The sequence below is a fragment of the Sporomusa intestinalis genome, from assembly GCF_055383785.1.
Window position 1 is genome coordinate 573,165 of the sequence record NZ_AP042390.1, and the last position, 57,671, is coordinate 630,835.

A 57,671-nucleotide genomic window follows, 5' to 3' on the forward strand; every position below is an offset into this window, starting at 1 on the left:
CCTTTCCCATCGACAGGCAGCTGGTAGCCAGGGAGCTGGGCTTTGGCCGCGTGTACGAAAATAGCATTGACGCCGTCAGTGACCGGGACTATATCCTGGAATTTTTGTCGTTTGCCTCTATCCTGATGATGCATCTGAGCCGGTTAAGCGAAGAAATCATTTTGTGGTCGTCAACCGAGTTTTCCTTTATTGAGCTGGATGACGCCCACTGTACCGGTTCGAGCATTATGCCGCAAAAGAAGAATCCCGATGTCGCCGAATTGGTGCGCGGGAAAACCGGCCGGGTTTTTGGCCATCTGATGGCCATGCTGACTGTGGCAAAAGGTCTCCCCCTCGCATACAACAAAGATTTGCAGGAGGATAAAGAGGGGCTGTTTGATACCATCGATACGGTAAAATTCAGCCTGACCGTATACGCGGCGATGCTGCGCGGCCTGAAGGTCAACTCCGGCACCATGCGGCAGGCGCTGAAAACCGACTTTTCCAATGCCACCGATATGGCCGATTATCTTGTTAAAAAAGGACTGCCGTTCCGGCAGGCCCATGAAGTTGTCGGCAAATGCGTAGCCTATTGCTTAAGCGAGCACAAAACGCTGGCTGATTTAAGCCTGGCTGAGTTTAAACAGTTTTCGCCCCTGTTTGACATGGATATTTTAGAGGCAATTACCATGGAAACCTGTGTCGCCGCCCGTAATTCTTTTGGTGGAACATCGCCCGCCCAGGTTGGACAGGCTGTGACTGTTGCCAAGTCCATTATGGAGAAACAGCAAAAACACCTTGACATGTATACAAAAATCAAACTATAATATCCATAAATATACAACCCAAGGAGGCCTGTTAACATGGCTGATATCGCTGTTACACTGGCTGATAAACGTGGCACACTCCCTGCAGATGACAAACTGGGTTTTGGCAAAATTTTTACCGATCACATGTTTGTCATGGATTATGAATCAGGCAAAGGCTGGTTTAATGCCCGCATTGTTCCGTATGGTGATTTTGACATTTCGCCGGCAGCTATGGTGCTGCATTACGGGCAAGCCATTTTTGAGGGCATGAAAGCCTTCCGTACGGAAGACAACCGCGTCGTCGTGTACCGCCCTGTTGATCATCTCAAACGTTTCAACAATTCAGCTGACATTTTAAGCATCCCCCCGATGGATGTTGATTTATTACATGCCGGTTTGAACAAACTGATTGAAATTGACAAGGACTGGGTGCCGCAATCGCTGGGAACCTCGCTGTACATTCGCCCCTTCGTTATCTCGGTCGACCCCTTTGTTGGCGTGAAAGTGGCCGACGAATACAAGCTTCTGATCATTCTCTCGCCTGTCGGCGCCTATTACGCATCCGGTTTTAAGCCTGTCAAAATCAAAGTGGAGGAGCATTTTGTGCGGGCCGTCAAGGGTGGCCTGGGCGAAGCCAAGACCCCGGCTAATTATGCTGCCAGTCTTAAGGCTTCGGAAGAAGCCAAAAAAGAGGGGTATACCCAGGTTTTATGGCTTGATGCCCTGGAACAGAAATATATTGAAGAAGTCGGTACCATGAATATCTTCTTCAAGATCGACAACGAGATTATTACCCCCGAACTAAACGGCAGTATCCTCAATGGTATTACCCGCCGTTCCGTCATTCAGGTAGCTCAGGACTGGGGGCTGAAAGTGACTGAACGCCGGATTTCGATTGACGAGGTATATGCCGCCCATGCTGCGGGCCGGCTGCAGGAGGTATTCGGCTCAGGCACGGCGGCAGTCATTTCCCCGGTGGGCGAGCTGTCCTGGAAAGGCAAGAATATTGTTATTAATAATAACCAGACCGGGGAAACGTCCCAAAAACTGTTTGATTATATCACCAGCATCCAGCAGGGACGGGTAGCCGACAAATTTGGCTGGATTGGCGAAGTAACCAAATTATAATGTATAGCCCTAATATAGTATATTAGCGGGAAGATTAGGCTTGTGCTGTGGGCACAAGCCTAATTTAGTCATAGGACTACTAGGACTTTTACTTTATTTTTTTATAATGGACAATTATCTAAAAGGTTTTCCTGATATTGGGTAGAATAGAATTATAGTTATATTGGAATTTTAACTCCTGTTTGAGGTGTTCAGAATGTTATTGCAAATACGGGGAATAATCTCTACAATTAGTTTCCTGGATATTATCGACATCGCCATTGTTGCCTACTTTTTATATAAACTCTATATTATGATCAGTGGGACCAGAGCGGTGGCCTTATTGAAAGGCCTTGTTGTCCTGCTGGTGGCTACGCTGATCAGCAAATGGCTGGAACTCAATGTGATCAACTGGCTGCTGCAGAAGACCATGACGGTTGTGCTTGTCGCCCTGCCGGTTGTATTCCAGCCGGAGCTCAGGCGCGCCCTTGAGCATCTGGGGCGGGGCCGCTTTTTCCATAACAGCGCTCAGCTGAATGCGGAAGAGAAAGCCAGCCTGTTTGATGAACTGGGCAGGACGGTCACCGACCTGTCTAAAAACAAGATCGGGGCCCTGATGGTCCTGGAGCGGGAAACAGGGCTTAATGACTATATTGAGACAGGCATAAAAGTGGATGGGTTGGTCTCAAGCGAATTTCTTATTAATATTTTTATTCCCAATACCCCCCTGCATGATGGTGCCGTCATTATCCGCGGCAACCGGGTACAGGCGGCCGGCTGCTTATTGCCGCTGTCTGATGACCGCAGCCTTAACAAGGAGCTGGGCACAAGACACCGGGCGGCCATTGGCATCAGCGAACAAACCGATGCGGTTGTTATTGTTGTCAGCGAAGAGACCGGCATCATTTCGCTGGCCCGGGGCGGCCGGCTGCACCGGTATATGGATGCCGAAAAGCTTAAGGAACAGCTTGCGCCGCTATTTATAGCGAAAAGCACTTCCCTTAGTGATCTATTCAGCTGGAGGCCGTCATAATGTTTGATAAGTTTTTTAAAAAACCGGGAGAAACAAAAAATATTACCCCCAAAATTCTGGCCGTTATCCTGGCGATTGTATTATGGCTGTATGTTATCAACGAGCAGAATCCGCCGATTGAATCCTCGTTCACCATTCCGCTGGAAGTCCGCAATGCCGCCACTTCCTACGTTGTCGTCGATGCGCCTGATTCCGTCCGGGTAAAGATACGCGGTCCCCGCAGCATTGTTGCCGGCGTGCTCAATAAGGACCTTAAGGCCTTTATTGATATCAAAGGCCTGACAGAAGGCCGCCACAATGTTAAAGTCAGCGCCGCCATCCCCTCCAGCCTGGAATTAGTCGAGATTAATCCGGACAGAGTCCAGTTCCGCCTTGACACCACCGTGAGCCGCCAGGTACCGGTTGAGGTCAGGCTGACCGGTGCCGCCGCCAGAGGGGCGGTGGTGGGCAATCCGGTGTCAGCCTATGCGCAGGTGACGATTGAAGGACCCAAAAATGCCGTGGCCATGGTGGAAAAGGTAATTGCCTCGGTTGATCTGGCCGGAAAAAATGCCGAGTTTACGGTCGGGGCGCCGCTGGTGCCGGTTACCCAGGCCGGCAAGGAAGTGGAAGGCTTAACCATTTATCCGGAAAAAACCGGGGTTACGGTGAATATAGTCGCCGGCCTTACCAAGAAAGTAATTGATGTAAAACCCGTGACTGAGGGCGAATTGCCTAAAGGTTTTGTTATAAAGGGCATAAGCACGAAACCGGACAAACTGGAATTGCGTGAGCTTACCCCCGGCAAGGGACTTGACAAGCTTGAGGCTGTATACACCGAACCGATCAGCCTTGCCGATATCGACAAAGATACCACCAGGGATGTGAAACTGATAGTGCCGGAAGGGTTGGCCGCTGCCCAGGCAACTGTCAGCGTTACCATCCAAGTCGGCCCCAGTTAAAGGAGACAGCAGCGATTGCTTAAAATCAGTAATTTTCGTATCCCCTTAACGGAAGAAAGCCCCCTTGGCCAGCTTGCGGCCAGGCGCTTGCGGCTGGCACCGGAGCAGGTGGGACAAGTGCACATTATCCGCCGGGCGATTGATGCCCGCCGGAAACATAATATTACCTTTGTCTATACCCTGGCAGTCGAGCTCCTCATTCCGCCAGGGCAGGCCTTGTCCCGGCTGGCCGGTGACAGGGATGTCGTGCTGATAACGCCGGCGGCGGCCGAGGAGATTGTGCCTGGTGTGGTACCGCTGAATAACCGGCCGGTAGTGGTGGGGGCAGGACCGGCCGGTTTGTTTGCTGCCCTGATGCTGGCCAGGCATGGCTATCGGCCGCTGCTGCTTGAGCGGGGCCGGGAGGTTGAGCGCCGGGTCCGGGATATTGCCGATTTCTGGCAGACCGGCCGGCTTGATGCCAATAGTAATGTCCAGTTTGGCGAAGGCGGGGCCGGCACATTTTCCGACGGCAAGCTGACCACCCGGGTTACTGATCCGCGGATGGCGGCCGTGCTGGATATATTGATAACAGCCGGTGCGCCGGCGGAGATAAAGTATCTTCATAAACCCCACATCGGCACGGACAAACTGCGCCAGGTTGTCAGGAATATCAGAACAGAACTGATTAAACTGGGCGGCGAGGTGGAATTTGAAGCCTGCCTTACAGATATCACCGTTACGGCCGGACAGCTCACCGGCATTACCGTAAATAACAGCCGCCATATACCTTGTGAGAACTTGTTCCTGGCTATTGGCCACAGTGCCCGGGACACCTATCAGCTGTTGCATGGGCGCCAGGTGGCCATGGAAGCCAAACCCTTTGCGATCGGTGTCCGGATCGAACATCCCCAGGAACTCATTGATACGGCCCAGTACGGGGCCGCAGCCGGCCATCCCCGGCTGGGACCGGCTGATTATGCGCTGGTGTACCAGGATAAGGCGGCAGCCCGGGCGGCTTATTCCTTTTGCATGTGCCCGGGCGGGCTGGTGGTGGCCGCCGCCTCGGAAGCCGGGGGGGTTGTGACCAACGGTATGAGCCTGTACCAACGGGACTCGGGCCTTGCCAACAGTGCCGTGGCTGTAACCGTGACCCCGGCTGATTATGGTTCCCATGTCCTCGACGGGATCGAGTTCCAGCGCCGCTATGAACGGCTGGCCTTTGCCCTGGGCGGACATAATTACCATGCACCTGTGCAAACGGTAGGCGATTTCCTGGCCGGCAGAAGCGGCAGCGCCGGCTATCTGGCCGCTCCCAGTTATCGTCCCGGCACGACGCCGGCCGATCTCAGGCAATGCCTGCCGGCGTTTGTGGCCGCTACCCTGGCTAAGGCTTTGCCTGATTTTGGCCGTAAGCTGAAAGGGTTTGATCATAAGCAGGCCGTTCTAACCGGGGTTGAAACCAGGACCTCGGCGCCTGTCCGGCTTGTACGGGGACCGGATTTTGTATCAATCAACACCGCCGGCGTATATCCTATTGGTGAAGGTGCCGGTTATGCCGGCGGCATTATGAGCGCAGCGCTGGACGGGGTAAATGCCGCTATTCGTTTTATGCAGGTCTATAAGGCCTAACCAGCGCATTCGTATTAAAGTAAACTCACAATTCGGAAGGAGCATCTTCATATATGGCAAGACTGTTTGGAACCGACGGCGTGCGGGGGTTAGCCAACGTCGAACTTACACCTGAGCTGGCTTTTAAAATGGGGCGGGCCGCCACCTATTATTTTGGTAAAGAATACAAACGGCCAATATTTTACATTGGCCGCGATACGCGGGTTTCCGGGCAAATGCTGGAAGCGGCCTTAGCGGCAGGAATCTGTTCGGCCGGCGGTGAGGCCGTACTGCTGGGGGTTGTTCCTACCCCGGCAGTGGCTTACCTGACCAGGCGGCACGGTGCGCAGGCCGGTGTCGTTATTTCCGCATCCCATAACCCCTACCCTGATAACGGGATCAAATTTTTTGCCGGTACCGGCTACAAACTGCCTGATGCTGTAGAAAACGAGCTGGAAAAACTGATCGATTCCGAGGCGGACGGGATGCCCCGGCCTACAGCCGACAGCATTGGTTTTATAACCACCAAACATGATCTGCTGACAGAATATGTGGAGTATGCTGTTAATACTGTCGACCAGTCTCTGCAGGGACTGAAGCTCGTTTTAGACTGTGCCAATGGTGCTGCCTATGAGGCGGCTCCCGCCGCTTTCCGGCAGCTGGGGGCCGACGTGATTGTCATCAATGACCGCCCTGACGGCATTAATATTAATGCCGGCTGCGGCTCAACCCACCTGGAGCAGCTGCAGGCGGCTGTAGCTCAGCATAAGGCCGATCTGGGACTGGCCCATGACGGCGATGCCGACCGTTGTCTGGCTGTTGCCGAAACCGGTGAGACGATTGACGGCGATCAGATCATGCTGATCTGTGCCCTGGATATGCTTAAGCACAATACACTAACAGACAAGACGCTGGTCGCCACAGTGATGAGCAATATCGGCTTGCATCAGGCCATAAAAAATGCCGGTGCCAAAGTTTTGGTGACGCCGGTGGGTGACCGCTATGTACTGGAAGCCATGCTGAAGCATAACCTGGTTCTGGGCGGTGAACAGTCGGGCCATATTATTTTCAGCCAATACAGCACAACCGGCGACGGGCTGATCACGGCGCTGAAGCTGGCGGCCGCGCTAAAACAAAGCGGTAAGAAAATGTCGGCTCTGGCTAAAGTAATGACAAGATTTCCCCAACTGCTGGAGAATATCCGGGTTAAGAGTAAAGACGGCTGGGAAAACAATGCGAATATCGCTGCCGCCATTCAGGCCGGTGAAGCCGAACTGGGCGATAATGGCCGGATACTTGTCCGCCCTTCCGGCACCGAGCCGCTTATCCGGATTATGGCCGAAGGCCCGTCCCTGCCCGACCTTGAGCGTATCGTCGGCAATATTGCCCGCGTTGTCAGACAGGAACAGGCTTAAACAGGAGTTATTGACCAAAACGATAAACTGTATTAAAATAAGATAGATATGGCAGGAGCACTATATAGTGCTCCTTTGCATATCTATGATTAGTAAGGAGGTGGGAATATGGCCGATACAGGATAATAACAACTATTGCCGCAGAAACTAATCAACAAAGCGCTGGTGCTTGACGTAAGTCAAGCAGACGAGGCAGAGGTTTATCGAGCAGTCAGCGGATACCTCTCGGCATCTGCAGCCGTAAGCTGGCCGACAAAGCTCCAGGGTGACCTGGGGGACAAAACGGCAGCGGCAGAAAAGCACAATGGCAAGTTGCTGACAACGTGATCAAGGGTTAAATGCTTGGCAATGCTCAGCGCGGCCGCGGCCGTAATGCAGACGAGCGTTTATTAGTAGTGTAATTTAGGAGGTTTATATATATGTGTGGTATTGTTGGCTATATAGGTCCTGATCAGGCTGCACCATTTTTGCTGGAAGGCCTGAGCAAACTGGAATACCGTGGCTACGATTCGGCAGGTGTTGCCGTGTTTGACGGCAATAAAATTCATGTGACTAAAAGCGTCGGCCGGCTGAATGTGCTGGCAAAACAGGTGGAAATCAGCCCGCTCCAGGGTAGTCTCGGCATCGGCCATACCCGGTGGGCGACCCACGGCCGTCCATCTGACGCCAATTCCCACCCCCATACCGATTGTACCGGTAAATTTGTTGTCGTCCATAACGGCATCATCGAGAACTATATGCACCTCAAGGAACAGCTGATTGCCAAAGGCCATCAGTTTACCTCGGAAACAGACACCGAGGTTGTGGCCCATCTGATTGAGGAGTGTTACGCCGGGGATTTTGAAGCGGCAGTCAAGCAGGTACTGGAACAGATTGAGGGTTCTTACGCCCTGGTGTTTATGTGCCAGGATGAGCCGGGGAAACTGATCTGCACCAAGCAGGACAACCCGCTGGTCATCGGCCTGGGCGACGGGGAAAACTTCATTGCCTCCGACATCCCGGCGATTATCAGCCGCACCCGGAAAACCTATATCTTAAGCGACGGCGAAATGGCCATTGTAACGGCTGATTCGGTATGGGTCATGAACCGGCAGGGGATCCCGGTCACGAAAAAAGTCTTTGAGGTTAACTGGGATGCGGAAGCGGCGGAAAAAGGCGGCTATGAGCATTTCATGATTAAAGAAATCTATGAACAGCCCAAAGCCGTGCGGGAAACCATGAGCAGCCGTGTGACCAAAGACAACAGCGGCATAGCCTTTGAAGAACTCAACTGGACCAGGGACGATGTGCTCCCCATTAAAAAGATCGCCATTATTGCCTGCGGCACGGCCTATCATGCCGGCATTGTCGGCAAGTACCTGATCGAGAACCTGGCCCGGATTCCGGTGGAAGTCGACGTAGCCTCAGAATTCCGTTACCGGACCCCTTTGATTGATGAGCAGACGCTGGCGATTGTCATCAGCCAGTCGGGAGAAACCCTGGATACCCTGGCGGCGCTGAAAGAAGCCAAAAATCTGGGCGCCCGCACCCTGGCAATTACCAATGTTGTCGGCTCCTCCATCGCCCGCGAATCCGATCAGGTTATCTATACCTGGGCCGGCCCGGAAATTGCCGTAGCCTCCACCAAAGCCTATACTACCCAGCTTGTTGTTATGGCGATGCTGGCCATTTATATGGGAGCAATCAAAGGCAGCCTGGCCGCGGCTAAAGTGCGGGAACTGTGCCACGGCCTGCGGGAACTGCCGGCTCAGGCTTATGAGCTGTTAGAGGATGTTGAGCCCATTAAAACCTTCGCCCAGCAATACGGCTTCAATGAGGATGTGTTTTTCATCGGCCGCTCCTTAGATTATGCCGTGGCCCTGGAGGGCTCTTTAAAACTCAAAGAAATATCCTATATTCACGCCGAGGCTTATGCGGCCGGAGAGCTTAAACACGGCACCCTGGCCCTGATCATTGAAGGCGTGCCGGTCATTGCCCTGGCTACCCAGCAGGACGTGTACGAGAAAACGCTCAGCAACATCAAGGAAGTCAAAGCCCGTGATGCTGTTGTAATTGGCATCGGGCTCAAAGGGGATCAGCAGCTGGCAAAATATGTTGATCATACGATCTTTATTCCGGCCACCAATAAATTCCTCACCCCCATTTTGTCAGTCATTCCGTTGCAGCTGCTGGCTTACTATGCGGCCGTCACCCGTGGCTGCGATGTTGATAAGCCAAGGAATCTGGCCAAGAGTGTGACCGTAGAGTAGCATCAAATAAATAAAAAATTTACAGGATGATAGAAGCGTAGCAGCAGGAAACCCCTATAACACGCTGTGGTTATAGGGGTTTCCCTACTGTGCTGTTAATTTTAGGAGAGAATGAACAATGACAGCCTGGAGTGTATTTGAAATTACAGGAATTATCGCTTTCGCCATTTCCGGCGCCCTGACCGGGATACGAAAGAAGCTTGATGTTTTTGGTGTTCTGGTACTGGCGATTACGACCGCCATTGGCGGCGGTATTCTGCGGGATGTGATCATCGGCAACACCCCGCCGCTTACCTTTCGCGACCCCACTTTTTTTATTATCAGCGCTATGGCTACAGTGGGCGTTTGTTTTACCTATCGCTGGCTGGATAAATTCAAACATACCATTCAGGTCTTTGACGCGATCGGCCTGGGGGCCTTCACGGCGACCAGCGCCAAGCTGGCGTTGCACCAAAATCTGGACTCGGTGGTTATCGTAACGACAGTGGCCGTCATCACCGGTATCGGCGGCAGCATCATGCGCGATGTATTTGTCCAAGAGATCCCCTATGTTTTCCGCCAGGAAGTATACGCCATCACGACCATTGCCGGGGCGATCAGTTTTTATTACTCGCAATTTTATTTTACCGGCAACCTTCCCCTGTATCTCTGCTTTGCCATTACCACCGGCCTGCGCCTCTGCTGCATTAAATACGGCTGGAACTTCCCGGTGATTGGCATCAGAGCGGGGAAGCAGGCCGCACCGGACAATCAGCAGCCAGGCACATAGACAACGGGTATTGCAATAGGAACCTGTGGGGGTTATTTGGTGAATCTCCCGTCATCCCTGACCGTTGCCAGCTTATGAACATTGTTCTCAAACCAGCCGTTTTTAGCGGTTGGGCGGCAATCAAACTCCGGCACATAGGGCTTAATATCCAACAGCGGCGTTCCGTCCACAATATCCACGTCCAGGACATGGAGCCTGTTGCCGTCAATTGTGACCAGGCGTACTACCGAACAGCCGATCGGATTCGGCCGGCCCGGTGCGCGGGTGGCAAAGATTCCGTGCAATGCATTGTCCAGAAACGGTTTTACCAGCAGCGAACAATCTTTTGCCAAATGAAAGTGGTAAAGCAGAATCAAATGGGAAAAACCTTCTAGATCCTGCAGGCCGGCAGCATAGGCGGGGTCCATCTCAATGACGCCGGCAACATCCAGGGCGGCTGGCGGCTGAATGGGTGTGCCTTTAGGTTCTTTAAAGGGCGAGTGAATCCTGCCAACGGGTGTGTATCTGATCATAAATGCACCTCTTTTACACTATTGTGAAGGCTATAGGTAGCATTCGCTTTCGGGCCCGTAAATTCCTGTGGTACCGGCGCTATTGCCTGCGGTGTAACTGGTGCCGTCTCGGGGGCGGTTAAAAAATCTGCATATTTGCTGCTGCCTGGCCGTACATTTATACCGGAGCAGTTTTTCCTTATGCCTGCCGCCCGCACGCGGCAAGGGAAAAAATGGCGATAAGCAAAGTTTGCATAATAAGTGACAGTAGGCTTTATATACAGTAAAATAGGGATAGATCAGGAGTAATTGGACTTTCAGCAGTTGAGGAGATGGATGTTAAATGATTACCAGACGTCGGTTTATAACAGGGGGCATAGGCGCGCTCGCTGCTCTGTTTGGCCTGTCTTTGGTTCCGGAATATAAGGTCATTGATCAGCTCGTTAACAGTATCCCGGTCCTGCTTTATCATCGCGTCGGCCCGGAGACGGACGATCTCACAATCAGCACCGCCCGGTTTGAGCAGGATATGGCAAGCCTGGCTGAAGATGGCTATCATACCCTGTCCCTTGCCCAGGTTGCCCGGCGGCTGCAGGGGCACAAGCCCCAACTGCCGGATAAACCGCTGCTGATTACCTTCGACGACGGGTATCTGGACAACTATGCCAATGCCCTGCCGATTCTGCAAAAATACTCGATGAAAGCCAGTTTCTATATCATCACCGGGATGGTGGGCAACCAGGACCGCCTGACAGGGGCCCAGATCCGGGAGATGGCCGCTGCCGGCATGGACTTTGGCTCCCATACCGTTACCCACCGGCGATTGGCCGAGCTATCGCCGCAGGAGGTTGCCGATGAACTGGAGCAGTCTAAATTTGCTTTAGAACAAACGCTGGGCAAGGCGGTGAATTTTATCGCTTATCCCTGTGGCAGCTACCGGCCCGATACGCTCCAGGCCGCCGGCCAGGCCGGCTATATCGGCGGCTTTTCCACGCAATACGGTTTTGCCATGTTTAATAATCATTTCACCATAAAAAGAATCCCCGTATTCCATTTTGACCGTTCGATTGCCTATGTTTTATTAAGAAAAGGGTTAATTCCCAGTATGCTGGGCTAAGCCGCCGGCACCAAACACAACCCCGATAACCTGCGGAACGTGGTTATCTGGGGTTCTTTGCATTTTCCGGGTGGAATAAAATTGCTGTTTTTACCGATACTACCAATATTAAAAAATGAGGTATACTCATGGTAAAAAACAAGTTTGCGCAACTATGGGAGCAGGCTAAGCAGCTAATCGATTATTCACCGCCGGCAACCCCGGACTATTTCATTTTAGATGAGGCCAGGCCCTATGATACCGCTGAGGCCCACAAGCAGCCGGAGAACCAGGCGGAGGCCGGGCTTGACCGGCTGACGGCGCTGCTGGCCTTCAGCCGGCGGCTTACCTTATATATGGACAAGGTAGCGCAGGCTGTCAGGCAAAATTCCCTGGTCAACAGGCTGGAGCTGGTAAAAGCCGAACTGGCGGCCCTGGAAGCCCAGTGGAGCAAATTGGCGCCGGCCGTCTATACCTATGAGCAGCAACAGGGGCCTGACGGCGCCAGAATCAGCACAAGCCTGGAAGAAAACCGGCAGGCCCTTGCCCGTATTTACCGTCTTCCTCTCAACCGGGACGTAGTCATCCGGGAGATTGAGGCAGGCGACCAGCCTGCGGTCTCCGGTCTGATTGTTTATATGGATGGCCTTGTTGACAGCCAAAAACTGAACCGGTTTGTGCTGGAACCGCTTATGGACAGTCACAGCCGGTTATACAGCGGGGATACTATGGGCTGGCTGATTAAACAGGTGATCCCCAATGGTCAGGTAGTACGCATAGACACCTTGGCAAGCCTGCAGGCAAGCATTAATACCGGTGATACAGTCCTTATTCTGGACGGGATTGCTGAGGCCCTTGTCATTGAAACCAAAGGCTGGGAACACCGCGGTGTGGGTTCGCCCAAGACTGAGCAGACAGTCCGTGGCTCCCTGGTGGCGTTTAGTGAAAATCTGCGCATAAATACCGGGCTGGTGCGGTCCATGCTGAGAAGCAGTGATCTTGTTACCGAGATGGTTACAGTGGGGACAAGGGGGCAGGTTAACTGTGCCGTCATGTATATCGACTCCATTGCCAACACGTCGCTGGTGAATGAGGTCCGGCGGCGGCTGAGCGGGATCGAAACCGACTATATCAGTGATTCGGCCCAACTGGTCCAGTTTATCGAGGATTCGCCGACCCTTATTTTTCCTCAGACCATGTCCACCGAGCGCCCTGACCGGGCCGCCAGCCATCTAACCGAAGGGCGGGTTGTCCTCATTCTGGAGGGCAACCCCTTTGCCCAGATTTTACCGGTGTCCTTTCTGAGCTTCTTCCATTCCGGGGAAGATTTCAGCTTAAAATCCGGTATCACCAATCTTATGCGGGTATTGCGGCTGTTCGGGGCGCTGATCGCCACTGTCCTGCCTTCACTCTATCTCGCTATAAGCTACTTTCACCCGGAAGCAATGCCAACCGAACTGCTGCTGGCGGTCGCCGGCGCCAGGGAAAACGTGCCCTTTCCGGCCTGGTTTGAGATTTTGATTATGGATATTTCGTTTGAGCTGATCCGCGAGGCGGGGATCAGGATTCCCGGCCTGCTGGGGCCCACAATCGGGATTGTCGGGGCCATCATCCTCGGTCAGGCCGCAGTCACCGCCCGGATCGTCAGCCCGATCGTCGTCGTTATCGTCGCCATCACCGGCCTGGCCTCTTTTGCCATCCCGGAATACCGCATGGCGTCGGCTGTCCGGATTGTCCGCTTCATCTTTTATATGTTTACCATCGCCATCGGCCTGGTCGGGCTGGCTATGGCCTGGATCGGCCTGGTGGTCCTGCTGTGCCGGATGAAATCTTTTGGCATGCCCTACCTGGCGCCGCTGGGACCGAAGACAATTGCCGGCTATGATGTGGTTATCAGGGGCCAGGTGTATAATCAGGAAACCAGACCGGATGAGTTGAATACCAAGGACCGCCGGCGCCAGCCGGCCGTCAGCCGGAAATGGGTCAACCAATCCCCGGATACGGGAGGCGATGAAATCAGATGAATTACCCAAACCGACGCATGGGAGTGGCGGAAGGACTAGGCTTAGTCTACGCGATCAGCTTTCCACTGCTGTTTTTATCGACTCCGGCCATTGTAGCCGAAGCTGCCGGACCTGTAAGCTGGGTAATACCCCTTAGCGGCGGCCTGGGAACCGCTATCCTGCTCTGGCTGCAGCACTATCTCCTGCAGCGCTATGGCGGCGATCTCCTGTCACTGACTGAGAGACTGCTGGGGAAAATCGGTCTGTACGGAGTCAGCTTTTTCTACCTGTTTTCCCTGTATGCCACTGCCTGCCTGTGGACGCGGCAGTTTGCCGAAAATACCCTGCTTACCGCCCTGCCTGATATTGAATTTACTAATATTGTAATTGCTTATGGTCTGATCGTTATACTGCTGGTCTATATGGGGCTTGAACCCCTGGCCCGTGCCAGCTACCTGACTCTCCCTTTTACCATCGGCGGGGTGCTGGTAGTCTTCGCCGGTCTGGGGTCGATGCTAAAGCCACTCTACCTTTTCCCTTTGCTGGGGAACGGCCTGCCTTCACTTTTCGAACCTACCCTCCACCTCATCGGGGCCGGCACCCCCCTTGTCCTGCTGCTGATCCTGACCCCGGCCTTTCAGAACCGGCAGACACTGCAGACGACTATTCTTTTCGGCATCGGCGGCAGCAGCATCATCCGGTCCCTGGCCAATGTTGTTTATATAAGCGGGCTTAGCGCGGCCATCGGCCTTGAGAAAACCCTGCCGTTTTATGAGATGGCCCGGCTGATGTATATCAACAGATATGTGCAGCGCCTGGAAGCCTTGTTCATTATCCTCTGGGTAATCATCGGCATCCTGGGGATTGCCATTTTACTATATGGAACACTGTACATTATTACCCGGCTGTTCAGGCTGCCCACGCCCAAACCCATCCTGCTGCCGGCCGGCCTGATTATGATTAATATTGCCGCCCTGCCGCCTGACGCGGGCGTAGTTGCCAGCCTGGAATTCCTGCTTTTTTCCGACATCCTGGCGCCGGGCTTTATCTTCACAACCCTGGCTTTGCTTATTGCCGCACTGCTAAGGGGCGGGAGGAAAAAATGCGATTTGTCATAATGCTTGTCCTGCTTGTGTGTGCTGTCACCGCCGGCTGCAGCAATAACGGGGCACGGGAGACAGATGAAGTCGCCTGGGCAATCTCTATCGGGATCGACAGGGCCGATGACGGAGACCTGCTGGTTACCTACCGGATCGCCGTTCCCACTGCTCAGGCCGGTGCCGAAAGCGGGGGCGCCGGCAGCAAGGAATCCTCAACCCTGGTTACGATTAAAGCCCCAACGCTGGCGGAAGCCCGGAACCTGTTAAATGCCACCATGTCCCGCGGCGTCAATTTGTCCCAGGTGACGGCTATCATAATAAGCGAAGACCTGGCCCGCCACGGGGTCGAGGAGTTAATCGGGCCGCTGTTGCGGTTTCGCGAATTCCGGGGGACAATCTTTATGATGGTCTGCTCCGGCAAGGCCATTGATATCTTCGCGGCGAATAAACCGCCGCTCGAGTCGCTGGTTTCCCGCTGGATCAATAACTCAATGCGCAACTATGATGAAACCTCCTATTTCCTGTCGCTTACCCTGCAGGAGTTTTATACCCGGCTGAAGGCCGACAGTGGCGCGCCGCTGGCTGTGGGCTACGGCCTAAACCCTTTGTCCGGTGAAGGCCAGGCTCACGGCACGCAAGCCGGTGGCAAGACCAAGACCTATCTGCCAGGGAATTTGCCGAGACAGGGCGGCAATGCCACTGAGTTTATGGGGACGGCCGTATTTAAGGCCGATAAGATGGTTGGGTTTCTGGATACCGGCGAAACCAGAGCGCTCAGTATTTTATTGAACCGGTTTTCCTTTGGCTTTTTGTCCGTTCCCGATCCCCTGGCTCCCGGCCATCAGGTAACGATGAGTATCCGCAACGGCCGCCGGCCCGAATTTACAATTGATATCAGCGGTGAAAACCCTGTTATTCATGTTGATGTCCTGATCGAGGGGGAAATCACCGGGCTTCCCAGCGGCATTGAATATGAAGCCCGGGAATATATACCCCTGCTGGAAGCGCAAATCTCCGACACGCTGCACCGCCAAATTGTTGATATGCTTATCCGTACCCAGGCCTGGGGCACCGATGTCGTCGATTTCGGTTATTACATCAGACCCAAGTTCATGACTATGGAGGAATTAAGAAGGTATAACTGGGACAGCCGGTTTGGCGGGGCTGAATTTACCGTTAAAGTGCGCACCGAACTCCGGCGTACCGGTCTGATGCGCAAGACGCAGCCCATACGAAGGGAGAATGAACCTTGACTTTTCTGATTATCCTGGCTGTGCCGGCGTCAGCCCATGCCTACAGGTTCGGCCGCTGGCTGATGCTTAATGGGAACAGGCGGGGCGGCCTGGTTGTATATTTAATAGCGCTACTATGCCTGGCCCTGCCGCTTTACCGGTATGTATCGGCCGTGTAGACGCAGACCCTGTATGCCCTGCTGTGCCGGACATATTTGGGGGTAGTGGCCAGCAATGGCGGCAACAGATCAGGAAAAAAACTGATCTGTTTTTTTTTGTAAAAAAACACTGGAAAATTTAATAAATATACAAAAGCGGTGAAGGAATTTAGCCCCCTGCTGCCGAATGGAAATCTCTTACTGTTCCGGAAAGGAGGAGAGCAAGCTTATTGGCAATTGCATAGCTGGAAGTTGTGACGGTAACATCGCGAAGACGCGGCAACATAGCACATGAAGACCCTGTGTTGCCCGCTGAAGCGCATCGATGGCGTTATGACAGGCGGTGCAAGTGGTTTAAGGGTCGGCCATTTACTTTCACTAGGAATGAATGGTTGGTTCCCCTGCGACCGTTATTGTTTAGACAACATTAACAAAAGGGAGGACGACTATGAAAAAACCATTTTACAAAATCCTGTATGTGCAGGTACTGATGGCGATTACGGCCGGGGTGCTGCTGGGGCATTTCTATCCTGCCGCCGGTGCCAGCATGAAGCCGCTGGGGGACGGGTTTATTAAACTCATTAAGATGATTATTGCCCCCATTATCTTCTGCACCGTGGTGCTGGGGATCGCCGGCATGGGCGATATGAAAAAAGTAGGCCGCGTCGGCGGCAAAGCCTTGCTCTATTTTGAGGCTGTATCCACCCTGGCGCTCATCATCGGCCTGGCGGTTGTCAATCTGGTGAAGCCCGGGGCGGGGATGAATGCCGATATCAGCACTTTGGATACCAACGCAATCGCCACTTACGCCTCTAAGGCTCAGTCCCAAAGCACCACTGATTTTCTCCTGAACATTATCCCCAACAGTGTGGTCGATGCCTTTGCCAAAGGTGACATTCTGCAGGTACTGTTGTTTTCCATCCTGTTCGGTCTTGGCCTCTCCCTTATGGGCCAGCGGGCCGGCAACATCATTAAACTGATTGATGAAGTGTCCCACGGCCTGTTCCAGGTTGTCGGGATTATCATGCGAGCTGCGCCGATCGGCGCTTTTGGGGCCATTGCCTTTACTATCGGCCAGTACGGGCTGGCCTCCCTGATCCCGCTGGCGAAACTGATGGGCAGTTTCTATCTGACCTGCCTGTTGTTTATCTTTGCCGTGCTGGGCCTGATTACCCGGATCGCCGGCTTCAGCATTTTTAAATTCATCGCTTATATTAAAGAAGAACTGCTTATTGTCCTGGGGACCTCTTCCTCTGAAAGCGTGCTGCCGCGCATGATGGATAAGATGGAAAAACTGGGGTGCTCCAAGTCGGTGGTGGGGCTGGTTATCCCCACCGGTTACTCCTTTAACCTGGACGGAACTTCTATATATCTGACAATGGCCGCGGTATTCGTGGCGCAGGCGACCAACACAGACCTGACTATGGTGCAGCAGCTGACAATGCTGGCCGTGCTGCTCATCACCTCCAAAGGGGCGGCAGGCGTTACCGGCAGCGGGTTTATTACCCTGGCTGCCACCCTGTCGGTGATCCCGACCGTGCCGGTAGCCGGTCTGGCTTTGATTTTGGGTATCGACCGGTTTATGTCCGAGGCCCGGGCGCTGACGAACCTGATTGGCAACGGGGTGGCAACAGTGGTCGTTTCACGCTGGGAAAACGAGCTGGATGCGCGGCAGCTCGCCCTCGGCCTAAATAAAGGCGATCTTGAAACCACGGGACAGATGGAAGAACAAATCGGCGGCTAGCCGCAGGCCGGAGACGCAAGCGTGTCTCCGGCCTGTTTTTTCTATTTTTCTGTAAACTGTACTTGACAGAACCATTAGATATTATTAAAATGATATTAACATTTAGATAATATTAACAGGCAAAGGGGAAGGGGCGATGAGTGAGATCAATAGGCAGGGCCTTACGGAGGAAGAATTCCTGGCAAGCTATGACGCCAGCCAGTATGACCGCCTGTCAGTTACGGTGGATATGCTGATTTTTACCGTAACCGAAAAGGAGGAAAAGAATTACCGGCGGCTGCCGGAAAAATCCTTGCGGCTGCTGCTGATCCGGCGGGGCAATCATCCCTATAAGCACCAGTGGGCGCTGCCCGGCGGTTTTGTGCAGCTGGGGGAAAGCCTGGATGAGGCGGCAAGGCGAAAGCTGAAAGAGGAAACCAATATCAGCGACATCTACATGGAGCAGCTCTATACCTGGGGCGAGGTGGACAGAGATCCCCGTACCAGGGTTATCTGCGCTTCCTATATGGCGCTTGTCGATCATGGCAGCCTGCAGATTGAAGCCAGCGGGCAGGTGGCCGGTGCAGCCTGGTTTACGGTTGACTGCAAACTGTACCAGGAACAGAAAACAGTTACAGCCACAGGCTATATCTTACAGCAGTTATTTCATCTGACGCTGTCTCATGCCGATCAGCAGCTTACCGCTACAATAAAAACAGTAAAAAAAGTAGAAACTAAAGTAACGACGGTGACAAGAGAGATTGTCGAATGCAGCGGCATTGCTTTTGACCATGCGAAAATTATTGAGTACGGCATCCAAAGACTGCGCAACAAGATTGAATATACCGATATCGCCTTTAATCTGATGCCGGAACGGTTTACGCTGACAAAACTGCAGCAGGTTTATGAAGTCATTCTGGATACGGAACTGCTGAAGGCAAATTTTAGAAGAAAAATCGCCGACATGGTGGTTGAAACAGACGAATATACCAGGGATGCCGGGCACCGGCCTTCTAAGTTATTTAAGTTTAACCCCAAATGGATGAAGATTATCGAATGAGAGGGGAAGAGGGCATGGGGGAAGCAGACGGGAAAAGAATGAACCTGACAATGCTGACTGATTTTTATGAGATTACGATGGGCAACGGGTATTTTCAAAACCGGTTGCAGGACAAAATTGCCTATTTTGATATGTTTTTCCGCCGGGTTCCCGATGGCGGCGGCTTTGCCATTATGGCCGGAGTCGAACAATTGATCCGTTATCTGCAGGAGCTGAGCTTTACTGATGCCGATATCGAGTTTCTGCGCAAGAAGAAGCTGTTCGGCGAGGAATTTCTGAACTATCTCCGCCATTTCCGGTTTAGCTGCGATGTCTGGGCCGTGCCGGAGGGCACGCCGATTTTCCCCAATGAGCCGATCGTTACGGTCCGGGGGCCGATCATTGAAGCCCAATTGGTGGAAACCATGATTTTGCTGACAATCAATCACCAGAGCCTGATAGCGACCAAGGCCAACCGGATTGTGCGCGCTGCCCAGGGCCGGGCGGTTGTGGAGTTTGGCTCACGGCGGGCCCAGGGGTATGACGGGGCCATGTTCGGGGCGCGGGCAGCCTTTATTGGCGGCTGCGCCGGCTCCGCCTGCACAATTGCCGAACGCGATTTTGCCATACCGGCGGTGGGGACTATGGCTCACAGCTGGGTGCAGACCTTTGCCAACGAAATCGACGCCTTCCGGGCTTATGCCCGGACCTATCCCGAGAACTGCCTGCTGCTGGTCGATACCTATAATGTGCTGAAGTCCGGCATCCCTAACGCCATTAAGGTATTTAACGAGGAGGTACTGCCCCGGGGCTTCCGCCCCACAGGCGTCCGGATTGACAGCGGCGATATCGCCTATCTGTCCAAGAAAACCCGGACAATGCTCGATGACGCCGGTTTTCCCGATTGTAAAATTTTGGTATCAAATTCGCTGGATGAGTATATTATCCGCGATATTCTCGTGCAGGGGGCCGAAGTGGATTCCTTCGGTGTTGGCGAACGCCTGATTACCTCTAAATCCGAGCCTGTTTTCGGCGGCGTGTACAAGCTTGTGGCGCTGGAGGAAAACGGACAGGTTATTCCGAAAATAAAACTCAGTGAGAATGTGGAGAAAATAACCCTGCCCGGCCATAAGCAATTATGGCGGCTGTTTGAACAGCGCAGCGGCAAAGCCATTGCCGATGTCATCACCCTCGCGGACGAGAGTATTGACGAGACGTATGTAATATTTGATCCCGTCCATACCTGGAAGCGCAAGACAGTCACCGATTTCTATGCGAAAAAACTGTTGGTTCAGATCTTTGATAAAGGGACCTGCGTCTATAAAAATCCTGATTTAATAACAATTCAGAAGTATTGCCGGCAGCAGATCGAGACCCTGTGGGACGAGGTGCTGCGCTTTGAGAACCCCCATAATTATTACGTCGACTTATCCCAGGCCCTATGGGATGTCCGGGAAAAGCTGCTTGTCGATTGTTCGGTCAAGTAGCAGAACCTTTCTTGCCGCAGCTACAGGCACCGGGGCAATCACAAATGAGGCCGGGAGCAAACCTCCCGGCCTCATTTATTTATTCAGCTGCTTACCATTCCGTCCGGATACTCAGATCGGCTTTTTGCTGGGCTTCCCCTATTTTGAATAACCGGTAAAAAATATACAGGGAAGCATACCAGGCCGGGGCGACATACAGGGCTACCAGATTATCATGGTCATAACCCATGCCCAGGGTTACCGCCAGCATAAACGCGCCCACCACATAATTGGCATATGGATAACAGGGCATCGGATATTTCAGCCCGGCTATCTGCTCGCTTGTCAGGTTTTTCCGCCATTTATACTGAATATACATAATCAGCGACCAGGTCCACATGCAGCCTGTTGTTGTAATCGCCGACATGTAATAAAATACATTGTCAGGCGAAACGTAGTTTAAATAAACGCCGATCAGGCAAACCGCACCGGAAAACAGAATCCCATTGGCCGGCACCTGGCTGGCTGACAGTTTTCCCAGAAAGGCCGGGGCCTCATGGCGGAGCGCCAGGCCATACAGCATCCGGCCGCAGACATAGATGCAGCTGTTAAGACAGGAGGCGGCCGAAGACAGAATAACCAGATTGATGATAGAGGCCGCATAAGGAATACCTGCTTTCTCGAAAATCATGACAAACGGGCTGACCCCCGGGGGCAGGGTGTCATAGGGGAAGATGGCTAAGATCGCCACCATCGAGCCGACATAGAAAATCAGGACCCGCCAGAACACCTTGTCAATCGCCGATTTGAGAGAGCGTTCGGGCTCTGCGGCCTCACCGGCGGTAATGCCGATTAGCTCGACCCCGGAATAGGCAAACACGACCATGACCAGGGCCATGGCCACCCCGGTCCAGCCAAAAGGCATAAACCCGCCATGGACCCACAGATTGGAGAACCCGATCGCCACGCCGCCGTTGCCAAACCCGAACAGTACCATGGCAAACCCGACTGCCAGCATAGCCAGGATCGTAACAACCTTAATCAAGGCAAACCAAAACTCAAACTCACCGTAGTATTTAACGGCAATCAGATTCACGGCCATGATCACCCCCAGGCAGACAAGGGCCGGAATCCATTGGGCCAGGTCGGGCGCCCAGTATTTCATATACATGCTGACAGCCGAGATCTCGCACATAGCCAGGACAACCCATTGGTACCAGTAATTCCAGCCGGTAATGAAAGAAACCAGGGGGCCGCAGAAAACGCGGGCGTAGCCGGCAAAGGATGAGGCTACCGGATTTTCCACCGCCACCTCGCCCAGGGCCCGCAGCACAAAGTACATGACAACCCCGCCGATCGCGTACGCCAGCGTGAGCGCCGGGCCTGCCAGCCTGCTGGCCTGGGCCGAACCCATAAACAGGGCGACACCGATTACGCCGCCGATGGCGATCAACTGGATATGCCGGTCCTTTAGCTCCTTTTTGAGATTTTCTTTTTCCAGGTGGAGCGTGTTTGCTTTCATTTGCTTTGCCTCCTTTTGTCTACGGAAAACCGGGCTAGGCCAGGTTTGGCCGGCCTGGCTAAGAAAAGACGCGGCTTGTGCCAGGCCTCTCAGGGACGCCGGCAGCAACCGCTATACGGTCCGGTCATGTAAAAAAGCGCCTGCCGGCAACCTTCTGGTTGCCGGCAAGCGCCTTTGCTTGCCCCATCAAATTTATAAAATTTCAAGACCCTAATCTAAGGGATAAGAAAAATCTTTGGCTTCTGCCGGCGTCCTGGAGGACTTGGCACAAGCCAAGTTTTTCTAACAAATTGTTGTTTAACAGGCTTCGGCTGCTGCCCGCAGGATACTTTGCTCCAGCACTGTCAGCCCCTGGTCCAGCTGTTCATCCGTCACCACCAGCGGTATCAGCAGGCGGATTACATTGCTGAAAATACCGGCGCTGATCAATATGACCCCCTGGTCTAAACAGTATTTTACCACCTTTGCCGTCAGCTCTTTGGCCGGTTCTTTGGTGCTCCTGTCCGTAACCAGCTCAATACCGATCATGGCGCCAAGGCCTCTGATGTCGCCGACGGCCGGACACCGCTCCTGCAGGCTTTTCAGCCTGGTCATTGTAATGCGCCCAATGTCCCCGGCCCGGCTGCACAACTGCCGGTCTTCAATATACCTGATTGTCTCCAGGCCGGCTACACAGGCCAGCGGGCTGCCGCCATAGGTGCCGCCAATATTGCCGGCCTCGGGGGCATCCATATACCCGGCCTTGCCGGTGACCGCACTTAAGGGAACGCCGGCGGCAATTGATTTGGCCGTAGTCATGATGTCCGGCTCGACCCCCCAGTTTTCCACCGCAAACATTTTGCCTGTCCGGCCAAAACCGGTTTGCACCTCGTCGGCCACAAACAGGATCCCCTTTTGCTCGCAAATGGCCTGCAGCCCTGGCAAAAATTCCGGCGGCGGCACGATAAAGCCGCCTTCTCCCTGGACAGGCTCGATAATCATGGCGGCAATATGCTCGGCGTCAATTTCCGCGGTGAAAAACCGTTCGAAGTTTTCCAGGCAGTGCAGGCCGCAGGCCGGGTAGGTGGAACAGTAATGACAGCGGTAGCAGTAGGCGGAGGGGACCTTGTAAATCTCCGGCGCCAAGGGACCGAAGCCGTATTTATAAGGCTTTACCTTGCTGGTAAGGCTCATGGTCATAAAGGTCCGCCCGTGAAAGGCCGCCTCAAAAGCGATAATGCCTGTTCGCCTGGTGGCGTGGCGGGCAATCTTTACCGCATTCTCAACCGCCTCCGCGCCGCTGTTGGCGAACATCGTTTTTTTGGGAGCGGCACCAGGCATCAGGCTGTTTAGTTTTTCCGCCAGGGCCACATACGGTTCATACATGGCAATGGCAAAAAAGGAATGGAGCAGCTTGTCGGCCTGCTGCTTAATGGCCCTGACCACCGGCTCGGGACAGTGGCCCACATTAAGAACCCCCACCCCGGCATAGAAATCGAGATACTCCCGGCCTTCCACGTCAGTGAGGACCACACCGCCGGCTTTTTCCACAAATACACCGGTGGAATTGGCAATACCCCGGGGCACAGCCTTGTTTTTTCTTTGTAGCAGTGCTGCTGATTTACCTTGCGTCTTACTCATCGTCATATGCCTCCCTGGCTGAATCATAAGAAAAGACTTGGCCTGTGCCAAGCCCTTCAGGCCGCCGGCAGAAGCCGCCTGCGCCCTTTAGGGAATAGGCGTTCTTTAGGTCTGCAGAATTATTTATAAATTCCGGTAGACTTAAAAACGCTGAGTATATATATCTGTGATATATACATTCAGCGCCTTTGCCAAATGAAATAATTCAGCGTTTGTTATACTCACATAGTAACAGACCGGGGAAAGGGCGTCTATGTGAGACTGTCACAAACTATTCCGGCCGGCATTGTGAGAACCTTACAGCCCGGTGGCCAGCTGCCTGCCGACAATAACGCCCAGCTGCAAGGTCAGACGGTCATAGGGATCAGACAAATTTCGTTCTGAGATTTCCTCAATTTTTTTTAGCCTGTAATCCAGGGTATTGCGGTGAATAAACAGGCGCTTCGCCGTCTTTACCGCGTTGCCGTTCTCCTCAAAATACACAAACAAAGTAGCCACCAGCTCCATCTGATGTTTGGCATCATAGGCCAGCAGCGGTTCAATGACCTCCTGGTGAAAGGCAGCCAGTTTGCCGGGTTCCATTTCAAACAGCAATTTATAGATGCCCAGCTGCTCATAGACGTGGATCTGCCTGGCGGCCGGCTGCTGGGCGGCAAAAAAACGCAGGACCTTGGCCGCCTGCAGATAGCTGCGTCTGGCAGCAGACAATTGCTCAAACCGGCCGCCGACACCGGCAATAACGGTTAATCCCGGTATTTTAGCTGCCAGCTGTGCCAGGATTGCCGACAGCAGCTCCGTATTCTGGCAGGACCCGCCGGCTTTGTCCTCACAGGGCAGCAGCAGGATAATATCATCCACCCGCAGCATGGACAGAATCTTCTGCCGGCGTATTGCCGGCATATCACGGACAATCTGCTCAAACCGGAGTTTAAGGGCCACCAGGTCCTTGTCGGCTTTGGTTTTCTGATTTTGCACAAACTCCAGCAGGCGGACAGGGCTGACAATGGCGACCTGATGGGGCTGGGTTAAATCATAGCCATAATAAGCCGCCCGCTGGGCGACAACGTCCTGGTCGGTTGCGGGCTGAAACAACAACTGCTCCAGAAAATCGCTGCTGGACCGTTCCTCGGTTTGTCTTTTGATAATATGCCGGCAGATATCGCCTGTTACCTCGACCAGCTTTACCTCCCAGGGCAGCTCAAACACCGGGAATCTGGCCTGTTCGGCCAGACTGATAACCTCGGGCGGCACCTCCTGGATATAAGGCCCGACATTGACAATCAGCCCGGCCAGCTTTTTTTTAATAATGCCCCGTACGATCACCGGCAGCTGCCGGTGATCCCCGTTGAGACCGATACCGGTGATGATCAGCAGCTCGCCTCCCTGCACCCAGGGGAGGACATCTGGCAAATCGATAAAATGCACCCACCGCAGCCGGCGGTCCAAGCCTGCTTTGCCAGCCACAAGGGTTAGTTTTTGTAGGGAAGGCAATGCAAACAGTTCCTGACAGCTGATCATAGCTGGCAGCCTCCTCCCGGTTTGACATGAGTTTAGCGGCTAAAATGTAAAGACAACCAGTTTTTCCTCGGTCATTTCTTTTACCGCATACTGGGGACCCTCCCGGCCGATACCGCTTTCCTTGATGCCGCCGTAAGGCATATTATCCGTGCGGAAGGTGGCGCCGTCATTCACGATAACCCCGCCTGTCTCCAGCTGCAGGGCACATAAACGGGCAATCTCCAGAGAACCGGTAAACACTCCGGCCTGCAAGCCGTAGACAGAAGCATTGACCATGGCAATCGCCTCTTCAATAGTATCATAAGGGATGATGGAGAACACAGGGGCAAAGGCTTCCTGACAGACAATGCTCATCGTGGCCGCCACATCAGTCAGGATCGTTGGCTCAAACCACGCCCCGCGCCGCTTGCCGCCTGTCAGCACCCGGGCTCCCCCGGCTAAGGCCGCCTGCACCCAGGCTTCCGCCCGGGCCGCCGCCTGCTCGCTGATCATGGGGCCGATGTCAGTGGCGGGAGCAAGCGGATCACCCATAACCAGCTTCCGGGTATAGGCCACCGCCTGGTCGCAGAATTCCCTGTATACACTGCGCTGCACATAGACCCGCTGGCAGGATATGCATACCTGGCCGGCATTGGCAAAGGCATATTTGGCACACAGCCCGGCCGTGGCCGCAATATCGGCATCGTTGTGCACAATATTGGCCGAATTGGAGCCTAATTCCAGGGCTACCCGCCGGAAACCGGCCTTTCTGAGCAATTCTTTGCCGACCGCCGGGCTGCCTGTAAAGCTGTAAAAGCTGATCCGTTCCTCTGCTGTCAATAGTGCTCCCAGCCTGCCGCCTGCGCCTGTCAGCAGATTCAGGTGGCCCGCCGGCAAGCCGGCCTCGGCCAGGATTTCGCACAGCAATATTGCCGATAAAGGGGTTGCCGTCGCCGGTTTGTACACGACCGTATTGCCTGCCGCTATGGCCGGGCCGAGCTTGTGGCAGGCCAGATTGAGCGGGAAATTGAAAGGCGTAATGGCGCAAACAATGCCCACCGGCTGCCGCAGGGTAAAAGCCCAGCGGTTTCCGCAGCCCGGGGCTCCGGCCAGCGGCACCATCTCGCCGGTCAGGCGTTTGGCCTCTTCCGCCGACAGAATTAGCGTCTGTTCGGCCCGGGCCACCTCGGCCAGGGCTTCCTTGATCGGCTTGCCGACCTCCTGTGTCAGCAATTCAGCCATTTCCGCCTGCTTTTGCCTGAGCAGCCGGCTGGCCTGCAGCAGTATCTCATAGCGCCGGTACGGTTCCAGCTTACCGGTTGTAAAAGCCTGTTCCGCCGCATCCACCGCCTGGGTTACCTCGGCCGCGCCGGCCGCCGCAATCCGGGCAATTTCCTCGCCTGTGGCTTTGTTGAGGACACTGATTTTATCTGCCGTTGTGCGCCAGCTGCCATTGATAAATAAACCATATTCCTGCATGGCTATGCCTCCTTCGTGATTGACTGTTATAGCAATGAAGACTGGAATGTAATGCCCGGCGGCGCATTACATTCCAGTCTTCATTGACTAAGCATTCCTAACCGGAATGGGATGACTAATTTCAGGATAACAAACTTTCTATAGTCAGTCAATACACGGGCATTGTGAGATAGTCACAATAGATTTTGGTGAAATTGTGCATTGCTTACAATCCATTTGCAATAAAAGCACTGTTGCCGTTTGACCGGCAGCGGTGCTTTTATTGCGTAAGCGAATACCATCGGACAATTGATCGTACACGGACAGCCTCTTCTAGCGCAGCCTATCCGGCAGCCAAAACCGAAAATTTCTTTTTTGCCTCTGGAAAAATTATGCTATACTATTCATACAGGATGCCTAGGAGCGGTTAGCCATTCCCTTTATAGAAAGGGGGTGGTATGATGATCACAATGTTTGAGGCAGTGTATCTGATGATTGCATTTGCAACACTCGTTGTTTTGATCATAAACAGGAAATAACCGCCCCTAGCTAAGGATGGCGGTTATTTCTTAATAACTCCTGCTTAGGCTAACCGTTCGGTTAGGCAGCCTGTAGGGGGCTGGCGTGCTACCAACACGTCAGTCCTTTGCTTATAGTATACCTATAGAATGAAGAATATGCAAGCGCTCAGAAAAAACTTGGGCCCCGGCCCAGAGCTTTTTTTTATCCCTGCCCCCGTGGTTTAGCTTGTGTTTAATTTTAAAATTGGGAGGGCTTTACAGTCGGGATGGAGAATTATGCTTAATACCAATTGGCGTTATCCCCGTTATCCGTCCGGGTATGGAAGACGGCGGTAACGGTGATATTATTGGCAGGAGAGGGTGGTAGCGAAGTTTATGTACAATCATTATCGTAATGTTACCTTAACAGACAGGTCGGACCGGTACTGGCAGTTAGGCTATGCTGGGCTATTGCTCGCAGGGCTTTTATTTTTCGTCTCCTGTGCCTTTTATAAGGAAATGTGGTTTGATGAGGCGTATACAGTGGCCATGGTCAGGCATGACTTTTTTAGAATTTGCGAAATCACAGCCCGCGATGTCCATCCGCCTTTGTATTATATGCTGGCCAAGCTGGCTTCTCTGGTCTGGGGGCAGGATATTGTGGTTTACCGGCTGGTGTCGGTAACGGGGATGCTGCTGTTCGTGCTGCTGGGTATTCATATCCGCCGGCTCTGCGGCACCCGGGCGGGCCTCTATTATACCTTTTTCGCAGTATTTTTGCCGGTAATGCTGGAGTATTCCGGCGAAGCCAGAATGTATTCGTGGGCCATGTTTTTTACGACCAGTGCCGGGATCTACGCTTATCTGGCCTACTGGCAAAATCAACGGCACCAGTGGGTATTGTTTGCGCTCTGTTCGCTGGCCGGCGCTTATACCCACAACTATGCCCTGCTTGGCGCTTTTTTTGTTAATCTTAGCCTGCTGGCGGCTGTTTTTGCCAGGAAAAGATATTTACTGAAACCCTGTCTGCTGGCAATTTTGGCCCAGGTACTGCTTTACCTTCCCTGGCTGTTTGTATTAATCAGCCAGGTAGTTGCGGTGACCAAGGAATACTGGATTGTCATCAATTATCAGCACCTGCTGCGGGATTTGCTGGTGTTTTATTTCGGCGAAAACCTGCCGGCCCCTGCCGTCAAGCTGCTGAGCTTTGGCTGGCTGGCGGTCTGCGGCTTCGGGCTGTTCACGGCCCTTACCCGGAACCGGCCCTATGCGGGCCTGGCGCTTACCAGCCTGGCCATTTATCTGGCCGTGATCGGCCTGGCCCTGTTGTTATCCCAGGTAAAGCCAATTTTTATAACCCGGTATTTGATGCCGAATTCGGGCTTTTTATTCATTGCCCTGGCCTGCGGGCTGGCGTCCGTCAGGCGCCAGGGAGCGGCTGTGGCCTTATGTGCGGCGATTTTTATTGCCTCCTCTGTTAACTTTTATTTTCATTATGATAAAATTTACAGCCCCCGGAACAATGCCTTGCGGGCTGATATTACTTACAGCCTCAACCCTGACGATATCTTTTTGTACACCGACATTCACCCGGCAGGGATCTATATGGTTGCCTTTCCCGGCCATCAGCACTATGTGTTTTTGCCAGGCGGGCAGGAAGAGTCCAAACCCAACCCCTTTCAGCCGGAGCTTAAACTGATCTATGATTTGAATGTCCTGGCCGACTACAAAGGCCGGATTTGGCTGATCGAAAGCGCCAATTCGCAGCTTTTGTACGGCCATTTGGGCAAAAGCGAACCCCTGTTTACGGTTATTGATTTTGCCCGTGTTTACGACATGCCTTATTTAAGCCACAAAGGCTTTGTGTTTGTCTCGTCGCTGCTGCAAAAAGAACCGGGGCCGGTGCCGCCATTGCCGGCGCCGGAGTAATAAGAGGCCAAGGAGGCTGACGAATGAAACCCTTAATCTCCATTGTTGCGCCTATGTACAATGAAAGCCAGAACATAGACTGTTTTTATCAAAAAATTTCTGAGGTCATGGGCGCCTTAACGGCGTATGACTATGAGATTATCTGTGTCAATGACGGCAGCACAGATAATACACTGGAAAAAATTGAACTGCTGGCAGCGCGGGACAAGCGACTTAAAGTAATTGAGCTGTCCCGCAATTTCGGCAAGGAAATCGCCCTGACCGCCGGCATCTTTGAAGCAAAGGGCGACGCCGTCATCCCCATCGATGCGGATCTGCAGGACCCGCCGGAACTCATTCCGCAGTTAATCGAAAAATGGCAGGAAGGCTATGATGTTGTCTACGCTACCAGAATGGTCCGGGAAGGGGAAAGCAGTTTGCGGAAATTGACCGCCTTCCTGTTTTACCGGGTCATGCACCGCCTGGCCAAAGTGGACATCCCGCCCGATACCGGCGATTTCCGGCTCATGACCAGGCAGGTGGTAGAGGCGGTCAACCAGTTGAGCGAATACCACCGCTTTATGAAAGGGCTGTTTAGCTGGGTCGGCTTCAGGCAGACAAGCATTCCCTACCTCCGGCACCGCCGCCACAAGGGCATAACCAGCTTCAACTACTGGAAGCTCTGGAATTTTGCATTGGAGGGGATCACCTCCTTCTCCTTTGTCCCCCTGCAGCTGGCAACCTATGTGGGGTTTCTGACCGCTTTATTTTCCGGTGTGTATATCGCCTATATTGTTGTGAAAACCTGGCTGTATGGCGATCCGGTGCCAGGGTATCCCTCCATGATGGTGGCCATCTTCTTCTTTGGCGGCACTCAGTTGATGACCCTGGGAATTATCGGCGAGTATATCGGCCGGATATATAATGAGTCCAAACGCCGGCCGCTGTATTTTATCAGAAAGAAGACCAATTTTTAGCCCGCGCTGTCCGGGCCGGCGACCTGCCGCAGGCCGGGACAAATAGCCGCCTGCCGGCAACAAAAGCAAGCAGCCTAACCGGCCGGTTAGGCTGCCTGCTTTTGTTAGTGGCTGGTCTCAGGGCAGGCGGTGGGTAATCAGCTCGTCGATCACAGCCGGCTCCGCCAGCGCCGTGATATCGCCGAGCTGCTCAAAAGTGCCGGCGGCAATTTTCCGTAAAAGCCGGCGCATGATTTTGCCGCTCCGGGTCTTGGGCAACCGGCCGGTAAACTGAATTTTGTCAGGCAGGGCAATGGCACCGATTCTAGCCCGCACATATTCTTTGATGGCCGCTTTCAGTTCCTGCGTTTCAGGGATGCCCGGCTGGAGCACAACAAAGGCATAGATGGCCTCGCCTTTTATCGCGTGCGGATAACCGACGACAGCCGTTTCGGCAATACTGTTGTGGCCGGCGATCACGCTTTCGATCTCGGCTATGCCCAGGCGGTGGCCGGAGGCATTAATCACATCATCCATTCTGCCCCGCAGCCAGTAGTAGCCGTCTTCATCCCGGCATGCCCCGTCGCCGGTAAAATAATAGTCGGCAAAGATCGACAAATAGGTGTCGAAAAAGCGATTCGGCGCCCCATGAACCCCCCGCATCAGGCCAGGCCAGGGCCGCTTTATGACCAGGCAGCCTTCCTGACCGGCGGCTGCCGGATTTCCCTGCAAATCCACAATATCAGGCTCTATCCCGAAAAACGGCAGGGCGGCGCAGCCCGGTTTGGCGGGCATAGCCCCTGGCAGAGTCGAAATCATGATGCCGCCGGTCTCGGTCTGCCAGTAGGTGTCAATCACCGGGCATTTTTCTTTGCCAATTTGCTGATAATACCAGCGCCAGGCCTCAGGGTTGATGGTTTCACCCACCGTACCCAGCAGCCGCAGGCTTGATAAATCATGCTTATTGACCCAGTCCGCGCTTTCCCGCATGAGCGACCGGAGAATGGTTGGGGCGGTATATAAGATGTTGACCTTAAACCGCTCAATAATCTGCCAGTACCGGTCCGGGGTAGGGTAGTTGTGCAAGCCCTCATAGAGTACGACTGTGGCGCCTAGCGCCAGCGGGGCATAGGTTATATACGAATGACCGGTAATCCAGCCGCTGTCGGCAGTGCACCAGAAGGTGTCGGTCTCCTTTAAATCAAAAATATATTTCATCGTGGTTGCGGCATAGACCATGTAGCCGCCGGTTGTATGCAGGACGCCTTTGGGCTTGCCGGTGCTGCCGGAGGTGTACAGGATAAATAAGGGGTCATCGGCGTCCATCAGCTCCCGCGGACAATCATTCCGGATATCAGAGGCCCTGCTCTCAATATGCCACCATTTATCACGGGGGGTTCCAAAGTCAATATCGGCGTCGGCGTGGCGCACGACGATGCAGGTGTGCACGCTCGGGCAGGAGGCCAGAGCCTGATCGACAATGGCCTTAAGCGGCACAACAGCCCCCTGCCGCCGGCCGCCGTCAGCGGTAATGACCAGGCGGGCGCCGGAATCCAGGATGCGCTCCCGCACGCTGTCGGCACCGAAGCCGGTGAAGATCACATTGTGAATCGCCCCGATTCTGGCACAGGCCAGCATGGCAATAATCAGCTCCGGGATCATGGGCAGATAGATGGCAACGCGGTCGCCTTTGCCGATCCCCCACTTTTTGAGAACATTGGCAAACCGTGAGACCTCGTGCCACAGGTCATTGTAGGTCAATACCCGGTAGTCGTCGCGCCTTTCGCCCTGCCAGATAATGGCGGCCTTGTTTTTGCGCCACGTATCGAGGTGCCGGTCAAGACAGTTGTGGGAAATATTCAGTTTGCCGCCCACAAACCACTTATGCTCGCCTGCGGCAAAATTCCCTGCATATACTTTCTTCCATCTTCTATGCCAGTCGATCAGCTCGGCCTGTTCAGCCCAAAAGCCTTCGGGATCGGTAATTGAATATTGATAAAGCTGCTGATACTCTGCAAAGCTGTTCACTGCAGCTTCCTTTTGAAAAGCTGCCGGCGGGTCATACTGCTCGGGTTCCAGACACAGGTTAATGGTTCCGGTTATACCATTACGCACAGACTTTCCTCCTTACTTCTAAACCTATGGCAGTTGCGCCAAATACATAGACTTTGGCAGTTTCAGAATACCATGCGATCCGTTGCAGCGGCATAAAAATAAAGGTTGTCCCATTAAAAAAACATAACATACTGTCGAAAAAATGGTCCTGCCGGTCTCCTGGCCATCACCAGGCCGGCAAGAGGCGGAAACAACCCCCTGTCCCCCTGTTTATTTGGCTTTGGCTCACTGGGCCTATATTTTATTGGCAGCAGGATCACTTTTTAGGATATAATAGTAATGCGATGGCCTTTGCTTTTAGCAGAAACCAATGAGCTACTGAATGCAAAAATTTTGGCAGTAATCAAGAAGGAGCGTAGGGAATATGAAAAAATCATCGTCCGAATCACGGCTGGTTATCAGTGAGGTTATGATGCCCAGCCAGGCCAATGTTGCCGGCAATATCCATGGCGGAGAGATTATGAAGCTGATGGACTCCACCGCCTACGCCGCTGCCAGACGGTTTGCCCGTTCCAATGTCGTTACCGCCCGGGTGGACGAACTGGAATTCCATCTGCCGATTTTTATCGGCGATCTGGTGATCTGCACCGGGCAGGTGGTATTTGCCGGTAAATCCTCAATGGAGGTGGCAGTCACGGTTGAGGTTGAGGATTTGGAGTGCGAAGGCCGGAAAAAGGCGCTGTCGGCATTTTTTACAATGGTATCGCTTGATAAAAAGGGAAGACCCAATATTGTCCCGGAGCTGATACTGGACACGGCGGAAGAAAAAGCCGCTTTTGAAGAGGGGAAACGCAGATATGAGGCCGGTAAAGCCAAAAAACAGGCGCCCAACGGCTAGCCTGGCCGGGTCATATCAGGCACAAACAAGCGGCGGCCTAAGCAGGCCGCCTTTATTCTATATTACCCTGTAAACCGGAACCCTCTTTTTCGCTGGCCGACTGCCGGCAGTTAAAGAGGAGCCCTCCGGCGAGCCATTTACAGAATCACCCGCTGGGGCCATTTATAATCAGGGGCCAGCGGCTGATCATATTTTCCACCCTAACATTGCAGCTGTTGTAGCCGCTATGGCCCTGGCCAGTGGGAATGGGCCCGTTTAATACATTGGTTGTTCCGGCTTTGTCAAGGCCGGTTTTTTCATCCAGTTCCAGCCAGGCACCCTGACCGAGGGCCACAACGCCCGGCATAATCCGCTCGGTAACATAAGCCGGGCGGATTACGGCGCCATGGCGGCTAGTGATTTTTACAATATGGCCTGTGGCTATGCCCAGTTTGCGGGCATCAGCCGCATTGAGCCAAAACTCCTGCGGGAAAGCCTCGCGGGGCCAGGGAACATTATCAAACGGGGAATGAGCCCGACGCTGCCGTTTTGTCTGTTTTCCGCCGTATTGCCGGTCTGAGCCCTGGAAAAGTTGATATTCAACAGGCAATTTTGCTATAATGAGTACAAATGCAAAAGACAGAATAGTTAGGCACGTTTCTCAGCTGATACTGCCGGATACATTCGTCAGGATATTTTTGCTTGAAGAAAGAGATATTTTTAGGGGGGGATTTATATGACCAAGAAGATCGCTGTAGCCGGCAAGGGCGGGGTTGGCAAAACAACATTCACTGCTTTGCTCATTAAAGAATTGATCCGGCAGGAAAAGGGCATGATTTTAGCGGTTGACGCCGACCCCAACTCGAATTTGAACGAGGCGCTGGGGCTGGAGATAAACGATTCTATCGCCAATATCCTGGAGGAAGTTAGAATCGGCGAGGATATCCCCGATGGCATGGGCAAGGATTCGTACACTGAATTCCGCTTAAGCCAGGTTATTCAGGAAGCAAAAGGCTTGGACCTGATTTTAATGGGGCTGCCCCAGCAGAACGGCTGTTACTGCTATCCCAATAATCTAATCAGGATGTATCTGGAACGGCTCCAGAAAAATTATGAATATGTGATCATTGATAACGAGGCCGGCATGGAGCATTTAAGCCGGCGGATTGTTGCCGATATTGATATGCTGTTCATCATCAGCGACACCTCGGTCCGCAGTATCCGGTCCGCGGCCAAGGTAGCCGAGCTGATCCGGGTATTAAAAATCTCAATCCCTGAAGTGCACCTGATCATAACCAAAACCGGCGCCGACGGGATTGACGGCCTCAAAGAGGAAATCGCCAAAACCGGTTTGCAGCTAATCGGTACGATTCCCTATGATGAACAGGCCGTTGCCTTTGATTCCGCCGGCAAGCCGTTAGTTGACCTGCCTGATGACTCGCTGTCTGTCAGGGCGGTTAAGGACATCCTGCAAAAAGCAGGTGTTTGACGCCTGCAACCGGTGCAATCGCTAGGGGGCAGTTTACTGAACCCCGCCCCGGTTGCGCCTTTACAAGCGGAAGCGCTGGATGGCGTTTTGCAATTCCTGCGCCATTTTGGCCAGGGCGGCGCTGGCAGCGGCGATTTCTGCCATGGAGGCCGACTGCTCTTCCGTGGCGGCTGAGACGGTCTGGGTATGGCCGGCGGCGTTTTGGCTGACTTTGTCGATGGCGCGTATCGAGTCGACGATTTGCCGGCTGCCGCCGGCCAACTGCTGGACCGCAGCCGAAATCTCCCGGATTTGCGCCGCCATGTCGTGGATACTGTTGGTGATGGCGTGGAAACTCCGGCCGGCGGTGCCGATGACTTCTGTGCCGACCTGGACCTCCTGGTTGCCGGACTCCATGGCGGTGACGGCCTGGTTGGTGTCGGCCTGAATTTCGCTGATTAGGGCCGCGATATGTTTGGCGGCCGCCTGCGATTGCTCGGCGAGTTTCCTCACCTCTTCGGCGACAACGGCGAAGCCGCGGCCCTGCTCGCCGGCGCGGGCGGCTTCAATGGCCGCATTTAAGGCCAATAGGTTGGTCTGACCGGCGAGGGAGGAGATGGTGGCAACGATTTGACCGATTTCCTGGGAGTGGTTGCCGAGCTTGGCAACGACCTGGGCCGAGCGTTCCACCGTGACTTTGATGGAGTGCATTTGCTCAATCGCGGTATCAATGGCTTGGCGGCCATTCCTGGCGGTGCCGGCGGTTTGCTCCGAACAGGCGGATACGGCATTGGCATTGGCGGCAATTTGCTGGATGCCGGCCGACATCTGCTCGACAACGGTTGCCGTTTCCTTAACGGCGTTGCGTTGCTGCTCAGCGCCCAGCGCCACCTGGGTAATGGCAGCAGCGACCTGATTCGCCGCCTGCGCCGATTGTTCCGCATTGGCAGTGAGTTCGGAGGAAGAGGCCGCGACCTGCCGGGCATTGTTCTGTACGGTTGCGACCACTTCTCGCAGATGGGCGAGCATGGTCTTAAACGCCTTTTGCAGCTCGCCGATTTCGTCATTCCGTTTAACCGCCACCTGTTGCTTGAGGTTGCCGCCGGCAATGGCCCCGGCTGTATCAACCAGGGCGGCCAGCGGGCGGGCAATGGCGCGAGCGCTGCAGAAACCGATCAGACTGCCGAGGATGATCGACAGGCAGCTGACGCCGATCGCTATGGTTTGGGCGATTTCCATGGTTTTTATCATCGTATCGAAGGCGGCGTGAATTTGTTTTTCCCGGAAGTCGATGTATTCATTGGTTTTGTTCAGCAAGGCAACGGTAACCGGCGTTAATTCCGCTACCATTACCCGTACCGCTGCTTCTTCTTGCTTGAGCTGCCGTAACGGGATGACTTTCTCGCCGGCAATGGTATCAAATTGTTCGTCCAATTCTTTTAATTCCGCTACCAGTTTCCGGTCTTCCTCCGTTTTGGCACTGGCCAGCAAGTCTTCTTCCAGCTTCGTATTCTCAATACTCAACCGCTGATAGTTGAACAGCATTTCCTGCGTTCCGGCCGTAATAAAACCGCGAACCTCAGCCGCCTGGGTAGCGGTATTGAACGCGACTTTACTGGTTGTTAACAACATCGGCAGGGCATTCTCCCGGCTTTCCTTCAACTCCTGCGCAACTTCGCTGATGTGATAGCCCGTGATTCCCAGCCCCATGGCGTTGACCAGGACAACCAACAGGAACAAGGCAATGGTTTTGGTTTGCAGCCTTATTTTCATAATTTTAATTTTTTCCTTTCCCTTACGCATTTCGCCCTACGGCCCAAGCGGCCGGGGCCGCAGCAATGCCTTAGCCGGACAGTTTGGCAGCAACCATTACGGCTTGCTCGGTTGCCGCCGGATTGGCAATACCCTGACCGGCGATATCAAAAGCCGTTCCATGGGCCGGGGTCGTAATGGCGTACGGCAAACCGGCAGCAACCGTCACGCCAAGCTCGAAGCCCCTTAGCTTCAGCGCAATCTGACCCTGGTCGTGGAACATCGTAACCACCGCATCATAATGGCCCTTAAAAGCATTAATGAAAATAGTATCTGACGGATAGGGACCCAGGGCGTTTATGCCGTCCGCCCGGGCCAGCCGGATCGCCGGGGCGATGATCTCCATTTCCTCGTGCCCGCACAATCCCGCCTCGCCCGCATGCGGGTTTACGGCGGCGACAGCAATACGCGGCTCCTGGCAGCCGGCCTTGTGCAGGGTTTGCCGGGCCAGGCGGATGGCTGTCAAAATGCTGTCAATGGTTAGACTGGCACATACCTGCGCCAGCGGAATATGGCTTGTCACCCGTGATGTCCAGAGATTGTTCAAGACATTCATTTCACCGCTCGGACCGTGCCAGTCCAGATAATGGGCAAATAGTTTTTGTTCATCCTCGAAATCATAGCCGCCATATTGCAGAGCCGCTTTATGCAGCGGGGCATAAACAAAGCCGTCCAGTTCGCCCCGGCGGAGCATTTGTATTGCCGTAACCAGCATATCGCCGGTGACTTTCCCGGACAGCTTGTTGATTTTCCCTACTGTTAAATGCGCCGGATCCAGGTTCCTCTGGTCTAATAAAGGAAGGCCATCAGCCCAGCTGGCCTGAGCTATATCATCAATTACCACTACCGGGAAGTCTGCTTTGGCAATCTTTTTTCCCAGCGCCAGCACCCGCAAATCGCCAATCAATACAGGCCGGCAATACAATGGCAGCGTAGCGGTATTGCACAGCCTGGCAACGAGCTCCGGCCCGATTCCTGTTGCATCACCTAATAAAATACCTAACAACGGTTTCATCGTTTCATCCTCCTAATACGATATTTCGCAGTAAACAACAGGGGCTGAAATCCGTGGCAGGATACCAGTCCCTGCTGTTTTTTTTTTTGCGGTTAGCTACAGGTCTTTTTTTATAAAGCAGGTTTTGCCAAATTTGAAACATGGCGGCACAACGAAGAAGAGGAAAATGGCAATTAAAAAGGCCAGCGAGATTGGCTTCTCAAGAAAAATCATCGCATTGCCGTTAGAGATGTCAAAAGCCTGCCGCAGCGAGGTTTCCAGCCGGGGCGTCAGGATAAAGGCCATGAGAAACGGCGCTACCGGGTATTTGTAGCGGTTAAAGAAGTAGCCGACAATCCCGATGGCAATCATCACCCAAATATCGAACAGACTGTTATTGACAGCGTAGGCGGACACAATACAGATGACAATGATAATCGGGGTCAGGATGGCGGGGGGGATACGCAGGGCATGGACCATCAGGGGAATGCTGAGGGCGGCGATGATCATACAGACGACGTTGCCGGTGTACATGGAGGCAATCAGGCCCCAGGCAAGGTCCGGATGGTCAGTGAACAGCAGCGGTCCCGGCGTAATGCCCCACATCATCAAACCGCCCAGCAATATGGCCGCCGTGCCCGAACTGGGAATTCCCAAAGACAGCAAGGGGGCAAACGCCCCGGCCGCCGCCGCATTATTGGCCGCTTCCGGCGCGGCGACGCCTTCCAGCGCGCCTTTGCCCATATTTTCTTTATTCTTGCCCGTACGTTTTTCGAAAACATAAGCTAAAAAAGAAGCGGTCGTTGTGCCTGCCCCCGGAATACAGCCCACAAAGGTTCCCATGAAGCTGCTGACAAGGGTTGGCCGGAAGATTTGCTTAATTTCCCGCCAGTTAAGATAGTTGCTGCGCAAAGACAGCCTTTCGGTTGTTTTCATCTGATAACCGCTTTTGTTCAGGGCCATGGTAATAATTTCGTTTACCCCCAACAGGCCGATAACCAGGGGGATGAAATCAATGCCGCTTAACAGTTCATTCACACCGAAGGAAAACCGGGGCGTCGCGACAGCCAAGTCCAGCCCCACCGTTGCCAGCAGAATTCCCGTGCAGGTGGAAAGCAGGCCCTTGCGGGGGTGGTCGCCCAGCAGCCAGGCAATTGCCATAATGGCCAGCAAAATAACCGTTGCCATTTCGGCTGGTCCAAAAGCCAGCCCCACATTGGCCAGCAGGGGACCCATAAAGGTAAGGATGACAACCCCGATAAACCCGGCGACGAAAGAAGACCAGTTGGACACGGCCAGTGCTTTGCCGGCCTTGCCCCGCAATGTCAGCTGATAGCCGTCCATAGTGGTCATTACCGCCGGCGGATCACCGGGGATGTTGATTAAGATCGCCGTAAACGATCCGGCATACATGGTTGAGTAGTACAAAGAGGCCAGCATAATAATGGCTGTGGTTGGGTCCATTTTGAAAGTCAGCGGCAGGAGCAGGGCAACCCCCATCACCGAGCCGATCCCGGGCAAAGCGCCGACAAACATACCCATAACGGCCCCGGCCAGGGCGGCCAGCAAATTATTTTCTGTCAAGGCGAGCGCAAAGCCGTTTAACAAATGCGTAAATATTGCTTCCATAATTTCGCTCCTTCTACAATAATGATTTTATCAGGCCGCCGGGAAAGGGCACTTGCAGCCAGCATTCAAAGATTCCCCAGATGAGCCCGGTCGTTATCGCGGCCAGAGAAACGGAAAAAGTACGGGAATACGAGCCCTGCGTGAGCAGCCAGATGAACATAAACAAAAATACGGTAGCCAAAAAGCCGATGATACTGACACAGCCGGCAAAAGCAATCATGGCGGCAATCGGCAGGATCGCTTTTACGTCTACCGGCTCGGCTTCTTTATCATAATGCAGGGCTTGTACGGCAGCGAGAACGCACGTTGCCATACCGATAATCACCGGGATAAACCCCGGACCGGGCCCTTTATTTACCCAAAAGCCGTAATTGAACCAGCCGGCATAGGCCCAGAATCCGCCCACAAGGCCACAAAGAATCGCAATTGCCCGATCCGCATTCATAGTAATTCTCATCATTCTTCTTCTCCTTATAAATAATTTTTACTGGGAATGAATAGGGGTGCACATTCACCTCCTTAAGGCAATCAGGCTGACTAATCAGCCGGCGGCAGCTGCCTGTTCTTCCGGCTGAAATTCCTGGTGCAGGCGCGTACGAATACGATGATAATTATTGCTTATGCATAATTTATGCCTACGGCAAAATAAAACAGAAAAACGTGAAAATACTGACTTCTTCCGTGAAATCAATCCACAAGGCAGAGCGGCTTAGCCATTTTTTTGCGTTTCAATGCAACCTTTTGTTCTGTTTGTTGCAAAGTAGCGAGAGAAACCACCAGGGAACAGCGTTATCGACAAGGATTTGCAAATTTTTTATGGAATTATAGCAATATTCAGATTGATTATGGCCGCCGCCGCAGTGGAACAGGCGCAAAACGCCGCTACCTTACAGCCGGTGGGTGGGTCGGGCCCTGGGGTACATTAGGGGGAATAAACAGATTTTTTTGATAATTTTTTATTACAATTTGACGTTTCATGTCGAAACCCTACTTGGTGTGTGGTAAAGTGCAAGTGAATGGGGTGAAAAAATGGCTAAAATCACTTTTATGGTTCCGTACTCAGACATTTTTGCGGACATTCAGGAGGTTTTTACCCAACAAAACGATTGCAACTGGACGATTGAGCTTGTGGCCATCGACGGGGTACCGCGGCGGATTGACTACAAAAAAATCAAAACAGATGTTGTTGTTGCCCGGGGGATTACGGCCTCGCTGGCCGAGCGGGTTATGGAGGATATTCCGGTGATACGCCTGCCGGTCAGTGGTTATGATGTGATCCGGGCGGTTTTGGAATGCCGGACCCGGTATCAGTCGCAGAAAGTGGCTATTGTCGGTACGGAAGACATGGTGTATGGCGCCCGCAGCATTAATGAGATCACCGGCATTGAGATTGTCACCAGCATTGTCGACAATGAGGAAGAGGCGCGCCGCAGCTTAACAGCCATCAAAAATAACGGCATCACGATCATCTGCGGCGGGGTGGTCTCAACCTGTATTGCCGATCAGATCGGTCTGCAAACCGTTTTCATAAAAACCGGGCGGGAAGCGATTTACCAGGCTCTGATTGAGGCGAAACGGACCTATTTTGTCAAAAAGCAGGAACAGGAACGCAGCGAGCGGTTCCGCACGATTCTTGATTATTCCATCGAAGGCATAGTGGCCGTAAATGAACAGGGCCAGATCAATTTAATCAATGCAGCCGCAACGGGCATAACCGGTTTAAAGGGCACAATGGAAGGGAAAGCGGCGGATAAAATTTTTCCTGAACTGCGGCTGGGCAGGGTCTTGGCGACCGGGACAGCCGAAGTCGGCGAAATTAAAACCTTGAGCGGCCGGCAGGTCATCATCAATAATGCCCCCATTACGGTAAAAGGCCAGGTCGTAGGGGCGATTGCCACATTTCAGCCGGTTGCGAGCATTCAGGAAATGGAAGGAAAAATACGGCGGAAGATTTACCCCCGGGCGCACAGCGCCAAATTTTCCTTTGCTAATATTTTTGGTAACAGCCAGGCCCTGCAGCGGGCGATTGGGATCGCCAAGGAATACAGTACGGTTGACTCGAATGTGCTGATTGTCGGCGAAACCGGCGCCGGCAAGGAAATGTTTTCGCAGAGCATCCATAGTGCCAGTGACCGGGCCGCCGGTCCCTTTGTAGCCTTTAACTGTGCGGCGCTGCCGGAAAACCTGCTTGAAAGCGAACTCTTTGGTTATGTCGAAGGCGCATTTACGGGCGCCGCCAAGGAAGGCAAGGCCGGTTTGTTTGAGCTTGCCCACCGGGGGACTATTTTCCTGGATGAAATATCAGAAATTTCCATTAAAGTCCAGGGGCGGCTGCTGCGGGTCCTGCAGGAACGGGAGATCATGCGGCTGGGGGATCGTAAGATCATTCCGATAGACGTACGGGTCATAGCGGCCACGAACCGTGATCTGGGGGAATTGATCCGGGAAAAGGCTTTTCGCTCCGACCTGTATTACCGGCTGGATGTGCTGGAACTGCATGTCCCGCCGCTGCGGGAACGGACCGGGGACGTACTGCAGCTGTTTGCCTATTTCCTAAACTCCTATTGCTCACGCTTCGGTAAACCGGACAAAACGCTGGCGCCGGAGGCGCAGCAGCTGCTGGACCGGTATTCCTGGCCGGGCAATGTCCGCGAGTTGATGAACATTGCCGAGCGCCTGGCGGTCATTGCTTGCAGTGACCTGATCAGCAAAGAGGATGTGTTAGCCGCCTTCAACCCGGAGAAGGATGCCGTGGCTGCCGGCCTGGCGGCAAAAACAAGAACCGCCGGCGGCAGCGGGAACCCGGCCTATACCGCCGGCACCAGGCCAAAACTGGATAAAGCCGTCCTGCTCGCCGCTTTGCAGGACGTGAATTATCATTATGCCAAAGCGGCTGCCAGGCTTGGCATCAGCCGGACGACGCTGTGGCGGTGGTTAAAGGAACTGGAAATGTAACATAGTGAACAGATTGAACAAAAAGTTGCGAAATGGCCCGGACATATAGTCAGTGTTTTAAGATAATTTCGTAAATTACAGCAAAGGCCAATAGAGAAGCCGGCGATTGCCGGCTTCTCTATTCATATTGGCACGGATTTTGCAATTCAGTGCGGCAGAGTCTGCAGGCTGATGACAACTGCGGCAAGCTGCAGACACGTGACTTAATTTTTATTAAAGGAGGCGAGCCATTCCAGGCAAAGCTGTGGCCAAATCAGGCGGACATTACATGATAAAGGGGCTGGTATTCATGGAAATTAACAAAGAAACCTGCGTCAACTGTGGTTTATGCATAGCAAAATGCCCGGTTGCAGCGATTGGGAGAGATGCAGCCAAGCAAGTGCAGATTGCCTTTGATGAGTGTGTGGAATGCGGGGTGTGCCGGCGTTTGCGCGTATGCCCGACCGACTCCCTATATCAGCAGGCGCTAGCCTGGCCGCGGACGATCCGGAGCATTATGAGCGATGTGCTTACTATTGCCGAGGAATCCCAGATATCCGGGCGCGGCACAGAGGAAATGAAGACCAATGATGTTACGGGACGCTTTAAACAGGGCTGGGTCGGCATCGCGATCGAACTGGGCCGCCCCGGCGTTGCCACCCGGATGTATGATGTGGAAAAAGTAGCGATGGCCGTTGCCAGGGAACAGGTCGAATTTGAAAAAGAAAACCCGATTACCAGCATGATGGCTGACCCGGCTACCGGCAAGTTTAAAGACGAGCTGCTCAATGAAAAGGTACTTTCCGCTATTATTGAATTTGGCGTGCGGGAAGAGCAGGCGCCGGTCATTTTGCAAATCCTTAAGGACGTGACGCCGGCCCTGGATACGGTGTTCAGCCTGGATATCTGTTCCAAGGTCAGCGCAGACGGCGTTGTCCCCCATGCCAAAATCGTTGCCGAGAATGGAATCTGGCTGTCGCCTAACGGCAAAGTAAATATTGGCCTTGGCCGGCCGCTAGTGAGGGAGGCGTAGTCATGACACACACACTGCACCGGGTAGGAAGCCGGGAAAGCCTGCAGGGCGACTGGGTTTTTCTCTGTATGCCCAGCAAGGATATCAATCACGAGCAGTCAGGACCCAAACTCAGAACATTTCTGGAGTTATGTCTGAAAAACAACTGTGTGACCCTGGGCGATTGCCGGAAGGGGAATGAATATCACCAGCTCAGCCGGGAAAATATGCTGAACAATGTGGAAGACCGTGCTGTTGTTACCGCCACCTTTAACAATAAAGCGGCAGTAATAGCCATGCTTGAAGACTTAAAACAGGCCGATCTGGGGCTTTCCATCGTGATTTCCGGCTTAGTGGACGAGGTGGGGGAATGTTGTGCGCAAACCGGCCTTAAGCCACATACCGTAGAACACTCGCTGGGCAGATGGGGAAAAACAGAAAAGCTGCCATCCCAGGCAATGCTGGAGATTGCCACCATGTGCGGGCACTCGATGATATCCGTGAACTTTATTCAGGAAATGATTGAAAAAGTAAAAAAGGGAAAAACAACGGCCCAGGCGGCAGCGGCTGAATTATTTAAACCCTGCATGTGTGGTATATTTAATACAGACCGTGCGGCCAAGCTTATCGCCGAAATGGCCAAACGCTAAAGCCCGGTTTTTGTAGAGATCTGTATTATAAACATTGCGAGGAGGATGGACATGAAAAAGTGGTTGGCAGTAGTACTGGCATGTCTTATGGTGGCTGGATTGGTGGCTGGTTGTGGTTCGCAGGACAAGGCGGCGGACAAGCCGGCAGCCTTTACTCCTAGTAAAAACACGGAATTTATTGTCCCCTACGCTCCCGGGGGCGGCAGTGACCTGTTCGCCCGTATCCTGGCAGATATTATCCAAAAGAACAAATTTGCCGACGAAGCGCTGATGATTGTCAACAAACCGGGTGGTGCCGGCGCGGTCGGCGATGCGTACACCTTTTCGAAAAAAGGGGATAATCATGTCATTACCGCTTACGTTTCCGGGCAGATGACCTCTAATCTGATGAATAAGACCGCGGTAAGCTACGACAAGCTGACTCCCATCGTAAACCTGGCTTTGGATGAATACCTGCTCGGCGTGTTGGCGGGCAACTATAACTCCTTCGCTGAACTGCTCGCCGCGGCCAAAGACGCTCCCAATGAAATCACCATCGGCGGTTCGGGCAAAGGGACTGAAGATGAGCTGTGTGTCGGGCTGCTTAACAGGCACACCGGGGCCCGGTTTAAATATGTTCCCTTCAATAGCTCGGGGGAGGTTATGAGCGCCATGCTGGGCGGCCACATCAAAGCCGGAATCTTCAATCCCAATGAATGCAATGCCCAGATCGCAGCGGGAAAAGTAGCCACAATCGGCGGCTTTGGCGTAAAGAGACTGGGCAGCGTCTTTAAGGATACGCCCACCTTCGGGGAGCTTGGCTATCAAGAGGTTGTCTTTCAACAGTTCCGCGGCATCGCCGGGCCGCCCGACATGTCGCCGGCAGCGGTCAAATTCTGGGTGGAAGCCTTTAGAAAAGCAACTCAGACCGAACAGTGGCAGCAAGAATATCTGGCGAAAAACAGTTTAACCGAGCATTTCCTGGAGCCGGCAGCCTTCAAACAGTTTTTGGGCGAGGAAAACCAAAAATATGCCGATATTCTTAAAGATATCGCCGCCCAATAACCAAAGCTGAGACGGCCGGTAATACAGTGGCAAATTACACAAGGAAAGGAAATAAAAATATGGCTAAAAAAACGATTTTGGATTTTCAAAGCATGGTCCGCACAGGCGAAAAAATTGTTTATCTGACCGCTTACGATTATCTGACGGCCAAGATGCAGGAAAAAGCAGGCGTGGACATGATTCTGGTCGGCGATTCCCTGGGGATGGTTTCCCTGGGCTATGATACCACTTTCCCGGTAACCATGGCGGATATGCTCCGCCATTGCCAGGCTGTCCGCCGGGGCGCTCCCCAGACGTTCCTTGTCGGCGACATGCCCTACATGTCTTATCAGGCGTCCGCTGTGGCGGCCATTGAAAATGCGGGCCGGTTTATCAAGGAGGCCGCCGCGGACTGCGTTAAACTGGAAGGCGGCGGTCCCGGGATTTTGAACCGCATCCGGGCGATAAGCGAGGCCGGGATACTCGTCATGGGGCATATCGGGCTTACGCCGCAATTTATGGGCCAGATTGGCGGCTATAAAGCCCAGGGAAAAACAGCGCAGGCGGCAATGAGCCTGATCCGCCAGGCTAAACTGATTGAGGAGGCGGGGGCCTGCAGTATTTTAGTGGAAGGCGTGCCGGCCGCTGTCGGCAAAGCCATTGCTGACAGGGCGGGAATTCCCATCCTCGGCATCGGCGCCGGCTCGTTTACCCATGGCCAATTGCTTATCTATGCCGATATGGTCGGCCTTTATGACAACTTCACCCCTAAATTCGTTAAGAAATACGCCAATGTGGGTGAGACCCTGACCACTGCTTTCCAAGCGTACGCACTGGAGGTGCGGGCAGGAACATTCCCGGTCGATACTGAGCACACCTATAAGATGGCGGAGCAGGAATTGGCCGAACTGGACAGGCTGTTAGCCCAGTAAATAAGCGGGCCTGGCTTTGAGGCCAGGCCCGGCAGCCGGTAACGGCGGCTGAATCAATCCTAATAAAAGGAGTGCAGTACATGGACTTTTTAGTAGCGCTGGCCAGTATCATGATGGTCAACATCGTGCTCAGCGGCGACAATGCGGTGGTTATTGCCATGGCCAGCCGCTGTTTGCCGCCGCGGCAACAAAAAATGGCTATCCTGTGGGGCAGCGCGGGCGCAATCGGGCTGCGGCTGATCTTAACCCTTGTGGCCGTGGTCCTGTTGCAAATACCCTATGTGCAGTTTGTCGGCGGTCTGCTGCTGGTCTGGATTGCCGCTAAATTGCTTATGGAAGAAGACAAGTGCGAAGACGTTGCCGCCGGCGCTTCTTTTGCCACGGCAATTAAAACAATCATTGCCGCCGATTTGGTTATGAGTCTTGACAATACCCTGGCCATTGCCGCGATCGCCAAGGGCGATTATGTGCTGCTGGGTTTAGGTCTGGCTTTCAGTATCCCGCTTATTATTTTTGGCAGCCAGATTATTATTAAAATTATGGATAAATATCCGGTGGTTATCTATGCCGGGGCGGCGCTGATCGCGTGGACAGCCGGTGAAATGATAATCGGCGATGCTAAAATCGGCCCTGTAATTCACACTATTCTTCCCGGCTGGTTAGTGCCGGCTGCCATCACCGCCGGTATATTGTCTGTTGGCTTGTGGCGGAATAAGTCGCAGAAGGATCAGATTCCTGACAGCCATCAAACCAAGCAGGCCGACACACCAAACTAAATCAGCCACCACGCAAAAAAGACACCGTTTGCAAAACGGTGTCTTTTTTGCGTGGTGGCACTGGCTTTGCTGTTCGCTATTGCTTAATGCTTACTGTTTTTGTTTTAGTAAAAAAATGCAGTAAAAGTCTGGACAGCTTTAGATAGATATTTGTCTTTCTCCCAGCCGAGGCCATATTTAAGACGAATGGGATCAGACAAGGGGCGGACGGTAATATTAGAGCTGCCTTTGAGTAGTGCAGCAGGAGGATTACCTTTGATCCGGAATATCCGATAACCCAACTAGATAATCAACTGAAACATTAAAATATTCAGCTATGGCCACAAGCGTTTCAACAGACGGAAGATTGGCCCCATTGGCAAACTGACTTATCGCAGGCCGGCTTACGCCAATCGCATCGCTCAAGGCCTGTTTCGTTTTGTTGTGCTGCTGCAATAGAAGGTTTAAACGCTGGGCAAACTTTTCTTTTTCCAACATAAAAAAGCTCCTTGACAGTAAGTGAGACTTACTATATAATCTAGTTAGTAAGCTATACTTACGGTAATAAAATTTTAAACCAACACACAGACATAAGTCCGTCTGAATTTGTGTCATCAAGACACCTGTTGCTCATTGTCACACAGGCCTGCGCTGTAGCAGCAACGGAAAACAGGGGGTGTGTTCCGTGCGGTTTGTTTTCATTATAGCGCGGCCGACAAGAGTATTCAATGCACTAAGGCAGTCTGTGGCTAATGGCAGCGATTTGGTTAGCCTGACAATTACGGGCCTGCTTGCTTGGCCGGGTTGTTAATTATGCTGCCGGTAGGTCATGGTCAGTAAGCCGTAAATGCGGACCTGGGCGCGGGCGACCTTTTTGCGCCTGTACTTGGGGTTGTCAGGCACCAGCTCCACAAATTGGTCATCAAGATCATACACGTATTTCAGGGTTGCATATTCCTCTTCATCACCGGCAATGCCGACGGCGCAAATCTGGCCATTGTCAAAACAGCTTTGCTTGCGGATCAGGGCTTTATCGCCGTCAAAGATGCGGGCGCCCTCCATGCTGTCGCCGATCACGCGCAAAATGAAAAAGTCCTCCGGGTGGTTGCTCAACCAGGAGCCGGGGATATCCTCGTAGCTTTCGAAGCTCTCCAGGGCCAGCGCCGGGCTGCCGGCGGGGATGCGGCCAATGACCGGCACGCGGTAAAAGGCCGGCTGGTCATCGGCGTTCAGGGGGATGGCCGGTTGTTTCCCTGTTTCCTCGACCCCGAATAAACGGTTGAGGGGGATATCGAACAGAGCCGCCAGCGTGGGGATCAGGGCCGTATCCGGCATGGCCTTGCCGGCTTCCCATTTAGCGACGGCCTGCTGGGTAACGCCGACAATTTTACTGAGTTCCTCCTGCGTAAGCCCTTTCTTTGTGCGTTCTGCTTTAATAATTGCCGCCAACATATTATCACCTACTTATCTTCATATTACAACTGACTGTTGTAAAAGAAAATAGCAACAACTAAACTTCGTGGAAACAATTGACAACAACATGAGGTTGTATTATCATGAAAGTATCATGAACAACCAGAAGTTGTCGGGGTGAGCATGTGAGAACAAAGCTTATCGAATTTCGCGACAGGCGGACCCAGGCGGAAATGGGGGCCCGGTACGGTGTGTCCCAGCAGGCCTGGAGTTATTGGGAGCGCGGCGTCAAGTGCCCTTGCCCGTTTATGATGAAAAAGCTTGCCGATGACGCAGGCGTGCCGATGGAGATTCTTTTCGACGATGTTTTTAACAAAAAAAGGTTGTAAAAATAAACGGAGCGAATGAAGCAGCAAGTAAGGGCACGGTCTACCTGGTCCGGTGTCATAAAGACACCGGTGTGTCAGCATTGGCTGCTTGCAGTACTAATCAGAGGAGGTCGACATGCGGAACAGAGGGGCTGACTTATTGGCAGCGTATACGGTGGTGGATGGAACCTATGCCACAGGGGCTGCCGGCGACATCATTTGCGGGCCGGCGGGAGTTACGGATATCAGGGCCAACAAGAATCAGGCTGCCGGCCGCCAGGTAAACGGGGACCACACTGTCCATGCATTCGCCGACACCGCCGGCGATCTCCGGCTTATTCTGGCCCCCTGCAGCCGGCCAGCCGGCGGTTCGCCCATCGCTGCCGCCATCGAGCTTTACGACCCGGCCACCAAACCCTGGTCGCACGCGGGCACTGCGCCCGCTGTCAACAGCCTGCATGGCGCGGCCGCTGCCGGCCGCTATCTTTATCTGCTTGACTATCACGGCGGGGCCATCGTCACGCTCGACCTGGCCGGCGAGGCCTTTATTGTCGCGGGCACCATGCCTTTTCCGGCCTTTTTCAACGCCGTCGAAGGCCCGGGCCGCCCGCCGCTGGCTCCGGCCGGCCAGCAGCACAACGGCGTGGCCCTGCGGCAGGTGGGCGATTCCCTGCTGGCCTTGTTTACCACCATGGACGAGTCCGGGGGCACGTTTGTCTATCAGGCCAGCACGCTTGTCCGGCTGCGCTTTGAGCCCGCGACCGGCGCCCTCCGCTACACCGCCGGCGACTACGTTAAAGTCGGCAAAAATGCCCTGGCCCTGGAGCCGTTTGCTTTTACCTTTACCAATACGGTCTGCAATAATATCTATATTCCCTGCGGCGGCGGCCCCCAGCGCTTCGGCCGCCATAACCCCGACTCCTGCCTGGATATCGTTGATCTCAACACCATGACCTGCCGCACCGCATTCCAGGCCGGGCCGGCCGACGGCGCCGGCGATCAGTTCGATTTCCGCGATATTGTCATCGGCAATCGCGGCGACACCTATATCCTGGTCGGCCACTATAACGCCGATTATGCAACCTTCCGGGGCCGGGTATACAAAACCACCGCTGCTGTTCTCCAGCTGCAGGTCCAGTCCGCTTCGCCGCCGGCCAGGCTCAGTCAGGTGGCGGAAACGGTGGACGAGATGGCGGCGGCGCCCGGTTTCTTCTGGGCACTGCTGTATGAGGATGCCCTGCCGGTAAACAATGACCGGCTCTGGTTCGTCCGCGGCAACCAAATCGACCTCTACAACCCGCCGCCGGACAGCCCTGGCGATGCGCCCTTCCGGACCCTGACCCCGGCCGCTGACTTAGGTCTTGCCCATATCCATTCCCTTACCCCCCTCTGGCCGCCGCCGCTCACCCGGAGCACACCGGGCCGGAGTCCGCGGCCGCTGGCCGCCCAGGCGCGGCTGGCCCGGCAGGCCCGGGCGGCGGCGCTAAAAGCCAGGGGGGAGCTGCGGACGGAGGCAGACAACAAATCTGTATAGGAATAATAGGTACAGGCGAGGAGGGAGTTATAAATTGTGGGCGAATCAGGTTGCTGACAAAGAAAACACGGCTCATGCAGCCAGGTAGAGGCCTGACTGCATGAGCCGTACTGTTTATTGGACTATTTGCCTGTGCAGGCGCTAATCATGGCTTGAACATTGGCCGGTTTGGCATTAGCCGGGATATCGCAGCCTGAAGCCATGATAAAACCGGCAGGGCCAATTTCAGTAATTAATTTCCTTGCATAATTATAGACGTCATCCGGCGTGCCGACAGTGAACATCGCCGCCGGCACGTCGCCGAAAATACACATATGATCGCCCAAAACCTCTTTTACTTTAAAAATGTTGGTAGAGCCGTCAGGGGCAAAAATACACTTGCCTTTGGGCAACTGACGTAAGAACTCCAGATCGCGCTCCCAATTAGAATCCAGATGCAAGATCGCAATCAGGCCGCCCTCAACCACTGCTTCGACCATCTGTTTGTAGTAAGGCCAGACAAAACGCTGCCACGTTTTGGGAGCTAAAAATTCACTGGCGCCGCGCCAGCCGCCAACCCAGGCGGCCGGCGGCTTGTGCCCGGCCGGCAGCGCAGCCAGGGCTTTAACCGCCGCTAAATTATCCTGGTGGATAATATCAAACGCGGCCTGGACCTTATCCGGCATCTTGAACAGATCCTTAATAAATTTGACCATGGTCCGGCCGCCGCAGACCATTTCCAGCGGGATCGTAAATATGGCCGGCGAAAACGGCAGGATGCCGCTGGCCAGAAAGCGATTGGCGGCAGTTGGCGCGTAGGATAAGGCAGGCAGAATTTTTTCCTCGACAATGTTATCGAGCCGGTCGCGGAAAAATTGCGCCGACCAGGCATTCCAGCCTTTCGCGATAATGGCATCATAGTCTTCCGGCTTCATCATTTCCGTTTCATCCATCTGCCAAAGCGTTCCTTCCGGCAGCTGGTAGCCGGGCAGCTTTACCCTGTTATACCAGAGTGAGCTAAGCATCGGCACATAAAAGAAGGTTTGTTGAACGCCGTCGATATCGCCAAACGAGGTAAGGGACTGGAAGATCGTTTCGCTGCCAAGCTCCACATTTATGGAAAACTCAGATAATTTTACCCCGAGATGATTGGCGCAAAAGGCGGTTGCGCAGGGGATAACGGGAGTTCTATCTGGTTTTCCCAGCGAAACGGCGGTTTGGATACGGGCCATTTTTTCCGATAGCATTTGCTCCGGGGCTTTCATTTGCGTATGACCTCCTTAAAAATAAGAGTTAGAATATATATTCATGATAATTTATAATAAAGCGGAAAGGAAATCTTTTATTGCGATACCTGTCTATCGCCAAAACCGATACTACAGCGCGCACAGGACAACATCTCTAATTTTCCATTGTCAATGGGGCTGGTTTTTATTATAATCAAGGAAAAAGAGCGAAAATTTTAAAAAATAATAAGACGCAGGAGCAAAAACATGAACATGCGTCAGCTGGAATATTTTATTTCCGTAGCGACAAATCTAAATTTTACCAAAGCCGCTAAACAACTGTATATTTCGCAGTCAACCTTAAGTGAGCAAATAGCGGAATTAGAAAAACTGATTGGGGTAAAATTATTTCTGCGCAACAGCCGTTCTGTGCAGCTTACGGCCGCGGGCTGCGCTTTTCTCAAGGAAGCCAGGGATATAATCCAGAAAATGGATGAATCAGTCCAAATAGCCCGGCAGGCCGAATCGGCCGTCACCGGCAAAATCCGGATAGGGATTTTAGATGGGTTGGAGTACCAGCTGTTATCTAAGGTCCTGAAAAGCTTTAGAAGAAAATATCCCCGGATAACCCTGCATTTTGCCATCTATGATTTATTTTCCCTTGACAGGCTGTTGTATCAGAATCATTTGGACATTGGGTTTACCATGGCTTCCCCTTTGGACAAATTCGAGGAGCTAAACTGCAAGCAGATCTATACAGATACCTTTTACCTGGCCTTGCCGGAATACAATGCGATCAGTGAAAGGCAGTTAAAGTTTTTTAATCTGGACCGGGAAACCTTTTATTTTGAATCCGGCGGGCGCAGCCGGGACCACCTTATTCGCATCTGTTCGCGCCGCTTAGGCATAACGCCAAAGATTAAAATTACCCACCGGGTGGACCTGATGCTGCTGCATGTGGAAGCCGGCAGTGGGGTGGCAATTTATCCGCGCATTATTTTAGAGAACAAAGCGAAAGAAGGACTCAGCTATATCCACCTGGCAGGGGAGGAGGATGATCCGGACAGCTACGCCAATGTAATCGCCATCTGGAAGAAAGGCAATACCAACCCCTGTATTTCCCTCTTGCTGGAGGAGGTGGAGGCGATCACTAAATGGGCGCCGCATTATTGATGACCACATGATTAAACTCGTAATCCAAAGCGAAGTTTTGCTTAATTTGCAAAAGCCCCCGTACGGGGGCTTTTCCGGCATAATATCCGGCAATGTAGGGACATTATTCACCAGCTTTTGCCGGACAGGATGCGTTGGCAGTAACATTAAGAATAGCTTCCATACGGAAGAATGCACTTATTGCCTTACTCTTTTTTTATATTTACACTATTAACCAAAAATACTGCTTGCATTTTTCGCATTTTTGTATTAATTTAATATTATCAAATAATTAAAAATATTATAATTATAGTAAGGGATTTTTCATTACTCCGTGGAGTCCGTTATATTAAATAACTTTTCCTCCGATAGGGAGGAAAAATTATTGTTCTAATATATGAACAATGTTCTTATATATGTATATAAATAACTTTGGAGGAATGACGGTATGATTTTTAAAACTATTAGTGAACGCTTAAAAGGACAACCGCAGGGGCAGATTGTTGCACGCAGTATTGCAATTACAGGTTTTGCAACACTTACAGCCATGGCAGTCCTGGAGAAAAATGTTGTTTTTGCACCCTTGTTCTTTTTGCTTTGCCTGTATTATCTTCGAAAATTATTATCAAAAAAACCGCACTTCCCCCAAGATCCTGCTATGAGCTCACGGCCAGTATCCAGCTCTGCGGAGACTAAAGAAGAACTTTTACATATGCTTGGTTACTATAGAAAGCTATTGAATAGCTGGAAATGGATAGCAGTTTTTGGGTGGGTCCTTTCCCTTTGCTTGCTCATTTATGCCCGAAGTATAGTAGTCATACTTCCCATAGGACTTGCCTGCTATTCCACATATGCACTCTTCAGATGCCACCAGGCTGTACATCTGATTGTGACATCCCCATCAATGATGGAGAGGAGAGAGGAGGGGAAAAGGCTGAGGCGTCAGCACTAAGTCATTAGTTTTAAAAAAATTGGAGGTGTAATTATGCCCGACACTAAAATTGTTATTAACCCAAGACCTGCAAATCCTGTGACTCCTGCATCAGATAATGAACCCAAAGAAGCTTTGTTTAGTTATCCTGAACCTGACAAAAGGCTATTATTAGGCTGGAAAGGGCTATTAGGATTCCTTGGGCCTGGTATTATACTTGCTTCAGCAACTGTCGGCTCGGGTGAAGTATTCTTTGCCCCCCGCGGAGCTGCAATATTTGGTTATAGCATTCTTTGGTGCCTATTATTAGGTGCTCTTTCCAAAGGCTTTATGAGTTACACCGGTACCCGTTATATTGTTTTAACAAGTGAGCATCCCATCACCCGCTGGGGCCATATTTTCCCCGGTCCCAAAAACTGGTTTCCTATCTTACTGGGTGTATTAGCGGTACTAAGTATGCCTTCCTGGGTTGGCGGAGTAGCTAATTTACTTGCCAATATGATGATGTACCTCACGAACGGGGCATTATCTGTTCCGATATGGGCAACAATCTATATCGTGGGAACTCTTGCCATCGTGGCATCAGGTACCTACCAGCATGTTGAGACAACACAGACCTACATTGTAATTGCCAAAGTGATTACATCATTTGTAGCTCTTTTTGCCGTTAACCCTGACTGGGGTCAACTTCTGCTTGGCCTTATTCCCAACATGCCGACTTATGAGCCATGGGTAGCCACCAAATACCCAGAAATCGCCAGTCGCAGCATTGGTATGGAAATGGTGGCATATGTGGGTGCCATAGGTGGTGGCACTTATGATTACATAGGTTATGTCGGGTTGTATCGTAACAAAGGCTGGGGCGCAATGGGTTTGCCTAATCAAAAAGAGATTGAAGAGAAGCTCCACATTATTGAGGGCCAGTTCCCCTTGCCTACATCCAAAGGAGAAATTGCCAAAGCCAAAACCTGGCTTAAGGCCGCACAAATTGATACTATTGTCAGTTTTGGTACATTACTCTTAATTACTGTGGTTTTCACAGCTCTCGGTTCAGCAGTGCTGCATACGCAGCAGCTCATACCTTCCGGCATGAAACTGCTTGAACATCAAAGTGCCTTCCTTACGGTTATTCACCCCGGACTTGTTTACCTGTACTGGCTGGCAGTATGGTGTGCATTATGGGGAGTTCTCTCCAGCATTTATGAGCTATACCCGTCAACCGTCTACGAAGCCTTCAGACCCGCCTCCAGCTGGGTACGAGAGAAAGGCAAGACCGGTGTCGCCAAATATGTCTGGATCTATATGAGCCTTGGTGGTTTAGCCTATAATTGGGCAGGTTTCAATGTGGTCACAATTGTAATGGTCGGCTCAATCCTTGGCGGGGCATTGTCTTGCGGGCTTTGGTGCTTAGCACAGATTTATGCTGAACGCAAAGTATTGCCGCCTGAATACAGGATGTCTTCCTGGGTTGTAGTTTGTGTAGCATTATCAGGCATCTTCCTAATTGCAATGGCTGTCTTCTCGGTTCTGGATCAATTCAAGTTAGTTTAAGCGCTGGGACAAGGGACCTGTCCCATTATTTTTAAACTGTCTGCAATTGAGCAGACAGTTTTTGTTTCCTGCCCTAAATGACAATTTATGACATGGAAATTCTTATATAATTTAGGTAATGATTGTCTGCATTGTAGTATTTTGCAGAACGGGGAGGTAAGCGCGGCGTGCGGAAAAGAGTATTGGTCTCACTGGCAGCAGCATTTTGGGTGATTTCTGGCATAGTAGGGGGTTGTGGCGAGGTGGAAAACGTAGCAATACCTGTCCAAAAATATCCCGAGAAGCCTATTACTGTAATCGTTGCCGCCAGCGCTGGCGGCGGTATGGATTTGACAGCACGGTCACTGGAAAAATTCGCGCTTAAGCATTTGGGGCAACCCTTGGTCATTACTAATAAGCCCGGTGGAGCAGGCGCAATTGGATGGAACCAATTGGCGGAATCAAACCCAGATGGATATACTATGGGGATAGTGGCCATTGATATCGTATTATCATCGCTTTATGAGTCAAGCAAGTACTATTACTTAACTGCACTAGGCCCGATAGCCCAGGTAACGTCAGTCCCCCTGTTGCTGGCAGTACAGGCCGATCAACCCTGGCATACGCTGCCGGACTTGGTTGAATCGGCCCAAAAGCAGCCGGGCCAATTAAAGTTTGGGAATGTAGGCATGGGTTCCTTTCCCCATATACTTGTGGAAATGCTTAATCGTGAGGCTGGAATTAATATTGCGCAAGTGCCTTTTTCCGGCGGGGGTGAGACGGTGCCCGCATTATTAGGCGGTCATGTTCAACTTATCTTGGTTAATCCCGTCTCCATCAAGGAGCATGTAAAAAATGGTACGGTAAGAATCTTGGCTGTAACGGGTGAACACCGCATCGCAGACCCGGTGTTTGCCCATGTGCCGACTTTTAAGGAACAAGGTTTTGACATCACTGTGAATAACTGGCATGGAATCGCCGTTCCCAAAGAGACGCCGGTTGCGATAAAAAATAAGCTGGCAGCAGGGTTAAAGGCTATCATAGATGACCCTGAATTTCAGGAGAATATGGAGCAGGTTGGCAATCAGGTCGAATATTTAGGCCCCCAGGAGTCGACAGATAAATGGATTGCCGATAGCCAGAAGCTGCAGAAAACATTGCAAGAAAGCGGGATAATAGAGCAGATTAAAGCCCAAAAAAAATAATAACTTAATGGCAATTCGTGTATTAAGCCCAAACAGGGGTTAGCGGGAAGTACAGGCCAATAAAATGTAGCGGGCAATTTTTTGCCCGCTACATTTTATTGGCGGGGTTTCCGGCGCGACGGCCTGCCGGCGCCGCTGCGCTTGATCCTATTGCTGCTGGAGATAGGCCATAAACTCCTGGCGGAGCTGGATGCTGTCCCGCAGCCCCTGTCTGTAGGCGATTTCCGCCGCCTTCCCGGACTCCAGCCCGGCCCAAGACTCGAAATCCATGACCAAACCGAGCATTTCCGGATGCTGGGCCTTCAGCCTGCGGGCCAGTGCCAGCAGCCGGTCCAGGGCGTTGCTGGCATCCTCGACGGTTTGCCTGTAGCCCTATAGTAAGGCTGCTGCCGGTCAGTCCTGCCGCGCCAGCTTTTACAGGGGAAATCAAAAGCGCATGCGAGGTTGTTACCCTACACATGCGCTTGGCGTCGATCGTTGCTAAAGCCTCAATACCCAATAAGCCGGACCGCAAAGCTGGTCAGGCCTGGCGGTCAGGCTGGCTGCCGCCGCTCATGGCTAGCGAGGAGAGAAGCAATGTGTTGCTGCGTTGAGTCGCACTCACAGCCCGGCCGGCGGCCACAGACACAGCCTTTATCGCCGCGCGCTCCCGCTTGTGCAGCGGCGAAGGCCCGGTGTATAATAGACATGTCGTCGTGGACAGCTTGGCGTTACGTGTAGGTGCTCGTTTCACCTTGCGCGGGCCTGGAAGTGTTGCCGCACTTTCAGGTCACGGCGACTTTTGAATTCCACCTATTTCTAATTATAGCTTGTCTGCGGGAATTTGCAAGTAGAGACCGGCCAGCCGACCGGGGTTTTTCCGGGAGCGGGGAGGAACGATGAGCCGTAGATATGCGAATAGTTCGGGAGTTTTTATTTTTTTGCAGGATTTGCAGGAGTAAAGTCGAAAAAAATCCAAAAATAACCACAACGCTGCTCTAAGCCCTGCCGGCCGGAAAGTTTGTCGTCGATCAGCAGTAGCGTAACAATGCCTGGCGAGCGGCGACAAAAACTTAGCGGGTAATAAAGGTTTGGCGGCCGGCAAGACCGCATATGATTTTAGAGAACTGACTATAAAAGGCCGGCTCTAGGCGGTGACGATGGGTTTTTAGGCTGCCTATAAGGAATTGAAACAAGAATTAAACTCAGAGCGTTGAAAAATCTTGGGCTAGAAGACGAGGTAAATATAATAAGAGATAATTTAAGCGAATACAGTGTAAAAAATTCCGCTGAGTTTCTTGCTGAAGCCAGATCTGAGAAAGATCTAAGACCGTTGGCCCAGGAAGTGATAAACTTACTAGAAGGAGAATGGGGGAGTATTTTTCAATGGTTAAATTTCCGGATGAATTGTATGGTTGTACTTATTGGGATCGGGCACAAGGGAAAAGAGTCTTGAAGAAAGAGGCTACTGAGGAGCAAAAACGAATTTTTGAAGAGTTTTACAGAACTTTAGAAAATGAGGATCTAAATGACCGAGTAATTGAATTTAACCCATATAACCTTAGTTAGACTGTTCGCCTGCTGCGACCAGGCCGGGATTCAGCCCCATGCTGTGGAGCACTCCCTGGGCGTTCTGGGCAAAACGGAGCAAATGCCGGAAGAGGAGATTGCCCAGATCACGACAATGTGCGGCCATGCCATGGTGGCCCAGGGCCTGGTCCGCCGGTTGATCGGCCCGGTTAAAAAGGCGAAATGACCGCAGCCGCGGCCGGCATCGAGCTGGCCAAGCCCTGCCGCTGCGGCATCTTCAACCCGGTCCGGGCAGCCGGGCTTATTGATGAATACTGCGCCTTGTTTACGGTTACGGTTAGGTAAACGGGAAGGCTCGGCAGATTCTTCGTTTTTCCAGGCAGGACTTGACGGCGAACCTGGCGAAAGCCTGATAGACAGCGGCTTGATGCCCCTTGTGTGCCCAGTTTGCATTATGACCGGCTGCGCTTGGAAAAATAGTAAGAGAACCCTTGCATAGGCCGGGTTTGTGAGATTGTGCTGTTTTGAAGAAGTCAGTATTTCCCTTGGGGCAACGAACACATGAGATGTATTGAAATATCATTACGCCGCGTTTTTTGATATCGGATACCAGGGGCAACGAACACATGAGATGTATTGAAATTTGAAAATATTCCAGCCGATTGACCTTGCATCAAAGGGCAACGAACACATTGGATGTATTTTTACCTAAATTTGGTTACGATAAATATAAGCTGTAATAAAGAGTAGTATAGGTAGAATAGTGATTTGCCGAACAGTAACCTTGCCCCATAATTCTGCCGTTTTTTGGGGAATTAAAACAGCCGCTTTGGCGGATTCTTTTATTTTAAGAACAGGTTTAGAAGGAAAAAATGTATTAAATTACGAACAATTATTTATTCTCGTAAACACCCGGGAAGGAGGTCCGGTATGATAAAAAAACCAATAAGTTTGGACATTGCCATTCAGGAAACACGTAAGCGGTTTAACCAAATTCCTCCCTCACTGCGGCCGAAAAAAAA

53 protein-coding genes (2 of these 53 cut by a window edge) are annotated in these 57,671 nt (G+C 52.6%); 38 read left to right on the forward strand and 15 right to left on the reverse strand.

Annotation, left to right across the window (positions count from 1 at the left end; all coding sequences use genetic code 11):
- The 9 genes from argH to ACZ481_RS02825 form a co-directional block, all read left to right on the forward strand.
- Positions 1 to 806, forward strand: partial view of an argininosuccinate lyase gene (gene argH / locus ACZ481_RS02785; RefSeq protein WP_464768659.1) — the 3' portion only. It extends 610 nt beyond the left edge of the window; 806 of the gene's 1,416 nt are visible here — the last part of the coding sequence; the start codon falls outside the window, past its left edge; its stop codon occupies positions 804 to 806.
- Positions 807 to 842: 36 nt separating this feature from the next.
- On the forward strand, positions 843 to 1,916 hold the full coding sequence (locus tag ACZ481_RS02790) for a branched-chain amino acid aminotransferase (protein ID WP_464768660.1): 1,074 nt from the start codon (positions 843 to 845) through the stop codon (positions 1,914 to 1,916).
- A 196-nt stretch (positions 1,917 to 2,112) separates the two neighbouring features.
- Positions 2,113 to 2,928: a diadenylate cyclase CdaA gene (gene cdaA / locus ACZ481_RS02795; RefSeq protein ID WP_464768661.1), complete on the forward strand. Its 816-nt coding sequence runs from the start codon at positions 2,113 to 2,115 to the stop codon at positions 2,926 to 2,928.
- A complete protein-coding gene (locus tag ACZ481_RS02800) occupies positions 2,928 to 3,869 on the forward strand; it encodes a CdaR family protein (RefSeq protein WP_464768662.1) in 942 nt (313 codons plus the stop codon). Before cdaA ends, ACZ481_RS02800 begins: the two co-directional genes overlap by 1 nt.
- Positions 3,870 to 3,884: 15 nt before the next feature.
- Positions 3,885 to 5,480 carry an NAD(P)/FAD-dependent oxidoreductase gene (locus ACZ481_RS02805; protein WP_464768663.1) on the forward strand — a complete coding sequence of 532 codons (1,596 nt, stop codon included), beginning with the start codon at positions 3,885 to 3,887 and terminating at the stop codon, positions 5,478 to 5,480.
- A 53-nt stretch (positions 5,481 to 5,533) separates the two neighbouring features.
- The gene (gene glmM, locus ACZ481_RS02810; protein ID WP_464768664.1) at positions 5,534 to 6,874 is read left to right on the forward strand and encodes a phosphoglucosamine mutase; all 1,341 of its coding nucleotides are present in this window, start codon (positions 5,534 to 5,536) and stop codon (positions 6,872 to 6,874) included.
- A gap of 135 nt (positions 6,875 to 7,009) precedes the next feature.
- Positions 7,010 to 7,201 (forward strand): hypothetical protein, encoded by a 192-nt coding sequence (locus ACZ481_RS02815; protein WP_464768665.1) that lies wholly within the window; start codon positions 7,010 to 7,012, stop codon positions 7,199 to 7,201.
- A gap of 92 nt (positions 7,202 to 7,293) precedes the next feature.
- Entirely contained in the window at positions 7,294 to 9,123 is a 1,830-nt protein-coding gene (glmS, locus tag ACZ481_RS02820) for a glutamine--fructose-6-phosphate transaminase (isomerizing) (RefSeq protein WP_464768666.1), read from the forward strand.
- Positions 9,124 to 9,241: 118 nt separating this feature from the next.
- The gene (locus ACZ481_RS02825; protein ID WP_464768667.1) at positions 9,242 to 9,892 is read left to right on the forward strand and encodes a trimeric intracellular cation channel family protein; all 651 of its coding nucleotides are present in this window, start codon (positions 9,242 to 9,244) and stop codon (positions 9,890 to 9,892) included.
- A gap of 32 nt (positions 9,893 to 9,924) precedes the next feature.
- Here the strand turns inward: ACZ481_RS02825 and tsaA are convergent, their stop codons facing one another.
- Positions 9,925 to 10,404 (reverse strand): tRNA (N6-threonylcarbamoyladenosine(37)-N6)-methyltransferase TrmO, encoded by a 480-nt coding sequence (tsaA, locus tag ACZ481_RS02830; protein WP_464768668.1) that lies wholly within the window; start codon positions 10,402 to 10,404, stop codon positions 9,925 to 9,927.
- Positions 10,405 to 10,726: 322 nt separating this feature from the next.
- On the opposite strand from tsaA, the gene ACZ481_RS02835 reads away from it, so the two are divergent.
- From ACZ481_RS02835 to ACZ481_RS02870, 8 genes are all read left to right on the forward strand, one after another.
- The gene (locus tag ACZ481_RS02835) at positions 10,727 to 11,500 is read left to right on the forward strand and encodes a polysaccharide deacetylase family protein (RefSeq protein WP_464768669.1); all 774 of its coding nucleotides are present in this window, start codon (positions 10,727 to 10,729) and stop codon (positions 11,498 to 11,500) included.
- A 128-nt stretch (positions 11,501 to 11,628) separates the two neighbouring features.
- Positions 11,629 to 13,503 (forward strand): spore germination protein, encoded by a 1,875-nt coding sequence (locus ACZ481_RS02840; protein ID WP_464768670.1) that lies wholly within the window; start codon positions 11,629 to 11,631, stop codon positions 13,501 to 13,503.
- Complete coding sequence (locus tag ACZ481_RS02845) at positions 13,500 to 14,600, forward strand: GerAB/ArcD/ProY family transporter (protein ID WP_464768671.1); 1,101 nt, start codon at positions 13,500 to 13,502, stop codon at positions 14,598 to 14,600. Before ACZ481_RS02840 ends, ACZ481_RS02845 begins: the two co-directional genes overlap by 4 nt.
- Positions 14,585 to 15,835 (forward strand): Ger(x)C family spore germination protein, encoded by a 1,251-nt coding sequence (locus ACZ481_RS02850; protein WP_464768672.1) that lies wholly within the window; start codon positions 14,585 to 14,587, stop codon positions 15,833 to 15,835. Before ACZ481_RS02845 ends, ACZ481_RS02850 begins: the two co-directional genes overlap by 16 nt.
- Positions 15,832 to 15,993, forward strand: a complete 162-nt coding sequence (locus ACZ481_RS02855; RefSeq protein ID WP_464768673.1) for a hypothetical protein — start codon at positions 15,832 to 15,834, stop codon at positions 15,991 to 15,993. The genes ACZ481_RS02850 and ACZ481_RS02855 overlap by 4 nt, the downstream gene beginning before the upstream one ends.
- Before the next feature lie 427 nt (positions 15,994 to 16,420).
- Positions 16,421 to 17,716 (forward strand): dicarboxylate/amino acid:cation symporter, encoded by a 1,296-nt coding sequence (locus ACZ481_RS02860; protein ID WP_464768674.1) that lies wholly within the window; start codon positions 16,421 to 16,423, stop codon positions 17,714 to 17,716.
- A 136-nt stretch (positions 17,717 to 17,852) separates the two neighbouring features.
- Positions 17,853 to 18,755, forward strand: coding sequence for an NUDIX hydrolase (locus ACZ481_RS02865; RefSeq protein WP_464768675.1), 903 nt, complete (start codon positions 17,853 to 17,855; stop codon positions 18,753 to 18,755).
- The gene (locus ACZ481_RS02870) at positions 18,734 to 20,221 is read left to right on the forward strand and encodes a nicotinate phosphoribosyltransferase (protein ID WP_464768676.1); all 1,488 of its coding nucleotides are present in this window, start codon (positions 18,734 to 18,736) and stop codon (positions 20,219 to 20,221) included. Before ACZ481_RS02865 ends, ACZ481_RS02870 begins: the two co-directional genes overlap by 22 nt.
- A 91-nt stretch (positions 20,222 to 20,312) precedes the next feature.
- Here the strand turns inward: ACZ481_RS02870 and ACZ481_RS02875 are convergent, their stop codons facing one another.
- From ACZ481_RS02875 to ACZ481_RS02890, 4 genes are all read right to left on the reverse strand, one after another.
- Complete coding sequence (locus ACZ481_RS02875) at positions 20,313 to 21,722, reverse strand: amino acid permease (protein WP_464768677.1); 1,410 nt, start codon at positions 21,720 to 21,722, stop codon at positions 20,313 to 20,315.
- Positions 21,723 to 22,019: 297 nt separating this feature from the next.
- Positions 22,020 to 23,342, reverse strand: a complete 1,323-nt coding sequence (gene gabT / locus ACZ481_RS02880; protein ID WP_464768678.1) for a 4-aminobutyrate--2-oxoglutarate transaminase — start codon at positions 23,340 to 23,342, stop codon at positions 22,020 to 22,022.
- A 297-nt stretch (positions 23,343 to 23,639) separates the two neighbouring features.
- Positions 23,640 to 24,860 carry a PucR family transcriptional regulator gene (locus ACZ481_RS02885; protein WP_464768679.1) on the reverse strand — a complete coding sequence of 407 codons (1,221 nt, stop codon included), beginning with the start codon at positions 24,858 to 24,860 and terminating at the stop codon, positions 23,640 to 23,642.
- A 39-nt stretch (positions 24,861 to 24,899) separates the two neighbouring features.
- A complete protein-coding gene (locus tag ACZ481_RS02890; RefSeq protein ID WP_464768680.1) occupies positions 24,900 to 26,318 on the reverse strand; it encodes an aldehyde dehydrogenase family protein in 1,419 nt (472 codons plus the stop codon).
- Positions 26,319 to 27,193: 875 nt separating this feature from the next.
- On the opposite strand from ACZ481_RS02890, the gene ACZ481_RS02895 reads away from it, so the two are divergent.
- Both ACZ481_RS02895 and ACZ481_RS02900 read left to right on the forward strand, forming a co-directional pair.
- Complete coding sequence (locus ACZ481_RS02895) at positions 27,194 to 28,726, forward strand: glycosyltransferase family 39 protein (RefSeq protein ID WP_464768681.1); 1,533 nt, start codon at positions 27,194 to 27,196, stop codon at positions 28,724 to 28,726.
- A gap of 23 nt (positions 28,727 to 28,749) precedes the next feature.
- Entirely contained in the window at positions 28,750 to 29,682 is a 933-nt protein-coding gene (locus ACZ481_RS02900) for a glycosyltransferase family 2 protein (protein ID WP_464768682.1), read from the forward strand.
- A gap of 117 nt (positions 29,683 to 29,799) precedes the next feature.
- Here ACZ481_RS02900 and acs read toward each other — a convergent pair whose 3' ends face one another.
- Positions 29,800 to 31,776, reverse strand: a complete 1,977-nt coding sequence (gene acs, locus ACZ481_RS02905; RefSeq protein ID WP_464768683.1) for an acetate--CoA ligase — start codon at positions 31,774 to 31,776, stop codon at positions 29,800 to 29,802.
- A gap of 364 nt (positions 31,777 to 32,140) precedes the next feature.
- On the opposite strand from acs, the gene ACZ481_RS02910 reads away from it, so the two are divergent.
- Entirely contained in the window at positions 32,141 to 32,614 is a 474-nt protein-coding gene (locus ACZ481_RS02910) for an acyl-CoA thioesterase (RefSeq protein WP_464768684.1), read from the forward strand.
- A 145-nt stretch (positions 32,615 to 32,759) separates the two neighbouring features.
- Here ACZ481_RS02910 and ACZ481_RS02915 read toward each other — a convergent pair whose 3' ends face one another.
- Positions 32,760 to 33,203, reverse strand: a complete 444-nt coding sequence (locus ACZ481_RS02915) for a molybdopterin dinucleotide binding domain-containing protein (RefSeq protein WP_464768685.1) — start codon at positions 33,201 to 33,203, stop codon at positions 32,760 to 32,762.
- Between the two features lie 126 nt (positions 33,204 to 33,329).
- Between ACZ481_RS02915 and ACZ481_RS02920 the strand changes: the two genes are divergently transcribed.
- Positions 33,330 to 34,082 carry an ATP-binding protein gene (locus ACZ481_RS02920; protein WP_464768686.1) on the forward strand — a complete coding sequence of 251 codons (753 nt, stop codon included), beginning with the start codon at positions 33,330 to 33,332 and terminating at the stop codon, positions 34,080 to 34,082.
- Positions 34,083 to 34,142: 60 nt separating this feature from the next.
- On the opposite strand, the gene ACZ481_RS02925 is transcribed toward ACZ481_RS02920, so the two are convergent.
- From ACZ481_RS02925 to ACZ481_RS02940, 4 genes are all read right to left on the reverse strand, one after another.
- Entirely contained in the window at positions 34,143 to 35,834 is a 1,692-nt protein-coding gene (locus ACZ481_RS02925) for a methyl-accepting chemotaxis protein (RefSeq protein WP_464768687.1), read from the reverse strand.
- Between the two features lie 70 nt (positions 35,835 to 35,904).
- Positions 35,905 to 36,888 (reverse strand): PdxA family dehydrogenase, encoded by a 984-nt coding sequence (locus tag ACZ481_RS02930; protein WP_464768688.1) that lies wholly within the window; start codon positions 36,886 to 36,888, stop codon positions 35,905 to 35,907.
- A 96-nt stretch (positions 36,889 to 36,984) separates the two neighbouring features.
- On the reverse strand, positions 36,985 to 38,496 hold the full coding sequence (locus tag ACZ481_RS02935; protein WP_464768689.1) for a tripartite tricarboxylate transporter permease: 1,512 nt from the start codon (positions 38,494 to 38,496) through the stop codon (positions 36,985 to 36,987).
- Between the two features lie 13 nt (positions 38,497 to 38,509).
- On the reverse strand, positions 38,510 to 38,956 hold the full coding sequence (locus ACZ481_RS02940; RefSeq protein WP_464768690.1) for a tripartite tricarboxylate transporter TctB family protein: 447 nt from the start codon (positions 38,954 to 38,956) through the stop codon (positions 38,510 to 38,512).
- 569 nt (positions 38,957 to 39,525) lie between these two features.
- Between ACZ481_RS02940 and ACZ481_RS02945 the strand changes: the two genes are divergently transcribed.
- The 6 genes from ACZ481_RS02945 to ACZ481_RS02970 all read left to right on the forward strand — a co-directional run bounded on the left by ACZ481_RS02945 (position 39,526) and on the right by ACZ481_RS02970 (position 45,823).
- Positions 39,526 to 41,451, forward strand: a complete 1,926-nt coding sequence (locus ACZ481_RS02945; RefSeq protein WP_464768691.1) for a sigma 54-interacting transcriptional regulator — start codon at positions 39,526 to 39,528, stop codon at positions 41,449 to 41,451.
- Between the two features lie 268 nt (positions 41,452 to 41,719).
- The gene (locus tag ACZ481_RS02950; RefSeq protein ID WP_464768692.1) at positions 41,720 to 42,463 is read left to right on the forward strand and encodes a 4Fe-4S dicluster-binding protein; all 744 of its coding nucleotides are present in this window, start codon (positions 41,720 to 41,722) and stop codon (positions 42,461 to 42,463) included.
- Between the two features lie 2 nt (positions 42,464 to 42,465).
- The gene (locus tag ACZ481_RS02955; protein WP_464768693.1) at positions 42,466 to 43,092 is read left to right on the forward strand and encodes a hypothetical protein; all 627 of its coding nucleotides are present in this window, start codon (positions 42,466 to 42,468) and stop codon (positions 43,090 to 43,092) included.
- A 51-nt stretch (positions 43,093 to 43,143) separates the two neighbouring features.
- Positions 43,144 to 44,136, forward strand: coding sequence for a Bug family tripartite tricarboxylate transporter substrate binding protein (locus ACZ481_RS02960; RefSeq protein WP_464768694.1), 993 nt, complete (start codon positions 43,144 to 43,146; stop codon positions 44,134 to 44,136).
- Between the two features lie 59 nt (positions 44,137 to 44,195).
- Positions 44,196 to 45,047 carry a 3-methyl-2-oxobutanoate hydroxymethyltransferase gene (gene panB, locus ACZ481_RS02965; RefSeq protein WP_464768695.1) on the forward strand — a complete coding sequence of 284 codons (852 nt, stop codon included), beginning with the start codon at positions 44,196 to 44,198 and terminating at the stop codon, positions 45,045 to 45,047.
- Positions 45,048 to 45,127: 80 nt separating this feature from the next.
- A complete protein-coding gene (locus ACZ481_RS02970) occupies positions 45,128 to 45,823 on the forward strand; it encodes a TerC family protein (RefSeq protein ID WP_464768696.1) in 696 nt (231 codons plus the stop codon).
- A 249-nt stretch (positions 45,824 to 46,072) separates the two neighbouring features.
- Here the strand turns inward: ACZ481_RS02970 and ACZ481_RS02975 are convergent, their stop codons facing one another.
- Positions 46,073 to 46,300 (reverse strand): helix-turn-helix domain-containing protein, encoded by a 228-nt coding sequence (locus ACZ481_RS02975; RefSeq protein WP_464768697.1) that lies wholly within the window; start codon positions 46,298 to 46,300, stop codon positions 46,073 to 46,075.
- Positions 46,301 to 46,609: 309 nt separating this feature from the next.
- The gene (locus tag ACZ481_RS02980; protein WP_464768698.1) at positions 46,610 to 47,254 is read right to left on the reverse strand and encodes a LexA family protein; all 645 of its coding nucleotides are present in this window, start codon (positions 47,252 to 47,254) and stop codon (positions 46,610 to 46,612) included.
- Positions 47,255 to 47,400: 146 nt separating this feature from the next.
- On the opposite strand from ACZ481_RS02980, the gene ACZ481_RS02985 reads away from it, so the two are divergent.
- On the forward strand, positions 47,401 to 47,604 hold the full coding sequence (locus ACZ481_RS02985; protein ID WP_464768699.1) for a helix-turn-helix transcriptional regulator: 204 nt from the start codon (positions 47,401 to 47,403) through the stop codon (positions 47,602 to 47,604).
- A 115-nt stretch (positions 47,605 to 47,719) separates the two neighbouring features.
- Positions 47,720 to 49,117: a hypothetical protein gene (locus ACZ481_RS02990; protein ID WP_464768700.1), complete on the forward strand. Its 1,398-nt coding sequence runs from the start codon at positions 47,720 to 47,722 to the stop codon at positions 49,115 to 49,117.
- 122 nt (positions 49,118 to 49,239) lie between these two features.
- On the opposite strand, the gene ACZ481_RS02995 is transcribed toward ACZ481_RS02990, so the two are convergent.
- Positions 49,240 to 50,361: a uroporphyrinogen decarboxylase family protein gene (locus tag ACZ481_RS02995; RefSeq protein ID WP_464768701.1), complete on the reverse strand. Its 1,122-nt coding sequence runs from the start codon at positions 50,359 to 50,361 to the stop codon at positions 49,240 to 49,242.
- 228 nt (positions 50,362 to 50,589) lie between these two features.
- Between ACZ481_RS02995 and ACZ481_RS03000 the strand changes: the two genes are divergently transcribed.
- The 5 genes from ACZ481_RS03000 (at position 50,590) to ACZ481_RS03020 (ending at position 55,518) form a co-directional block, all read left to right on the forward strand.
- Positions 50,590 to 51,495: a LysR family transcriptional regulator gene (locus ACZ481_RS03000; protein ID WP_464768702.1), complete on the forward strand. Its 906-nt coding sequence runs from the start codon at positions 50,590 to 50,592 to the stop codon at positions 51,493 to 51,495.
- A gap of 427 nt (positions 51,496 to 51,922) precedes the next feature.
- The gene (locus tag ACZ481_RS03005; RefSeq protein WP_464768703.1) at positions 51,923 to 52,426 is read left to right on the forward strand and encodes a hypothetical protein; all 504 of its coding nucleotides are present in this window, start codon (positions 51,923 to 51,925) and stop codon (positions 52,424 to 52,426) included.
- A gap of 33 nt (positions 52,427 to 52,459) precedes the next feature.
- Positions 52,460 to 53,956, forward strand: coding sequence for an Nramp family divalent metal transporter (locus ACZ481_RS03010; protein ID WP_464768704.1), 1,497 nt, complete (start codon positions 52,460 to 52,462; stop codon positions 53,954 to 53,956).
- Between the two features lie 242 nt (positions 53,957 to 54,198).
- The gene (locus tag ACZ481_RS03015) at positions 54,199 to 55,140 is read left to right on the forward strand and encodes a Bug family tripartite tricarboxylate transporter substrate binding protein (RefSeq protein WP_464768705.1); all 942 of its coding nucleotides are present in this window, start codon (positions 54,199 to 54,201) and stop codon (positions 55,138 to 55,140) included.
- 81 nt (positions 55,141 to 55,221) lie between these two features.
- On the forward strand, positions 55,222 to 55,518 hold the full coding sequence (locus tag ACZ481_RS03020) for a hypothetical protein (RefSeq protein ID WP_464768706.1): 297 nt from the start codon (positions 55,222 to 55,224) through the stop codon (positions 55,516 to 55,518).
- 142 nt (positions 55,519 to 55,660) lie between these two features.
- On the opposite strand, the gene ACZ481_RS03025 is transcribed toward ACZ481_RS03020, so the two are convergent.
- Positions 55,661 to 55,873, reverse strand: a complete 213-nt coding sequence (locus tag ACZ481_RS03025; RefSeq protein ID WP_464768707.1) for a hypothetical protein — start codon at positions 55,871 to 55,873, stop codon at positions 55,661 to 55,663.
- Positions 55,874 to 56,505: 632 nt separating this feature from the next.
- On the opposite strand from ACZ481_RS03025, the gene ACZ481_RS03030 reads away from it, so the two are divergent.
- From ACZ481_RS03030 to ACZ481_RS03045, 4 genes are all read left to right on the forward strand, one after another.
- A complete protein-coding gene (locus tag ACZ481_RS03030) occupies positions 56,506 to 56,688 on the forward strand; it encodes a hypothetical protein (protein WP_464768708.1) in 183 nt (60 codons plus the stop codon).
- Complete coding sequence (locus ACZ481_RS03035; protein WP_464768709.1) at positions 56,660 to 56,875, forward strand: hypothetical protein; 216 nt, start codon at positions 56,660 to 56,662, stop codon at positions 56,873 to 56,875. The genes ACZ481_RS03030 and ACZ481_RS03035 overlap by 29 nt, the downstream gene beginning before the upstream one ends.
- Positions 56,872 to 56,994 (forward strand): hypothetical protein, encoded by a 123-nt coding sequence (locus tag ACZ481_RS03040; protein WP_464768710.1) that lies wholly within the window; start codon positions 56,872 to 56,874, stop codon positions 56,992 to 56,994. The genes ACZ481_RS03035 and ACZ481_RS03040 overlap by 4 nt, the downstream gene beginning before the upstream one ends.
- A gap of 585 nt (positions 56,995 to 57,579) precedes the next feature.
- A protein-coding gene (locus ACZ481_RS03045; protein ID WP_144348626.1) for a hypothetical protein crosses the window boundary here: on the forward strand, positions 57,580 to 57,671 show its 5' end (the start). The gene runs 148 nt beyond the window's last position; the window shows 92 of its 240 coding nt (coding positions 1–92); the start codon lies at positions 57,580 to 57,582; the stop codon falls past the right edge of the window.

Bases quoted from the DNA above. Each gene is read 5' to 3' on its own strand.
- ACZ481_RS02790 (WP_464768660.1), top strand. From the start codon at position 843: ATGGCTGATATCGCTGTTACACTGGCTGATAAACGTGGCACACTCCCT.
- cdaA (WP_464768661.1), top strand. From the start codon at position 2,113: ATGTTATTGCAAATACGGGGAATAATCTCTACAATTAGTTTCCTGGAT.
- ACZ481_RS02800 (WP_464768662.1), top strand. From the start codon at position 2,928: ATGTTTGATAAGTTTTTTAAAAAACCGGGAGAAACAAAAAATATTACC.
- glmM (WP_464768664.1), top strand. From the start codon at position 5,534: ATGGCAAGACTGTTTGGAACCGACGGCGTGCGGGGGTTAGCCAACGTC.
- glmS (WP_464768666.1), top strand. From the start codon at position 7,294: ATGTGTGGTATTGTTGGCTATATAGGTCCTGATCAGGCTGCACCATTT.
- ACZ481_RS02825 (WP_464768667.1), top strand. From the start codon at position 9,242: ATGACAGCCTGGAGTGTATTTGAAATTACAGGAATTATCGCTTTCGCC.
- tsaA (WP_464768668.1), bottom strand. From the start codon at position 10,404: ATGATCAGATACACACCCGTTGGCAGGATTCACTCGCCCTTTAAAGAA.
- ACZ481_RS02835 (WP_464768669.1), top strand. From the start codon at position 10,727: ATGATTACCAGACGTCGGTTTATAACAGGGGGCATAGGCGCGCTCGCT.
- ACZ481_RS02840 (WP_464768670.1), top strand. From the start codon at position 11,629: ATGGTAAAAAACAAGTTTGCGCAACTATGGGAGCAGGCTAAGCAGCTA.
- ACZ481_RS02845 (WP_464768671.1), top strand. From the start codon at position 13,500: ATGAATTACCCAAACCGACGCATGGGAGTGGCGGAAGGACTAGGCTTA.
- ACZ481_RS02850 (WP_464768672.1), top strand. From the start codon at position 14,585: ATGCGATTTGTCATAATGCTTGTCCTGCTTGTGTGTGCTGTCACCGCC.
- ACZ481_RS02860 (WP_464768674.1), top strand. From the start codon at position 16,421: ATGAAAAAACCATTTTACAAAATCCTGTATGTGCAGGTACTGATGGCG.
- ACZ481_RS02865 (WP_464768675.1), top strand. From the start codon at position 17,853: ATGAGTGAGATCAATAGGCAGGGCCTTACGGAGGAAGAATTCCTGGCA.
- ACZ481_RS02870 (WP_464768676.1), top strand. From the start codon at position 18,734: ATGGATGAAGATTATCGAATGAGAGGGGAAGAGGGCATGGGGGAAGCA.
- ACZ481_RS02875 (WP_464768677.1), bottom strand. From the start codon at position 21,722: ATGAAAGCAAACACGCTCCACCTGGAAAAAGAAAATCTCAAAAAGGAG.
- gabT (WP_464768678.1), bottom strand. From the start codon at position 23,342: ATGAGTAAGACGCAAGGTAAATCAGCAGCACTGCTACAAAGAAAAAAC.
- ACZ481_RS02885 (WP_464768679.1), bottom strand. From the start codon at position 24,860: ATGATCAGCTGTCAGGAACTGTTTGCATTGCCTTCCCTACAAAAACTA.
- ACZ481_RS02890 (WP_464768680.1), bottom strand. From the start codon at position 26,318: ATGCAGGAATATGGTTTATTTATCAATGGCAGCTGGCGCACAACGGCA.
- ACZ481_RS02895 (WP_464768681.1), top strand. From the start codon at position 27,194: ATGTACAATCATTATCGTAATGTTACCTTAACAGACAGGTCGGACCGG.
- ACZ481_RS02900 (WP_464768682.1), top strand. From the start codon at position 28,750: ATGAAACCCTTAATCTCCATTGTTGCGCCTATGTACAATGAAAGCCAG.
- ACZ481_RS02910 (WP_464768684.1), top strand. From the start codon at position 32,141: ATGAAAAAATCATCGTCCGAATCACGGCTGGTTATCAGTGAGGTTATG.
- ACZ481_RS02920 (WP_464768686.1), top strand. From the start codon at position 33,330: ATGACCAAGAAGATCGCTGTAGCCGGCAAGGGCGGGGTTGGCAAAACA.
- ACZ481_RS02925 (WP_464768687.1), bottom strand. From the start codon at position 35,834: ATGAAAATAAGGCTGCAAACCAAAACCATTGCCTTGTTCCTGTTGGTT.
- ACZ481_RS02930 (WP_464768688.1), bottom strand. From the start codon at position 36,888: ATGAAACCGTTGTTAGGTATTTTATTAGGTGATGCAACAGGAATCGGG.
- ACZ481_RS02935 (WP_464768689.1), bottom strand. From the start codon at position 38,496: ATGGAAGCAATATTTACGCATTTGTTAAACGGCTTTGCGCTCGCCTTG.
- ACZ481_RS02940 (WP_464768690.1), bottom strand. From the start codon at position 38,956: ATGATGAGAATTACTATGAATGCGGATCGGGCAATTGCGATTCTTTGT.
- ACZ481_RS02945 (WP_464768691.1), top strand. From the start codon at position 39,526: ATGGCTAAAATCACTTTTATGGTTCCGTACTCAGACATTTTTGCGGAC.
- ACZ481_RS02950 (WP_464768692.1), top strand. From the start codon at position 41,720: ATGATAAAGGGGCTGGTATTCATGGAAATTAACAAAGAAACCTGCGTC.
- ACZ481_RS02955 (WP_464768693.1), top strand. From the start codon at position 42,466: ATGACACACACACTGCACCGGGTAGGAAGCCGGGAAAGCCTGCAGGGC.
- ACZ481_RS02960 (WP_464768694.1), top strand. From the start codon at position 43,144: ATGAAAAAGTGGTTGGCAGTAGTACTGGCATGTCTTATGGTGGCTGGA.
- panB (WP_464768695.1), top strand. From the start codon at position 44,196: ATGGCTAAAAAAACGATTTTGGATTTTCAAAGCATGGTCCGCACAGGC.
- ACZ481_RS02970 (WP_464768696.1), top strand. From the start codon at position 45,128: ATGGACTTTTTAGTAGCGCTGGCCAGTATCATGATGGTCAACATCGTG.
- ACZ481_RS02975 (WP_464768697.1), bottom strand. From the start codon at position 46,300: ATGTTGGAAAAAGAAAAGTTTGCCCAGCGTTTAAACCTTCTATTGCAG.
- ACZ481_RS02980 (WP_464768698.1), bottom strand. From the start codon at position 47,254: ATGTTGGCGGCAATTATTAAAGCAGAACGCACAAAGAAAGGGCTTACG.
- ACZ481_RS02990 (WP_464768700.1), top strand. From the start codon at position 47,720: ATGCGGAACAGAGGGGCTGACTTATTGGCAGCGTATACGGTGGTGGAT.
- ACZ481_RS02995 (WP_464768701.1), bottom strand. From the start codon at position 50,361: ATGAAAGCCCCGGAGCAAATGCTATCGGAAAAAATGGCCCGTATCCAA.
- ACZ481_RS03000 (WP_464768702.1), top strand. From the start codon at position 50,590: ATGAACATGCGTCAGCTGGAATATTTTATTTCCGTAGCGACAAATCTA.
- ACZ481_RS03005 (WP_464768703.1), top strand. From the start codon at position 51,923: ATGATTTTTAAAACTATTAGTGAACGCTTAAAAGGACAACCGCAGGGG.
- ACZ481_RS03010 (WP_464768704.1), top strand. From the start codon at position 52,460: ATGCCCGACACTAAAATTGTTATTAACCCAAGACCTGCAAATCCTGTG.
- ACZ481_RS03030 (WP_464768708.1), top strand. From the start codon at position 56,506: ATGGTTAAATTTCCGGATGAATTGTATGGTTGTACTTATTGGGATCGG.
- ACZ481_RS03040 (WP_464768710.1), top strand. From the start codon at position 56,872: ATGACCGCAGCCGCGGCCGGCATCGAGCTGGCCAAGCCCTGCCGCTGC.